The organism is Pseudomonas sp. Tri1 (assembly GCF_017968885.1).
Classification (GTDB): Bacteria; Pseudomonadota; Gammaproteobacteria; order Pseudomonadales; family Pseudomonadaceae; genus Aquipseudomonas.
This window is the reverse complement of record NZ_CP072913.1, coordinates 6242709-6299825: the sequence shown is the minus strand read 5'-3', so window position 1 is coordinate 6299825 and position 57117 is coordinate 6242709. Positions and strand designations below refer to the sequence as shown.

The window sequence follows — 57117 nt, the reverse complement described above, 5'->3', positions numbered from 1 at the left end:
GACTTGTGCGGCTTCTTCGGTCATGAGCTGTCGTCCGTGCGCAAGCAGCGTCGGGTACTGGTGGTGGACCATGACGAGGTGTTCACCGGGTTGCTGGTGGATGAGGTGCTCGGGCTGCAGCATTTTGCCCAGGACAGCCTGGAAACGACGTTTGCGGACGGCCTCGACGGCCCGGAGGCGGCCTTTGTCAAAGGTCGTTTTCGCGGCGAGCGCCAGTGGCAGGTGTTCAGCCCGTTTGCCTTGACGCGCTCGCCGGGGTTCATGGATGTGGCAATTTAACAAGATGCAACATAGCCCCTTGTGGGAGCGAGCCTGCTCGCGATTGCGGCGGTACAGCTTGCATCAGTGTTGAATGTGTCGCGGCCATCGCGAGCAGGCTCGCTCCCACATTGGTGCGGCGTTGAGTTGGTTGGATTGGGCAGTACAGGCGAGAACCGATGATCAAAGCAAAAACAGGCAAGCCACTGGAAGCGTCGCGCAGTCGTTCGCAGATCATCGTGCTGTTCGTCGCGTTGATTGTCTTCATCATGCTGCTATTCGCCAACTTCGCTTACCTCAACACGCAATCCACCTACGACAAGCAGTACATCGGCCACGCCGGTGAATTGCGCGTGCTGTCCCAGCGCATTGCCAAGAACGCCACCGAAGCCGCCGCGGGCAAGGCTGCGGCGTTCAAGCTGTTGAGCGATGCACGCAACGATTTCGCCCAGCGCTGGAGCTACCTGAAGCAGGGCGATCCGGTGACCGGCCTGCCACCGGCACCCGCCACCCTGCGTCCGCAGATGCGCGCCGTGCAGCTGGATTGGGAGCGCTTGCTGAAAAATACCGATGCCATCCTCTCCAGCGAGCAGACCGTCCTGTCGCTGCATCAAGTGGCGGCGACCCTGGCCGAAACCGTGCCGCAGTTGCAGGTCGAATACGAAAAAGTCGTCGAGATCCTGCTCCAGCGTGGCGCGCCCGCCACGCAGGTGGCCATGGCCCAGCGCCAGTCGCTGCTGGCCGAACGGATTCTCGGCGCGGTGAACACCGTGCTGGCCGGGGACGAAAACGCCAGCCAGGCCGCCGACACCTTTGGTCGCGATGCCGCGCGCTTCGGCCAGGTGCTCAATGGCATGTTGCAGGGTGACCCGGCCTTGAAAATCTCCCAGGTCCAGGACCGCGACGCCCGGGCGCGCCTGGCTGAAATCAGCGAACTCTTCGAATTCGTCTCCGGTTCGGTGGACGAAATCCTGGAAACCTCCCCGGAGCTATTCAAGGTCCGCGAATCGGCGGGCAACATTTTCAACCTGTCGCAAACCCTGCTCGACGAAGCTTCGCACCTGGCCACGGCTTTCGAGAACCTGGCCGGTGGGCGCGCCGCCAACAGCATTGGCGGCTATGTGCTGGGGCTGCTGGCGCTGATGTCGATCATCCTGATCGGGCTGGTGATGGTCCGCGAAACCAACCGCCAGTTGCGCGAAACCGCAGAAAAGAATGAGCGCAACCAGAACGCGATCATGCGTCTTCTGGACGAAATCGAAGACTTGGCCGACGGCGACTTGACCGTCACCGCGTCGGTCACCGAAGACTTCACCGGCACCATCGCCGATTCCATCAATTACTCGGTGGATCAACTGCGCGATCTGGTCGCCACCATCAACCTCACTGCCGGGCAGGTCGCCGCTGCGGTGCAGGAGACCCAGGCCACGGCCATGCACCTGGCCCAGGCTTCCGAGCACCAGGCCCAGCAGATCAGCGAAGCATCGACTTCAATTAATGAAATGGCCCAGTCCATCGATCAGGTCTCGGCCAATGCCGCCGAATCGTCGGCGGTGGCCGAGCGCTCGGTAGAGATCGCCAACAAAGGTAACGAGGTGGTGCACAACACCATTCATGGCATGGACAACATTCGCGAGCAGATCCAGGACACCGCCAAGCGCATCAAGCGCCTGGGGGAGTCGTCCCAGGAAATTGGCGACATTGTCAGCCTGATCGATGATATTGCCGACCAGACCAACATCCTGGCCCTCAACGCCGCCATCCAGGCGTCCATGGCCGGTGATGCCGGGCGCGGGTTCGCGGTGGTGGCCGATGAAGTGCAGCGGCTGGCGGAGCGCTCCTCGGCGGCGACCCGGCAGATCGAGACCCTGGTGCGGGCGATCCAGGCCGACACCAACGAGGCGGTGATCTCCATGGAGCAGACCACCACCGAAGTGGTACGCGGCGCACGACTGGCCCAGGATGCCGGTGTGGCCCTGGAAGAAATCGAAGGGGTGTCCAAGACTCTGGCGGCGCTGATCCAGAGCATTTCCAACGCGGCCCAGCAACAAACCACTTCGGCGGGGCAGATATCCTTGACCATGAACGTGATCCAGCAGATCACCACGCAGACCTCGTCCGGTTCCACCGCCACTGCCGAGAGCATTGGCAACCTGGCGAAAATGGCCAGCCAGCTACGCCGTTCGGTGTCGGGGTTTACCTTGCCGGCGGGGCCGGTGGCGGATGAGGAAAAAGGGTGACTGGTTTGACCTGTCTGGTGGTGAAGATCATTTGTGGCGAGGGGGGTTATCCCCGCTGGACTGCGAAGCAGTCCCAAAATAGCCAGTCTGGGACATAGATGGTGGATTCAGCATTTTTGGGGGCCGCTTCGCGCCCCAGCGGGGTGGTGCGACGTTTCGCTAAATCCCCTCGCCACAGGATTTGGAGTGGTTATGGGTGATCGGCACGATTATGTGGCCCTGGAATGGGTCAAGGGCGAGATTGCCGAAACGCTGAAGCAGGCCCATCAGGCCCTCAACCGCCTGGTGGACGATCCGCAGGCGTCGGATGCCCTCGGGCAATGCCTGGCCTGCATTCATCAGGTCCACGGCGGCCTGCAGATGGTCGAGTTCTACGGCGCGGCATTGTTGGCCGAGGAAATGGAGCAGCTGTGCGCCGCCCTGCAGGACAACCGCATCGTTCATCGCGACGAAGCCATCAGCCTGTTGAGCCAGGCTCTGGGGCAATTGCCGATCTACCTGGACCGCATACAGGGCGCGCGCCGCGACCTGCCGCTGGTGGTGCTGCCGCTGATCAACGATCTGCGCAGCGCCCGTGGCGAGAGCCTGTTGTCGGAGACCAGCCTGTTCAGCCCCGAGTTGCCGGAGATTGCACCACTCAGCGACGAGGCCTTGAAGCGCCTCGAACCGCCGGACTTGCCAGGCACCCTGCGCAAATTGCGCCAGACCCTGCAAATGGCCCTGGTGGGCCTGCTGCGCGAACAGGATGACGCCACCCACCTCGGTTATCTGGCCAAGGTCTTTCATCGCCTGGAGGGGTTATGTGCCGGAGCGCCGCTCAATGCCCTCTGGCAGGTGGCATCGGCCCTGGTCGAAGGCATGCGCGAGGGGCGCATCGGCAACAGCCCGGCGCTGCGCAGCCTGTTCAAGGAGGCCGACAAGGAACTCAAGCGGCTGTTGGACCAGGGCATGCCGGGTATCAATCAACCGGCGCCGCCACACCTGCTCAAGAGCTTGTTGTTCTATATTGCCAAGGCCGAACATCCCAGCGGGCAGATGCAGATCATGAAAGAACGCTACTCACTGGACGATGCGCTGCCGGACAGCGCCATGGTCGACGAAGAACGGGCGCGCCTGGCCGGGCCCGACCGCGATGCCATGCGCTCGGTGCTCACTGCGCTCTGCGAAGAGTTGGTGCGGGTCAAGGAGCGGCTCGACCTGTTCGTGCGCAGCGACCGCCAGCACGCCTCGGAACTGGACAGCCTGCTGGCGCCCCTGCGACAGATCGCCGATACCCTGGCGGTGCTCGGTTTCGGCCAGCCGCGCAAGGTCATCATCGATCAACTGGCGGTGGTGTTGAGCCTCGCCCAGGGCCAGCGCGAGCCCGATGACGCGACCCTCATGGACGTCGCCGGCGCCTTGCTCTACGTCGAGGCCACCCTGGCCGGCATGGTTGGTACTGTCGAACCCGAGAGCCGCGAAGAAAGCCACCTGCCCACCACCGACCTGACCCAGATCCACCAGATCGTCATAAAGGAAGCCCACACCTGTCTGCAGCAGGCCAAGGACATGATCGTCGACTACATCGACGCCGACTGGAACCGCGAGCAACTGCAGGCCTTGCCGGCGTTGTTGACCCAGGTTCGTGGCGCCCTGGCGATGATCCCCCTGAGCCGCGCCGCCAGTCTGGTGGAGGCGTGCAACGCTTTCATCCGCGAACATCTGCTGCTGGACCAGGCCCAGCCGGGCTGGGAGGCGCTCGACCACCTGGCCGACGTGATCACCGGCTTGGAGTACTACCTGGAGCGTTTGAGCGAAGACCCGGAAACCCCCGGTGAACCTTTGTTGGACGCGGTTGAGCGTAGCCTCGCCGCCCTCGGTTATTTCCCCGACGAAGCCCGGGTGCCATTGCTTGACGATGTGCTGAGCCCCAACGAAGCCCTGTTGATGCAGGACTTGCAGGAGCTCAATGACCCACAGACGGTGCAATCCTTGGCCGAAGTACTGGCCAGTCCGGTCTCGGCGGTCAACCCGCCAGCCAGGACTACCCCGGGTAGCCTGCTGCCGCCGCCGCTGGATGAGCACCCGGTGGACGATGAGCTGCGCGAGGTCTTTCTCGAAGAAACCGGTGAAGTGCTGGATATCCTGCGTGAGTACCTGCCGCGCTGGACGGCTCACCCCGACGACCGTGGCGCCCTGAGTGAACTGCGCCGGGCCTTCCATACCCTCAAGGGCAGCGGTCGGATGGTCCGGGCGCTGGTGCTCGGTGAGCTGGCCTGGGCCGTGGAAAACCTGCTCAACCGAGTGCTGGAGCGCAGCGTCGAAGCCGATGCGTCGGTGCGGCAGTTGATCGAGGAAACGGTGCAATTGCTTCCCGCGCTGGTCAGCGAGTTCGCCGCCCATCGCCAGCGTCAGCGTGACGACGTCGACCGCCTGGCTGTCCGCGCGCATGCCCTGGCCAAGGGCGGTGACGAGGAAGATGAAGACGAGCAGGATGTGGTCGCCCTCGATCCGTTGCTGCTGAAGATCTTCGACAACGAAGCCCAGGGCCATCTCGCCAGCCTCAATCGCTTTCTTGACCAGGCTGCCGAGCACCTGCCGCTGCAGGCCAGTGATGAATTGCAACGGGCCTTGCATACCCTCAAGGGCAGCGCCTCCATGGCCGGCGTACTGCCGATTGCCGAACTGGCCGGCGCGATGGACGAACTGGCCCGGGAATACAAGGCGCACCTGATTGCCCTCGACCTGGATGAAGTCGAACTGTTGCTGGAGGCCGAAGGCCTGCTACGCCTGGGCCTGCGCCAGTTACACAGTGAACCGTTGGCGCCGATCCCAGGTGCCGAGGATCTGATCCAACGAGCCCAGGCGCTGTTGGCCGGGCGCCTGCAAGCGGCCCTCAGTGCACCGGACAAAGGCTTGCGGACCAGGCGGGATCCACAACTGATCAACAACTTCCTCGCCCAGGGCATGGACATCCTGCTGGACGCCGAAAGCCTGTTGCAGCGCTGGCAGCAGCACCCTGGCGAAGGCCAGGAACTGAGTGCGCTGCTGGATGAGTTGACCACCCTTGGCGAAGGCGCGCACCTGGCCGACTTGCACCCGATAGACGAACTCTGCGAAGCCTTGCTGGACCTTTATGGCGCGGTGGAAGAAAGCAGCCTGACGGTCAGCGACGGGTTTTTCCAGGAAGCGCAACGCGCCCATGAAGCCCTGATCGACATGCTCGATGAGCTGGCCGCCGGGCAACATGTGCGTCCGCAACCCGAACGCGTGCAAGCCTTGCGCAGCCTGCTCGAGACCAGCCTCGACCCATCGGCCACCGGCCTGATCCGCAGCGATGGCAGCCGCACCCTGAGCATCCGCGAATTGGGCAGTGCGACGGCCGAACTCGAACGCAGCGCCCCGGCCGATACCAGCGTGGACGACGACATCGCCGCGATCTTCCTCGAAGAGGCCCAGGACATCCTCGAAAGCGCCGCCCAGGCGCTGCAGCGCTGGTTGGCCGATCCGGAGAACGGTGCGCCGCTGTCTTCGCTGCAACGTGACCTGCACACCCTCAAGGGCGGCGCGAAGATGGCAGACGTGCGGCCAGTGAGCGACCTGGCCCAGGAGCTGGAAAATCTTTACGAAGGGTTGGTGGACCGCCGCTACAGCTATAGCGAGGAACTGGCGCAACTGCTCAACAGCAGCCACGAACGCCTCGACCTGTTGCTCGGGCAGTTGCAGCAGGGTCAGCCGTTGGGCGATCCCGTTGCACTGATCGATGCCATTCGCCGTTTCCGTCAGGACAAGCCCAATCCTATGGAGTCGGCCGACCCGAACCGGGGCGAAGGGGCCGGGCATGATCCGGAACTGCTGGAAATCTTCCTTGAGGAAGGCTTCGACATCCTCGACAGCTCGGGCGCGGCGTTGCTGCGCTGGCAGGAAGATCCGTCGAACCGCCAGGCCGTAGAAACCTTGCTACGGGACTTGCACACCCTCAAGGGCGGCGCGCGGATGGTGGAAATCGTGCCCATCGGCGACCTGGCCCATGAGCTGGAGAACCTGTATGAAGGCCTGTCGGCGGGGCTGTTGCAGCCGACTCCGGCGCTGTTCGCCTTGTTGCAAAGCAGCCATGACCGAATCGCCCAGATGCTCGACGCAGTGCGCGCCGGCCAACCGTGTCCGTTGGCGGACCGGCTGATCGCACAGATCCAGGCGGTGAACCATCCGCAGGAGCGCGAGGCGCCCGAAGCCGTCTCTGCCCCGGAACCGGCTCCGGCTCCGGCCCCGTCGCCTGCACCTGCCAGAACCGAGCCCGCGGCACCGGGCGACGGTGCGGACATGGTCAAGGTCTCCGCCGAACTGCTCGATGACCTGGTGAACCTGGCCGGTGAAACCTCGATTTTCCGTGGACGCATCGAACAGCAGGTCAACGACGCGCGCGTGGCGTTGAGCGAGATGGAAACCACCATCGAACGGATGCGTGATCAGTTGCGTCGTCTCGATACTGAAACCCAGGGGCGGATCCTCAGCCGTCAGCAGGTAGAGGCCGAGCGCCTGGGCTATGAAGAGTTCGATCCACTGGAAATGGACCGCCATTCCCAGTTGCAGCAGTTGTCCCGGGCGCTGTTCGAATCCGCCTCGGATCTGCTCGACCTCAAGGAGACCCTAGACCGCAGCAACCACGATGCCGAGAATTTACTGCAACAGCAGGGGCGCATTAACACCGAACTCCAGGAAGGTCTGATGCGTACGCGCATGGTGCCGTTCGAGCGCATGTTGCCGCGCCTCAAACGCATCGTCCGGCAAGTGGCCCAGGAACTGGGCAAAGACGTGGAGTTCGTGGTCGGCAACGCCGACGGCGAGATGGATCGCAACGTGTTGGAGCGCATGGCTGCGCCTCTGGAGCACATGCTGCGCAACGCCGTCGACCATGGCCTGGAACCGGCCGATGTGCGCATTGCCGCTGGCAAACCGGCCCGTGGGCGCATCAGCCTCGACCTGTCCCGGGAAGGTGGCGACATCATTTTCGACATCCGCGACGACGGCGCTGGCGTACCGCTGGATGCGGTGCGGCGCAAGGCGATCAAGCGCGGCTTGCTCGCCCCTGACAGCGACATGAACGACCGCGACGTGCTGCAGTTCATCCTGCAGCCGGGGTTTTCCACCGCGGAAAAAATCACCCAGATCTCCGGGCGCGGCGTCGGCATGGACGTGGTCCATGAAGAGGTGCGGCAACTGGGCGGCAGCATGGTCATCGACTCCACGCCGGGGCAGGGCGTGCATTTTCGCATCCGCCTGCCGTTTACCGTGGCGGTCAACCGGGCGTTGATGGTGCAGTGTCATGAAGACCAGTACGCGATTCCGCTGAACACCATCGAAAGCATCGTCCGGGTGCTACCCGCCGAGCTGGATGGCTATTACCAGCTCGACCCTCCGAGCTACACCTACGCAGGGCAACGCTATGAGCTGTGCTACCTGGGTGAGCTACTGAAAACCGGCGCTCGTCCGAAACTGCTGGGCCAGAGCCAACCCTTGCCAGTGCTGCTGATGCAGTGCAACGAACGACATATCGCGGTGCAGGTGGACTCGACCGCCGGTACCCGGGAGATCGTGGTCAAGAGCCTCGGCCCGCAGTTCTCGGCGGTGCAGGGCCTGTCTGGGGCGACCATCCTGGGGGATGGCCGGGTGGTATTGATCCTCGACCTGCTGGCGCCGATCCGCGCCTTGCCCCACCAAGTCCCGCGCCACTCGGCAGCGTCGCAAGGCGAGGGCGAACATCAGCGGCCGCTGTTGGTGTTGGTGGTGGACGACTCGGTGACGGTCCGCAAGGTCACCAGCCGCCTGCTGGAGCGCCATGGCATGCACGTGCTCACCGCCAAGGACGGTGTGGACGCCATGGCGTTGCTGGCCGAGCACTCCCCGGACCTGATGCTGCTGGACATCGAGATGCCGCGCATGGACGGCTTCGAAGTGGCCACACAGGTGCGCAATGACCCGCGCCTGGCGCACCTGCCAATCATCATGATCACCTCCCGCACCGGCCAGAAACACCGCGACCGTGCCATGGCTATTGGCGTCAACGACTACCTGGGCAAGCCGTACCAGGAATCGGTGCTGCTCGACAGCATCGCCCACTGGAGCAAGACCCATGCATGAGCACCGCACCAGCCACCTCACCGGCCTGTTGCTGCCCCTGGCCGACCGGCATCTGATCCTGCCCAACGTGGCCGTGGCCGAACTGATCGACTATCAAAGCAGCGCCTTCGATATGGACACCCCGCCGTGGTTCCTCGGTTGGGTGAGCTGGCGCGAGCGACAAATCCCACTGCTGAGCTTCGAATCGGCCTGTGGCCAGAAAACCGTGATTGGCGAGCGAGCACGCATTGTCATCCTCAACGCCTTGGGCGGGCGCCCGGAGCTGCGCTTCATCGCGCTGCTGGTGCAAGGCATCCCGCGCTCCTACAAGCTCGACACTCAGCTGAGCTACGTCGATGTACCGCTGTGCGGGCTGGAACAGGCGGCGGTGCAAGTGGGCGAGCATGTGGCGAAAGTGCCGGATTTGTTGGCGTTGGAAGAATTGGTGGTGGCCGCGGGGTTGGTTCAACACCACAAACCCTGAGCCATGCACATCTTCTCTGTGGGAGCGAGCTTGCTCGCGAAGCGGCCTTATAGCCGACCTGTTTCTCCCGGTTGTACTTCGATCAAACTGTGGGAGCGAGCTTGCTCGCGATGGCGGCCTGACAGCCGGCCCGGATGTTGTTGACTGAGTACATATCCATTGCTGCGGCAACGGCTACTCAGGGTTCCGCCCTGACGGCGGCTCACTTTTGAGAAGCGCAAAAGTAAGCAAAACGCTTCTGCCCCACCACTCGGTGCCTCGCCTAGGCTCGGCATGCCCTCACTCCGGCATTGCTCCGTGGGCCCGCCGCGAAGGGCCATCCATGGCCCAGCGCGGCTACCTCGGCATCCATGCCGAGGTGCCCACTACGCAATACCTACGTTCGGCCATCGTGGTTAACGGGGCGCCGAAATCAACGTCCACCGCGAGGCGGCCTGACAGCCGGCCTGGCTCTTGCGGGCGGTGTACACCATCAGACCTGTTTGGGCTGGACCTGTGGGAGCAAGCTCGCTCCCACATTTTGATTTGTGTTTATCGCAAACCATTACTCCAACCGTAACGATCCGCCGCTAAGCTTGATTGATGCCCTCGCCCCAACACTCCTAATGTGACCTCCACGACAGCGAACCCGTGGAGTGGTCATGACAACAACAATATCCCCCGACTCGCGCTGGACGCGGCGGCGCGGCGAAAAGCAGCGGCGTCTCGAGCTGGTGAAGGGGCTTGCCGACGGTGTGGTGTTGCCCACCGACAAGATCGTTGCGGCGTTGGAGGCGTTGATTCTGCCCGGCGACCGTGTGGTGCTGGAGGGGAATAACCAGAAGCAGGCGGATTTTCTGTCGCGCTCACTGGCCAAAGTCGACCCGGCGAAGCTGCACGATCTGCACATGATCATGCCCAGCGTCGGCCGGTCCGAGCACCTGGACCTGTTCGAACGTGGCATCGCCCGCAAGTTGGATTTTTCCTTCGCCGGCACCCAGAGCCTGCGCATCAGTCAGTTGCTCGAAGACGGTCTGCTGGAGATCGGCGCGATCCACACCTACATCGAGCTCTATGCCCGATTGGTGGTGGACCTGATTCCCAACGTCGTGCTCTCGGCCGGTTTCATGGCCGACCGCGCCGGCAATATCTACACCGGCCCCAGCACCGAAGACACCCCGGCGTTGATTGAGCCGGCGGCCTTCAGCGATGGCATCGTCATCGTTCAGGTCAACCAGTTGGTGGACGACGTCAGCGACTTGCCACGGGTCGATATCCCGGCCTCCTGGGTCGATTTCGTGGTGGTGGCCGACAAGCCGTTCTACATCGAACCGCTGTTCACTCGCGACCCACGCCACATCAAGCCTGTGCACGTGCTGATGGCAATGATGGCGATCCGCGGGATCTACGAAAAACACAACGTCCAGTCCCTCAATCACGGCATTGGTTTCAACACCGCCGCCATCGAACTGATCCTGCCCACCTACGGCGAATCCCTCGGCCTGAAGGGCAAGATTTGCCGCAACTGGACCCTCAACCCCCATCCAACCCTGATCCCCGCCATCGAAAGTGGCTGGGTCGAAAGTGTGCATTGCTTTGGCACCGAACTGGGCATGGAAAACTACATCGCCGCCCGACCCGATGTGTTCTTCACCGGACGTGATGGCTCGCTGCGCTCCAACCGCATGGTCTGCCAACTGGCCGGGCAGTACGCGGTGGACCTGTTCATCGGCGCCACTTTGCAAGTGGACGGCGACGGACATTCCTCGACGGTTACCCGTGGTCGCCTGGCCGGTTTTGGCGGTGCGCCGAACATGGGCCACGATCCGCGCGGTCGCCGTCACGGCACGCCAGCCTGGCTCGACATGCGCCACGGCGACGGCGAGGCGCCGCTGCTTGAGCGTGGCAAGAAACTGGTGGTGCAGATGGTCGAGACGTTCCAGGAGGGCGGTAAACCGACTTTCGTCGAAACCCTCGACGCGGTGGACGTGGCGAAGAAGGCTGGCATGCCCCTGGCGCCGATCATGATCTATGGCGACGACGTCACCCATCTGCTGACCGAGGAAGGCATTGCCTACCTGTATAAGGCCCGCTCCCTGGAGGAGCGCCAGGCAATGATCGCCGCCGTGGCCGGGGTCACCGCCATCGGCCTGCGTCACGACCCGAAAGACACCGCCCGCATGCGTCGCGAAGGGCTGATCGCCTTGCCTGAAGACCTCGGTATCCGTCGCACCGACGCCACCCGCGAGCTGCTCGCGGCCAAGAGCGTGGCCGATCTGGTGGAGTGGTCTGGTGGCCTCTACAACCCGCCCGCCAAGTTCAGGAGCTGGTAAATGCACGCCTTTAACCTGCAACCTGAAAGATTGTCTTTGGCCGAGCGTCTGGCCGATATCGCGGTGGATGCGCTGATCGACGAAGCCGACCTGTCGCCGAAACCGGCCCTGGTGGATCGTCGCGGCAATGGCGCCCACACCGATCTGCACCTGGGTCTGATGCACGCTTCGGCGCTGTCGCTGTGGCCGGCGTTCAAGGAAATGGCCGACGCCGCCCTTGGCTGTGGCGAGATCGGCTTGCCGTTGCGCGAAGCCCTTGGGCGGATCGGACGTGAGGGGGAAGCGGCGATGCTCGCGACTACCAACGGCGTGAATACCCATCGGGGGGCGATCTGGGCCTTGGGCCTGTTGGTGGCTGCGACGGCGTTGGAGCCTCAAGCCAGTGTCGCAAGCTCCGTCACTTTACGTGCCGCCCGCCTGGCCTTGCTCAACGACCGTTACGCGCCCCAACCCTTGAGCCACGGCGCCCAGGTAGCCCAACGCTACGGCGTGCGGGGAGCTCGGGAAGAAGCGCAATTGGCGTTCCCGGCCGTCACCGGTCTGGGCTTGCCGCAACTCAAGCGCAGTCGCGCGGCGGGCGCCGGAGAACAGAACGCCCGGCTCGATGCCTTGCTGGCGATCATGACCACCCTGGCCGACACCTGCGTACTTTACCGTGCCGGCGAGCCGGGTTTGCAGGCCATGCAACAGGGTGCCAAAGCGGTGCTCGACGCCGGTGGCAGTGCGAGCCTGGGCGGTCGTCGCCAGTTACACGCGCTGGACCAACAACTGATTGCCTTGAACGCCTCGCCCGGCGGCGCTGCCGACTTGCTCGCCGCCTGCCTGTTTCTCGACCGTATCGAACGCGGCGATGGCCTCTTCCCTGGAGTGTGCTGATGGAAACCTTATCCTTTGAATTTCCCGCCGGGCAGCCGCCTCGGGGCCGGGCGTTGGTGGGCTGCGTCGGCTCGGGTGATCTGGAAGTGCTGATCGAACCGGGCCTGGCGGGCAAACTGACCATCCAGGTGCAGACCTCGGTCAACGGCAGCGAACAACGCTGGCAGCACCTGTTTGCCCGCATGTTCGATGGTCAGACGCCGCCAGCCCTGTCTATCGACATCCACGATTTCGGCGCCACCCCCGGCGTGGTGCGCTTGCGCCTGGAACAAGGCTTCGAGGAGATCGGCCATGACTGACAGTGCAGCGTTGCTCAACAAGCACAGTTTCGTCGAACTCGGTGCTCGGCAACGGGCCAAGGCCCTGCTCGATGACGGTACCTTCCGCGAACTGCTCGACCCGTTCCAGCGGATCATGTCGCCCTGGCTGTTGCGCCAGGGCGTGGTGCCGCAAAGCGACGACGGCGTGGTGATCGCCAAGGGTTCGCTCGATGGCCTGCCGGTGGTGATCGCTGCCATCGAAGGCGCCTTCCAGGGTGGCAGCCTCGGTGAGGTCGGCGGCGCGAAGATTGCCGGTGCGTTGGAGCTGGCCGCCGAGGACAACCGCAAAGGCATCCCGACCCGCGCCGTGTTGCTGCTGGAAACCGGCGGCGTGCGTTTGCAGGAAGCCAACCTCGGGTTGGCGGCGATTGCCGAGATTCATTCGGCGATCGTCGACCTGCGCCAGTATCAGCCGGTGGTTGGTGTGGTGGCCGGCAGCGTCGGTTGCTTTGGCGGCATGTCCATCGCCGCCGGGCTGTGCAGTTATCTGCTGGTGACCCAGGAAGCGCGGCTTGGCCTGAACGGTCCGCAAGTGATCGAGCAGGAAGCGGGGATCGACGAATACGACTCGCGAGACCGGCCGTTCATCTGGAGCCTGACCGGCGGTGAACAGCGTTTCGCCACGGGACTGGTGGACCGTTATGCGGCCGATGATGTGACGCAGATCCGCCAACAGGTGAGCCAGTTGCTGCACCTGGGCGTGCCCGCCGAACACCGCAGCGGCCAGGCCGAGCTGTTCTTGCAGCGCCTGGCTCGATTGGACACGCAAGTGCAAATCGAACCGGCAGCGGTTCGCCAGTTGTATCAGGGAGAACGCCCATGAGTGCGTATTCATTAAGAGGCTTGCGCTGGTTCGAGGCATTGAGTGACGGCGCCAAACCGTTGGAAGGATTGCCCGCTTCGTTGAAAGTCGCCGATACCAAGCTGGGTGAGCACAATGTGCGCCTGCTGGCGGTGGTCGCTGATCCCGACAGTCGTTTTCCCCGCGCTCGTAATGGTGAAGTTGGCCTGCTGGAGGGCTGGGGCCTGGCCAAGGCGGTGGATGACGCCATCGACGCCGACCGCGATGCCCCCCACAAGCGTGCGCTGATCGCCATCGTCGATGTGCCGAGCCAGGCCTATGGCCGGCGCGAAGAAGCGCTTGGCATTCATCAGGCGCTGGCTGGCGCGGCGGACAGTTATGCTCGCGCCCGTTTGGCCGGGCATCCGGTGATCGGTTTGCTGGTGGGCAAGGCGATGTCCGGGGCGTTCCTTGCCCACGGCTACCAGGCCAACCGACTGATTGCCCTGCGCGACCCGGGCGTGATGGTCCACGCCATGGGCAAGGCCTCGGCGGCGCGGGTCACTCTGCGCAGTGTCGAAGAGCTTGAGGCGTTGGCCGCCAGCGTGCCGCCGATGGCCTATGACATCGACAGCTTCGCCAGCCTGGGGTTGCTGTGGGAAACCTTGTCGGTGGAGCAGGTTGAACAGCCGTTGGCGGAGGATCTGGCGCGGGTGACGGAGTGTCTGCTCCAGGCGATTGAAGATGTAGAGGCGGGCTCGCGTGATCTGAGCGGCCGTCTGGGGGCTTACAACCGCGTCGCGTCGAGCCGGGTTCGCCAACTGCTGAGAGAGCAGTGGTGAGTACGTATCTGGCCCATGACCTGCTGTGGGGGATGACTGCGCAGCAGTTGCCAGCGGATGCGCCGGCGTGGGTCATCGAGTCGATCACCGCCGGTCAACCGGTGGTGGTTCGGCGCGCGCTGACGGCACCGGATCAAATCGCGGTCGGTGTGCGCGGACGCTTACGCGAGCAGCGCTATGCAACGTCGATGGCGATCGCGGCGATTGCCCGTCGCGTCAGGCCAGAAGACCTTTGTCACGTTGCGTCGACTCGCGACTTGCCGGCCTTGCAGGCGCTGTCCCGACTGCGCCCGCTGCTCGACGCCAGCGGCTGCGTCTGGGGCGTCAGTGGTAGCGCCGGGTTCGAGCTCGCCAGTGGTATCGAGGCGTTGCATGAGCGCAGCGACCTCGACCTGATCCTGCGTGTGCCCCGCAGGTTGGGCCGTCTTCAAGCCAAGGCGTTGCTGGCGCAATTGCAAGCTTCGCCGTGCGCCGTGGACATGCAGCTGCAAACGCCTTTCGGCGCCGTCGCCCTGCGCGAGTGGGCGGGCTCGGCGCGCCGGGTCTTGCTCAAGGATGATCTTCAAGCGCGGCTGGTGAGCGATCCTTGGCAGCCGTCGCTGGAGCAGGTCGCGTGAGCAGTCTCTTGGTGTTTCCCGGCCAGGGTGCGCAGCGAGCAGGCATGCTCCATGGCCTGGCGCCGCAAATCCTGGGCGAGGCGGGTGATGTGCTCGGCGAGGACGTGCTGCAACTGGACAGTGCCGAGGCGTTGCAATCGACCCGTGCGGTGCAACTGTGTTTGTTGATCGCTGGCGTGGCGGCGTCTCGGCAACTGTTGGAACAGGCGCCTGCGCCGGACTATGTGGCGGGCCTGTCCATCGGCGCTTATCCGGCGGCGGTAGTGGCCGGTGCGCTGGGGTTTGATGATGCGTTGCGACTGGTCAGCCTGCGAGGCGAGTTGATGCAGCAGGCGTATCCGCAAGGCTACGGCATGACCGCGATCATCGGCCTGGACCTGGCGGCAGTGGAAGCCCTGCTGGCGCAAGTGCACAGCGCCCGCACACCGGTCTACCTGGCCAACATCAATGCCGATAACCAGGTGGTCATCGCCGGCAGCGACCAGGCCATGAGCACCGTTGCCAAGCAAGCGCGAAGCCAGGGTGCCGGGAAGGCGTGCCGGCTGGCGGTGAGCGTGCCGTCTCATTGCCCGTTGCTGGAGATCCCGGCGCAAGCATTGGCCCAAGCGTTTGCCAATGTGCCGTTGAAAGCGCCAACTCTTGGCTATCTCAGCGGCAGCCGCGCCCGGCCGATGATCAGCCCCGAGGCCCTGCGCGACGACCTGGCGTTCAACATGTGCCGCGTCGTCGATTGGCGTGGCACGGTGCAAAGCGCCTACGAGCGCGGCGTGCGGCTACAGATCGAACTGCCGCCCGGTGCGGTGCTGACCGGGCTGGCGCGCCGGGTGTTCGAGCAAGGCACCGTCATGGCCTTCGACGGTGCCCGGCTCGATACCCTGCAGGCGCTGTTACGTGAGGAGGGAAGCCGCCAACCCTAGACCCCCGACTCAGGCTGCGAATTACAAAAACAACAATTTCGACGATGCACTTTGAGGACTACAACAATGATTATTTACGGTGTGGCGCTGTTGGCGATCTGTACGCTGGCAGGGGTGATCATGGGCGACCTGCTCGGCGTTTTGCTCGGCGTCAAATCCAACGTCGGCGGGGTCGGCATTGCGATGATCCTGCTGATCTGTGCGCGGCTGTGGATGCAAAAACGCGGCGGCATGACCAAGGAATGCGAAATGGGCGTCGGCTTCTGGGGCGCCATGTACATTCCGGTGGTGGTCGCGATGGCCGCGCAACAGAACGTGGTCACGGCCTTGCACGGCGGCCCGGTGGCGGTGTTGGCGGCCATTGGTTCGGTGGTGCTCTGCGGTTGCACCATTACGCTGATCAGCCGGACCCACAAAGGCGAGCCCTTGCCCGATGAACCGGCGGAAGTCACGCCGCTCGGCACGCCAGTAGGAGGTCGCTGATATGTGGGATCTCATCGAGAAGGGCCTGGAACATAACGGCCTGATCACGGCGTTCGCCTTCGTCGGCGTGATCATGTGGGTATCGGTGGTGTTGTCCAAGCGCCTGACCTATGGCCGGATCCACGGCTCGGCGATTGCCATCGTCATCGGCCTGGTGCTGGCCTGGGTGGGCGGCACAATGACTGGCGGGCAGAAAGGTCTGGCCGATCTGTCACTGTTTTCCGGCATTGGTTTGATGGGCGGCGCCATGCTGCGTGACTTCGCCATTGTTGCCACGGCGTTCGAGGTGCAGGCCACCGAAGCGAAAAAGGCCGGGTTGATCGGTGCCATCGCGTTGCTGCTGGGCACGATTTTGCCCTTCATTGTCGGTGCGAGTATTGCCTGGGTGTTCGGTTATCGCGATGCGGTGAGCATGACTACCATTGGCGCGGGTGCGGTGACCTATATCGTCGGCCCCGTGACCGGGGCTGCGATTGGCGCCACGTCCGATGTGATGGCGTTGTCGATTGCCACCGGCTTGATCAAGGCGATCATCGTGATGGTCGGCACGCCCATGGCGGCGCGCTGGATGGGCCTGGACAATCCGCGCTCGGCCATGGTCTTCGGCGGCCTGGCCGGGACCGTGAGCGGCGTGACAGCCGGCCTGGCCGCGACGGACCGGCGGTTGGTGCCGTATGGCGCGTTGACGGCGACGTTCCATACCGGGCTAGGCTGCTTGCTGGGGCCTTCGTTGCTGTACTTCATTGTGCGCGGGATTGTCGGCTAGGTTCCGAATTTGTATCGCCTGTTCTGACGCTATCGCGAGCAGGCTCGCTCCCACATTGGATCGGTGTTCACAAATCCCTTGTGGGAGCGAGCCTGCTCGCGATGGGGGCGACTCGGTTTCAAGCCTGGCGATTGGCGTACATCCGGCATTCGGCCAACAACGCCAGCAAATTCGGATCGCGCTCCTTGGCCTTGAGAAACACCACGCCGATGTGCTGCTGCAACCGGTATTTTTCCTGCAACGGGATCAGTTTCACCCGATTTTCATACACCGCCGCAATCCTGCCCGGCAGCAACGCATAGCCCACCCCGGAGCTGACCATGCTCAACAGGGTGAAGATGTCGTTGACCTGCATCGCCACCTTCGGCTCGAACCCCGCCTGCTTGAACACCCGAATACCGTCCTGATGCGTGGCAAAACCCTGGGTCAAGGTGATGAACGTCTCGTCGCGCACCTCGGCCAGATCGACTTCGCTGCGTTGGGCAAAGGGCGAATCAGCTGGCGTGGCGAGGAAGATGTCATCGGAAAACAGCGCGATATGTTCGCAGTCCGGATCGTTCACGCTGTCATCCAGGGAAATCAGGATCGCGTCCACCTCCATGTTCTTGAGTTTGTACAGCAGGTCGATGTTCGAACCCAGGATCAGGTCGATATTGAGTTCGCTGCGGCGGATTTTCAGGCCCATGATCAACTGCGGCACGGTCTTGACCGTCAGCGAGTACAGCGAGCCGAGCTTGAAGCGCTCGGCGGAGAAACCGGCTGCTTCACGGGTCAGGCGCACACTTTCGACCACATCCTGGATCAGTTTCTGCGCCCGTTCCTCCAGCACATAGGCACTTTCCAGCGGCGTGAGGTTGCGGCCTTCGTGCTTGAACAGCGGGCAACGCAAGGCGCTCTCCAGCGAGTGAATGGCCCGGTGCACGCTGACGTTGCTGGTCTGCAACTCGGCCGCCGCCCGCGCCAGGTTGCCGGTGCGCATGAAGGCCAGGAACACCTCGAGCTTCTTCAGGGTCAATTCTTCGTCGATCAGCATGGGGCAGACTCTTATTCGTATCGCTCGATTGTGCCCTGTGGGCGCAAAGCTTGCTCGCGAAACAGGCGACTCGGTTTTGCAGGAACCGAGTTACCTTCATCGCGGGCAGGCCTTGCTCCCACAACAAGCAAAACATTGCACTTTGCCGCGCCAAGCCTGAGCCTTGGCGTCTGTTCTGGAATGTGAGGTGGGATTGGATGTATCACGGCGAACGACTCAATGCCTGGACGCACCTGGTCGGGGCGGTGGCGGCTTTCATCGGGGCGGTGTGGCTGCTGGTGATTGCCGGGATGGCTGGCGATCCGTGGAAGATCGTCAGCGTGGCCATCTACGGTTTTACCTTGCTGGTGCTCTACAGCGCTTCGACGGTTTACCACAGCGTGCGCGGGCGCAAGAAAGCGATCATGCAGAAGGTTGATCACTTTTCCATCTACCTGCTGATCGCTGGCAGTTACACGCCGTTCTGCCTGGTGACTTTGCGCGGGCCGTGGGGCTGGACGTTGTTCGGGATCGTCTGGGGACTGGCGCTGATCGGGATTCTGCAGGAGATCAAGCCACGTTCCGAAGCGCGGATCCTGTCGATCGTGATCTATGCGGTGATGGGCTGGATCGTGCTGGTGGCGGTCAAACCGCTGTTGGCGGCCCTGGGCAGCGCCGGGTTTGCCTGGCTGGCCTCGGGCGGCGTGCTGTACACCGTGGGCATTATCTTTTTTGCGCTGGATCACCGGCTGCGCCATGCCCATGGGATTTGGCACCTGTTCGTGATCGCCGGCAGCCTGCTGCACTTCGTGGCGATTTTGCTCTATGTGCTCTGACGCCTGAACGCCGTTGATCCATTGTGGGAGCGAGCTTGCTCGCGATGGCGGTGGATCAGTCGGCATCCGTGTTGGATATTAAACCGCAATCGCGAGCAAGCTCGCTCCCACATCGATCTTCAGTGGACGCAGGAAACTAGAAATCCCCCCACAACTGCTGCGCCACCGCCAGCGCCACCACCGGTGCGGTTTCCGTGCGCAGCACGCGGGGGCCGAGGCGGGCGGCGTGGTAGCCGGCGGTCTTGGCCTGTTCGACTTCGGCGTCCGACAAACCGCCCTCGGGGCCGATCAGGAACGCCAATGCCTGCGGCTTGGCATGGCTGACCAGCGGCTCGGCCACCGGGTGCAGTACCAGCTTGAGCTCGGCCTCGGTCTGCTTCAGCCAGTCAGCCAGCAGCAGCGGCGGATGGATCACTGGTACGGTCGAACGCCCACATTGCTCGCAAGCGCTGATCGCCACCTGGCGCCAGTGCAGCAGGCGCTTGTCGGCGCGTTCGTCCTTGAGGCGTACTTCACAGCGCTCGCTGAAAATCGGCGTGATCTCGCTGACCCCCAGTTCCGTGGCTTTCTGTATCGCCCAATCCATGCGCTCGCCCCGGGACAGGCCTTGGCCGAGATGGATGTGCAACGGCGATTCAACCTGCCCGGCGAACTGCTCGTCCAACTGCACCCGTACGCGTTTCTTGCCAACTTCGGCCAACGTGCCGCGAAACTCTTGGCCGGAGCCGTCGAACACCTGCACCGCATCGCCCTCGGCCATGCGCAGCACCCGGCCGATGTAGTGGGCCTGGGCTTCGGGCAACTCGTGCTCGCCAAGGCTCAGGGGCGCGTCGATGAAGAAGCGGGACAGTCTCATGTTTTTTTCTCTCGATCGTTCCCACGCTCCGCGTGGGAATGCCGCCATAGGACGCTCTGCGTCCGCTGTGGATGTGACGCGGAGCGTCACGGGATGCATTCCCACGCAGAGCGTGGGAACGAGAAGTTCAGGGCTCAGCCGGGGTCACGATAGCCCGGATGAAAATCCTTCGGCACCGCCACGCTGACTTTGTCCCGGGTGGCGATGTCGATGCCTTCGCTGGCCACTTCTGCCAGGAAATCGATCTGCTCCGGGGTGATCACATACGGCGGCAGGAAATACACCACGCTGCCCAGCGGGCGCAGCAACGCGCCGCGCTCCAGGGCATGCTGGAACACCGTCAGGCCGCGTCGCTCCTGCCATGGGTAGGCGGTCTTGCTGGCCTTGTCCTTGACCATCTCGATCGCCAGTACCATGCCGGTCTGGCGCACCTCGGCGACGTTCGGATGGTCGGCCAGGTGGGCGGTGGCGCTCGCCATGCGCTGGGCCAGGGCCTGGTTGTTTTCGATGACGTTGTCTTCTTCGAAGATATCCAGCGTCGCCAGGGCCGCCGCACAGGCCAGGGGGTTGCCCGTGTAGCTGTGGGAGTGCAGGAAGGCGCGCAGGGTCGGGTAGTCGTCGTAGAAGGCGCTGTAGACCTCGTCGGTAGTCACGCACGCCGCCAGCGGCAGGTAACCGCCGGTCAGGGCCTTGGACAGGCAGAGGAAATCCGGCGTGATGCCGGCCTGCTCACAGGCGAACATCGTCCCGGTGCGGCCGAAGCCGACGGCGATTTCATCGTGGATCAGGTGCACGCCGTAGCGGTCGCAGGCTTCGCGTAGCAACTTCAAGTACACCGGGTGGTACATGCGCATGCCGCCGGCGCCCTGGATCAGCGGCTCGACGATCACCGCCGCGACGGTGTCGTGGTGCTCGGCGAGGGTCTGCTCCATGGCGGCGAACATGTTGCGTGAATGCTCCTCCCAGCCCATGCCTTCAGGGCGGTGGTAGCAGTCAGGGCTGGGCACCTTGATCGTGTCCAGCAGCAGCGCCTTGTAGGTTTCAGTGAACAGCGGCACATCGCCCACCGACATCGCCGCGATGGTTTCGCCGTGGTAGCTGTTGCTCAGGGTGACGAAGCGTTTTTTATCCGGCTGGCCGCGATTGATCCAGTAGTGAAAGCTCATCTTCATCGCCACTTCGATGCAGGACGAGCCGTTATCGGCGTAGAAACACCGGGTCAGGCCCTCGGGCGTCATCTTCACCAGGCGCTCGGACAGTTCGATCACCGGTTGATGGCTGAAGCCGGCGAGGATCACGTGCTCCAGCTGATCGACCTGATCCTTGATCCGCTGGTTGATGCGCGGGTTGGCGTGGCCGAACACGTTGACCCACCAGGAACTGACGGCATCGAGGTAGCGCTTGCCTTCGAAGTCTTCCAGCCACACGCCTTCACCGCGCTTGATGGGGATCAGTGGCAGGCGTTCGTGGTCTTTCATCTGGGTGCAGGGATGCCACAGCACCGCGAGGTCGCGTTGCATCCACTGGTTATTCAGGCCCATGTACAGTCTCCTCGAGGCGGCTCGCGGCGGGCGCGGGCAAAACAATCGCGCAAGCCTATGCAATGGCGGCCCTGGGGACAACCCATTGTGTCGTTCGCGCTACTTTGAGCAAGGCGATAGACGCCGCTGGCGGCGCTTTGATGGCTGACGTATTCTTCGCCGTCTCTGAGCCGACTGGCTCGAAAAATCGAGAGCCGCCTGGCTCGAAAAACTGAAATTACCTACGTTTACTCCGGAGTTCGTTGAATGTCTGCTGGTTGGCTGCGCGCCTGTGCGCTGGTGATGATAGGGCTGTTCAGCGTTTCGGCGCTGGCCAAGGACAAGCAACCGACGGCCATCGTCGTCGGAGGCGGCCTGGCGGGGCTCACGGCGGCTTATGAGCTGCAGAACAAAGGTTGGGCCGTGACTCTGCTGGAAGCCAAACCGAGCCTGGGCGGTCGTTCGGGCATGGCCACGAGCGAGTGGATCGGCAACGAGAAGACTCAGCCGGTGCTGAACAAGTACGTCTCGACCTTCAAGCTGAGCACCACGCCGGCCCCGGAATTCGTGCGCACCCCCAGCTATCTGATCGACGGTACCTACTACACGGCCGCTGACCTGGCGACCAAGCAGCCGGCAACGGCCGAAGCCCTCAAACGCTACGAAACCACCCTGGACGATCTGGCGCGCTCCATTGAAGACCCGCAGAACCCGGCGGCCACCGGCACCTTGCACTCGCTGGACCAGATCACCGTGTCCAATTGGCTTGACCGCCTGCAACTGCCGGCCACTGCGCGTCAGTTGGTGAACCAGGAAATTCGCACCCGCTACGACGAACCTTCGCGCCTGTCGCTGCTGTATTTCGCACAACAGAACCGGGTCTATCGTGGCGTGTCCGACCGTGACCTACGGGCTTCTCGCCTGCTCGGCGGCAGTCCGACCCTGGCCCAGGCCTTCGTCAAACAGCTGAAAATCATCAAGACCAGCTCGCCGGTATCGGCCATCTCCCAGGACAAGGACGGCGTGACCGTCAAGGTCGGCAGCGTTGGTTATCAGGCGGATTACGTGGTGCTGGCCGTGCCGTTGCGCGCGCTGAACAAGATCCAACTGACCCCAGCCCTGGACGCCCAGCATCAAGGCGCGATCAAGGGCACCAACTACGGCTGGCGCGACCAGATCATGCTCAAGTTCAAGACCCCGGTCTGGGACAGCAAGGCGCGCATGTCGGGTGAGATCTACAGCAACACCGGCCTGGGCATGATGTGGATCGAACCGGCCATGAAGGGCGGCGCCAACGTGGTCATCAACCTGTCCGGCGACAACGCCCGGGTGATGCAGGCCTTCGGCGACAAGCAGATGGTCGATCAGGTGCTGATCCGCCTCCACGCGTTTTATCCACAGGCACGTGGGGCGTTCACCGGTTATGAAATCCGCCGCTACAGCACCGACCCGTCCATGGGCGGCGCATACCTGGCCTTTGGTCCGGGCCAGATCAGCAAATACTGGCGCCTGTGGGAAAAACCATTGCAGCGCATAGCCTTTGCCGGCGAACACACCGACACTTTGTACCCGGGCACCCTGGAAGGCGCGTTGCGCAGCGGTCAGCGGGCAGCCAGCCAGGTTGAAGACCTGGCGGCGGGCAAGTCGTTTGAACCGGCCAAGGTCGCGCCAGTTGCAACGGCAGCAGCGGCCGGTGCGGTGGCGGCGAAGAAAGGCAACTTCTTCAGCAACCTGTTTGGTGGCTCGGATGACGACAAGAAGCCGGAGCCGGTCAAGGCACCCGAGCCGGTAGCGCCGCCAGCCCCGACACCTGCTCCAGCGCCAACCCCGGCGCCTGCGCCGGTGGAAGCGCCGAAGCCCGTGGCCCCAGTAAAAGCCGAGCCTGCCAAGAAAGCACCGGCGAAGAAACCGGCAGCCAAGACCCCGGCAAAAAAAGCCCCGGCCAAGGCGCCGGTGAAAAAGGCTGAACCGGCGAAGAAGCCAGTGGCCAAACCGGCGACGACTACTGAGACCCAGGCTCAGTAACGTTCAGGCGTAAAAAAGCGCGGCCCAAGGGCCGCGTTTTTTTATCCGGCATTAGGCGTGCACTGACGCTGCCGCCCAGAGCCCGGGGTTGCGCAACGAGCGCTAACGTCCTACACGCCTCGGCGACATATCGGAAACTTCCCACCAAACAAGGGGATGGAAGTGATAGAGCACACCCGGTCATCGGCTTTAGGCTCCTCAAAAAACTGGAGCGTTTATGAAAATTCTAATAGCGATGATCATGTTGGTAGCACTTTCAGGATGTGTATCTGGCGAATGCCGGGACCCTTTAACAATTCCGATGATCCCAAAGAGAGATCCGCAGCTAGCGTACAAGTGCACAATCGACCCATTTAAGCCTGAGTGCTCGGTGAATTAGTACTTCAAGCTCTCCGGCTCTCCCCGGGTGTACCTATCGCCCATTACGCACCGTATTGCCTTTAATCTTTCCTTAACCCACCCCCTCCAGACTGATGATCGTATTTCTCGATATTTCAAAGCGAAAATTTCCGCTTTAAATCGATAGATAACTCGCTAGTCTTGATCGCAGTTTTTACAGGATATGAGCAATGCAGCTACGCAACTCTTCTTCTCGCTATGGCTGGGTCAGTATCGCTGTGCACTGGGGCGTTGCGCTGGCAGTGTATGGGCTGTTCGCCCTGGGCCTGTGGATGGTCGGCCTGGATTACTACAGCACCTGGCGCAAAGACGCGCCGGACCTGCACAAGAGCATTGGCCTGGTGCTGCTGGCGGTCATGTTGCTGCGGGTGATCTGGCGTTTTGTCAGCCCGCCGCCGCCGACCCTGCAAACCTACGGGCGTCTTACCCGTATCGGCGCCAAGCTTGGCCATAGTGCCCTGTATCTCGGGTTGTTCGCCGTGATGATTGCCGGTTACCTGATTTCCACCGCAGACGGTGTCGGGATTCCGGTGTTTGGCCTGTTTGAAGTACCCGCGCTGGTGTCCGGACTGCCCGATCAGGCAGACGTCGCTGGCCAGATTCACCTGTACCTGGCGTGGGCGCTGGTCATTTTTTCCGGCCTCCACGCGTTGGCAGCATTGAAACACCACTTTATCGACCGTGACGCGACCCTCAAGCGCATGCTGGGACGCCAAGCCTGATGTTCAACCTCGACTCCAAAGGAATAGAAAGCATGTTGAAAAAGACGCTCGCCGCCCTGGCAATCGGTTCTGCACTGCTGTCGGCCGGCCAGGCCATGGCTGCCGACTACGTAGTCGACAAGGAAGGCCAGCACGCCTTCGTCGACTTCAAGATCAGCCACCTGGGCTACAGCTACATCACCGGTACCTTCAAGGACATCGACGGCAAGTTCAGCTTCGACGCCGCCAAGCCTGAAGCCAGCAAGATCGAGTTCAATGTACGTACCGCCAGCGTGTTCACCAATCACGCCGAGCGCGACAAGCACATCTCCAGCAAGGACTTCCTGGACGTAGGCAAGTTCGCCGATGCCAAGTTCGTGTCCACCAGCGTCAAGCCCACCGGCAAGAACGCTGATGGTAAAGACACCGCAGACGTGACCGGCGACCTGACGCTGCACGGCGTGACCAAGCCAATCGTGGTCAAGGCCACGTTCCTGGGTGAAGGCAAGGATCCGTGGGGCGGCTACCGTGCTGGCTTCGAGGGCACCACCAGCATCAAGCGTTCTGACTTCGGCAAGATGATGGACCTGGGTCCACAGTCCGACGCCGTTGAGCTGTACATCTCGTTTGAAGGTGTCAAAGCGAAATAACTTTCGCACTGACAAAAAACGCCCCTGGTCTTGGCGATCAGGGGCGTTTTTTATTGCGCGGATTTTGACAACGCAGTGCCCCCTGTGGGAGCGAGCCTGCTCGCGATGAGGTCGGCACATGAAAAGAGCGGTGACTGACCCACCGCTATCGCGAGCAGGCTCGCTCCCACAGGGTTAGATCAGAGTCCCATCAAACAAAAATGCCCCTGATCGCGAGACCAGGGGCATTTTTCCAAGGCTTGGAAAAACTCAGCGATTGCGGGTCAGCAGCGCTGGCTTCTCGCCCCGTGGACGGCTTGGCAGTTGATCCAGTTGCTCAGGCGTCGGGAAGCGATCGGCTTTCGATTCCTTGTGCATGATCTTCGGCTGGTTGCCACGGGGAGCCTGCACGGCCGGTTCCTGACGAGGCTGGTCGTCACGGGCAGGGCGGCGCGGGCGGGTGTCTTCGCGACGGGCCTGGCCGTCACGGGGAGCACCGTTGCGCGGGCCGTTGCGCTTGGCCGGTGGGGTGCCGGTGGACGAGCCGTTGCTGTTGCGTGGACCGTTCTGGCGACCTTGTGGCTGGCCGCTACGCGGTGCACCTGCGCCAGCGCCTTGTGCCGGGGCGCCCGGACGGCGACCGCGACCCTGGGCCGGTTTCTGCTGGGGCACGTAGTCGACGCGGTTACCGAAGTTATCGATATCGTCGTCCAGGAACTCGTCCGGGGCGCGATCGGCTGCGGCGCGTGGAGCTGGGCGCTGCTGTTCACGGGCTGGCGTGCCTTCGCGAGGCTTTTGCTCGCGGGCCGGACGTTCGCCACGGCTGTTGCTGGCCGGTTTTTCCTTGCCTTTGTCCTTGCCTTTGTCCTTGCGGCCACCGCCACCACCGCCGCCATTCGGACCGTCGCCACGTGGGCCACGGGCGTTGCGCGGGTTGCGCACGTCCGGACGTTCACGCACTTCAGGCTTCTCGGCCTCGATGGTGCTGGCATCGAAGCCCATCAGGTCGCCGTCGGCGATTTTCTGCTTGGTCATGCGCTCGATGCTTTTGAGCAGTTTTTCTTCGTCCGGCGCGACCAGCGAGATCGCTTCGCCCGAACGACCGGCCCGGCCGGTACGGCCGATACGGTGCACGTAGTCTTCATCGACGTTCGGCAGCTCGAAGTTGACCACGTGAGGCAACTGGTCGATGTCCAGGCCGCGGGCGGCGATGTCGGTGGCGACCAGGATGCGCACTTCGCCAGCCTTGAAATCGGCCAGGGCCTTGGTGCGGGCGTTCTGGCTCTTGTTCCCGTGGATCGCCACGGCCGGCAGGCCATGCTTGTCCAGGTACTCGGCCAGGCGGTTAGCGCCGTGCTTGGTACGGGTGAACACCAGGACCTGTTCCCAGGCGCCGGCGGTGATCAAGTGCGCCAGCAAGGCTCGCTTGTGGCTGGCCGGCAGGCGGAATACACGCTGTTCGATGCGCTCGACCGTGGTGTTGGGCGGCGTGACTTCGATGCGTTCCGGGTTGTGCAGCAGCTTGCCGGCCAGGTCGGTGATGTCCTTGGAGAACGTCGCCGAAAACAGCAGGTTCTGGCGCTTGGCGGGCAGGCGAGCCAGGACTTTCTTCACGTCATGGACAAAGCCCATGTCGAGCATGCGGTCGGCTTCGTCCAGCACGAGGATTTCCACGTGGGACAGATCGACACTGCCTTGGCCTGCCAGATCCAGCAGCCGGCCGGGGCACGCCACCAGAACATCGACGCCACGGGACATGGCCTGGACCTGGGGGTTCATGCCGACGCCGCCAAAAATGCAGGCGCTGACGAACTTCAGGTCACGAGCGTAGACCTTGAAGCTCTCGTGGACCTGGGCTGCCAGTTCGCGGGTAGGGGTCAGGACCAGTACGCGCGGTTGGCGCGGGCCGTGACGCTGGGATTTGTCTGGGTGACCGTTGGGGAACAGCCGCTCCAGGATCGGGAGGGCGAAACCACCGGTTTTACCAGTACCTGTCTGTGCCGCGACCATCAGGTCGCGACCTTGCAACACGGCGGGAATGGCCCGCTGTTGCACCGGGGTAGGCTCGGTGTAGCCGGCGGCCTCGATGGCGCGGACTAAAGCCTCGGAGAGACCGAGGGAAGCAAAGGACATGAGTAATCCTGTTTTAGTGAGGGCCTGGCCCAATGGGATAGTCTTGCCTGGCGCGAACGACGTTCAATAAAAAAGACGTCATCCCGTCCGGTCCTGCCGAGTCTCAAAGGCGGGTCCGGACAGGGCTCGCGCGGGCTGGAAGCTGCGCTGTAGCGGTGTCGGGATGCCTTTTGCAAGACCGGGCGTCCGGGCGTAAGCCTGGCGGGAAGGCCGGAGTATAACAGAGCAAACGCTGTGCGCCGCTTTCCTGCTGCTCAACGGTTTATTTCAGCGTTGCGTCGGGTAGGGCGCCGCTGCCTTGGTTACCAGGTCGGCGCCGTAGCGGGCGCTCAGCTCGGCGTAGGCCGGTTCGCGCTTGAAGCGCTTGAGTTCGGCACCGAAGCGTTGCACCAGCAAATCCATCCCGGCGCTGCGCCGTACCGCCAGGTATTGGCTTTGACGGCTCACCACCGTTGGGTTTTCAGTGATCTGGTCGCTCAGTTGCATTTGATTGAGCACGTGCCGGCCTACCCGGCGGTCAGTGATGAGCAGGTCGATCCGGCCCAGTTGCAATTTGCCGAAGTTGGCTTCGTGGGTCGGCGCTGTTTCACGCTTGAACAGGGGCGATTCACTGAAGGCCTGGCTGTACAGATAGCCGGGAGATGTACCGACGGTCAGGCCGCCCAGGTCATCGAGCGTGCTAAACGGATGGGGCCGGGCGTTGGCGTAGAACATCACGAACTCCACCTCCGACAGGGGTTCGCTGGGATAGAGCAGCATGGCGTCGCGCTCATCGCTGTGAAAAATATCCAGCGCCCCGTCCGCTAATCCCTGTTCCAGCATCGCCAGGCAACGCTTCCAGGGCAGGAGTTGCCATTCCACGTCGATGCCCAGGCGTTTGAACACAATTGCCGTGGTTTCGTAGTCGAGTCCGAGGATTTTGCCGTTCTCTTCATAGACGTAAGGTGCCCAGGCTTCGGTGACAATGCGCAACTTCTCCGCCCGGGCAGCCAGGCTCAGGCACAAGAGGAGAAGGGCGGTCAGTAACTGGGCAATAACGGGCATGGCCTGAGGTTACGACGAGAGCTCATCAAATAGCTAGAGCGCTCTGGACCGCGCCTTAGTTGCCTTTGGCCTGCATCAGGTGCTGATAGATGGCTTCGCGGCGTTCGCCCAGCACCAGGCGAATCAGCGGATGGTTGAGCCAGTGTTTGAGTTCATGGTCTTCCAAGGGCTTTTTCAGGCGGTGTTCAAGGTTCTCCAGGGCCTTTTCCCACCAGACCGGGGCGCAGGCCTGGTCGAACTGGTTGGTATGGCGATAGCAGCCGTAGAGGATTTCGCGCATGAATTGCCGCTTGTGACCGGGCAATGCCAGGGTGATGAATTTATAGGCCAGACGCTGCAATGTGGGAGGGCGGGGCAGGACAGCGGTCACTTGCCGGGTTTCATCCAGGGCTTGCGGGCAGATAGGGGCGGCGCGATGTTTGTCGAGCCAGGCTTTGGTCTTGGCCCGGAACAGCTGTTTACGGCTCCAGTAGTGGTGGATCAGGTCCGGGCATTCACGCACCTGCACTGAGCGGTAGGCGGCCACTGACAAGCAGAGCTCTTCCAGGGTGTAGGCACCATTTGCCAGAGGATAAAACTCATCCATCAGGGCAATCGAGCGATCCAGAACCGCCGCGTCCGCGCAGTTGAGACCAATGACACCTGAGTTCAGCAAGGGCATGTCGTCGTCCGCCAGCTGCCGCTGGCGCATGACGTCGGCCAGGGTCAGATAAAGCGTCGAGTCCTTGTTGGCGCCATAAGTCAGACCGAAAGCATTGCACAGCAGCGTGCCTGGCTGAACACGACGGAACAGTTCAAGGGGCGAGCAATGAAAGAACGTGTCGGTGTCGATCAGCAGTGCCAGTTCAGCTTCTTCAAGCACCTTTTGCATCACCACATGCTTGGCACGGAAGTGATACCCATGGGGCTCGATCCAGGCCTGGCGGGTTTCGTTGTCCAGGTGGCGCAACCGTACCGGTAGCCCCTCGTAGGGCAGGAGGTTATCCGTGAACACCTGGATGTCCAGCGCTTCGCCCGGTGTTTCACGCAGACCGGCCAGGGCACTGGCGATGCTGAATAGCGCTTCCTGATGATAGGTCTCGGCCCCGTAGACCAGATAAATGAGTTGTGGGGTCGTTGACCTTTGACCAATAGGCATCTACTGCGGTCCTCCAGATGTCTTGGCTAAAAAAAAGCCCTGGTTTTCGCCAAGGCCTTTTTGTATCACGGCATATAAGTCGTTAACGCGGCAGCTTGAGATTGTTCCATACCGCCAGGCTGGCCTCGGCCTGGTTCAGGGTATAGAAATGCAGTCCCGGTGCACCACCTTGCAACAAACGCTCACACATTTGCGTGATGACTTCTTCGCCGAAGCTTTGGATGCTGGATGTGTCGTCGCCATAGGCTTCCAGCTGCTTGCGGATCCAACGTGGGATTTCCGCACCGCACGCGTCGGAGAATCGCGCCAGCTTGCTGTAGTTGGTGATCGGCATGATCCCCGGCACCACAGGAATGTCGACGCCCATCTTGCGGATGCGCTCGACGAAGTAGAAATAGCTGTCGGCGTTGAAAAAGTACTGGGTAATCGCACTGTTGGCGCCAGCCTTGGCCTTGCGGACGAAGTTGAGCAGATCGTCTTCGAAATTGCGCGCCTGTGGGTGCATTTCCGGATAAGCAGCCACTTCGATGTGGAAGTGCTCGCCGGTCTCTTCACGAATGAACTCAACCAGGTCATTGGCGTGACGCAGCTCGCCGCTGGCCATGCCCATGCCCGAGGGCAGGTCACCGCGCAGGGCAACGATACGCTTGATGCCTGCGGCCTTGTACTGGGTCAGCAGGCTGCGCAGGTCGTCCTTGCTGTCGCCTACGCAGGACAGATGCGGGGCGGCCGGGACTTTGACTTCGCTTTCGAGCTGCAACACGGTGTTCATCGTGCGGTCACGGGTCGAACCGCCGGCGCCGTAGGTGCAGGAGAAGAAATCGGGGTTGTAGCTGGCCAGCTGACGGGCAGTGGCGATCAGTTTTTCATGCCCAGCATCGGTCTTCGTCGGGAAGAACTCGAAGCTGTAGCGACGTTCTTGGGACATGGTCATATCCTTGGAAACTCGTAGGGCTGGAAGCCTGGCGCATCTCAATGTGGGAGCGGACCTATGCGGGAGCGAGCTTGCTCGCGATGAGTGTCACCTCGGCCCGAAAGTTAGATCGAGGTGCCAGCATCGCGAGCAAGCTCGCTCCCACAAAAAGCCCGCTCCCACAGGGAGAGCAGGCAATAGAGCCGATCAGTAGCGGTAAGCGTGTGGCTTGAACGGGCCTTCGACGGTGACGCCGATGTAGTCAGCCTGTTGCTTGGTCAGCTTGGTGACCACGCCGCCGAAACCGCGGACCATTTCCAGGGCCACTTCTTCGTCGAGTTTCTTGGGCAGTACTTCCACGGTCAGGCGCTCGGCTTTCTGGGCCGGCGACAGGTCGGCGTATTTCTGGCCGAACAGGAAGATCTGGGCCAGGACCTGGTTGGCGAACGAACCGTCCATGATGCGGCTTGGGTGACCGGTGGCATTGCCCAGGTTCACCAGGCGGCCTTCGGCCAGCAGGATCAGGTAGTCGTCGTTCTGCGGGTCGAAGCTGCCAGTGCCAGTGCGGTGAACCTTGTGCACTTGTGGCTTCACTTCTTCCCATGCCCAGTTCTTGCGCATGAAAGCGGTGTCGATTTCATTGTCGAAGTGACCGATGTTGCAGACCACGGCGCGCTTCTTCAGGGCCTTGAGCATGTTGGCGTCGCAGACATTGACGTTGCCAGTGGTGGTCACGATCAGGTCGATCTTGCCCAGCAGTGCCTTGTCGATACTCGCTTCGGTGCCGTCGTTGATCCCGTCGATGAACGGCGAAACCAGTTCGAAACCGTCCATGCAGGCTTGCATGGCGCAGATCGGATCGACTTCCGACACCTTGACGATCATGCCTTCCTGACGCAGGGACTGGGCCGAACCCTTGCCCACGTCACCGTAGCCGATCACCAGCGCCTGCTTGCCCGACAACAGGTGGTCGGTGCCACGCTTGATGGCGTCGTTGAGGCTGTGACGGCAGCCGTATTTGTTGTCGTTCTTGCTCTTGGTCACCGAGTCGTTGACGTTGATGGCCGGGATCTTCAGTTCGCCCTTGGCCAGCATGTCCAGCAGGCGGTGTACGCCGGTGGTGGTTTCTTCGGTCACGCCGTGGACTTTTTCCAGCACGGCTGCGTATTTCTTGTGCAGCAGCTCGGTCAGGTCGCCGCCGTCGTCGAGGATCATGTTGGTGTCCCATGGCTGGCCATCCTTGAGGATGGTTTGCTCCAGGCACCACTCGTACTCTTGCTCGGTCTCGCCTTTCCAGGCGAATACCGGGATACCGGCGGCGGCGATGGCGGCAGCGGCCTGGTCCTGGGTCGAGAAGATGTTGCAGGACGACCAGCGCACTTCGGCACCCAAGGCAACCAGGGTTTCGATCAGCACGGCGGTCTGGATGGTCATGTGGATGCAGCCGAGGATCTTGGCGCCCTTGAGCGGTTGCTCGCCGGCGTACTTGCGACGCAGACCCATCAGGGCTGGCATTTCGGATTCGGCGATGATGATTTCGCGACGGCCCCAGGCGGCCAGGGACATATCGGCGACTTTGTAATCGGTAAAAGCGGCAGGCGTAATAACAGCGCTCATGAAGAGCCTCCATTCGTAATGTATGCGAATGGGCGCCGTTGTGCGTTTAGTGTCCGTGCGGGGAGCCCCATACGAACAACGCCCCATCCGAGCCTGACAGGTCGAGCCTGCTGCAGCGCCCCTCGGACAGGTGGCGGGAACGGTCCAAAGCGTGGACCGGGTAAAGCGGGGGCGATTATAACGGGCTAATCGGATCTTCCAAAAGGGTTTCTGTCGGCAAATCAAAATTGCCGATGATCGTTATAGGGGCCGCGATGTAGAGCCTGCCCGCCCGGTCTGCCATGATGCAGCCATTCATCGGCCAGACGCTCAGGAGTGAACATGAATTTCCACACCCGAAAATGGGTCAAGCCCGAAGACCTCAACCCCAACGGCACGCTGTTCGGCGGCAGCCTGTTGCGCTGGATCGACGAAGAAGCGGCGATCTACGCCATCGTCCAGCTAGGCAACCAGCGCGTGGTCACCAAGTACATCTCGGAAATCAACTTCGTCAGTGCTTCGCGCCAGGGCGACATCATCGAACTGGGCATCACTGCCACCGAATTTGGCCGCACCTCCATCACCCTGACTTGCGAAGTGCGCAACAAAATCACGCGCAAGAGCATCCTGACCGTGGAGAAGATGGTTTTCGTCAATCTTGGTGAAGACGGCTTGCCAGCGCCTCATGGCCGGACCGAGATCAGGTACGTCAAGGATCAGTTCCAGGATGACATTACCAGTCAGTGAGATCGGCGGTGTCTCCAATCGCGAGCAGGCGCGCTCCCGCACTGGCTGGCGCTGCACTTGAGGTCACACAATCCCTTGTGGGAGCGAGCTTGCTCGCGATGACGGCTTTACTAACGCCTCAAATCTGAAGTCGCGATGAACAGCAGGTCTCGCCACTGAACAGCTCCGAGCGCCGCGTGTCGTAGGTACATCACGCCACCGGTTCAGGAGCTGTATGGACACCCACGAAGAAGGCAAGACCCCTGATCTTTCGGCGCAGGAACAGCACGAAGTCGACCGTAACCAGCCGCCGCGGGCTGCGGTGCTGCATGAAATCATCCGCACCCAGGGCAACCAGGAACTGGAACGCAGTATCGCCGCGCTCTGGTGGTCGGCCCTGGCGGCGGGGTTGACCATGGGCCTGTCGCTGATGGCGATGGGGTTGCTCAATTCCCGGTTGCCGGACCACGAAGGCTTCAAGGTCATCGCCAGTTTCGGTTACTGCGCCGGCTTTCTCGCGGTGATCCTCGCCCGCCAGCAACTGTTCACCGAAAACACCCTGACTGCCGTGCTGCCGATCATGAGCAAACCCACCCTGGGTAATTTCGGCCGGCTGTTGCGGTTATGGGGCGTGGTGCTGGTGGGCAACCTGTGCGGCACCGTGTTGGTGGCCTACGTGATGCTGCACCTGCCGATTTTCGATCAGCGCACCGACCAGGCTTTCCTGGAGATCGGCCGCAAAGTCATGGAAAACGACACCGGCCAGATGTTCGCCAAAGGCATCATTTCCGGCTGGATGATCGCCACCATGGTCTGGATGATCCCCTCCATGGAAAGCGCCAAGATGTGGATCATCATCCTCATCACCTACCTCATGGCGCTGGGGGATTTCACCCACATCGTCGTCGGCTCGGCCGAAGTCTCCTACCTGGTGTTTGCCGGCCAGTTGTCGTGGGAGGATTTCTGGATGGTGTTTGCCGGGCCGACGTTGGCGGGCAATATCGTCGGTGGGAGTTTTATCTTCGCTTTGATCAGTCATGCGCAGATTCGCAGCGAAGTGGGCCCGCCCAAAGATAAACGCCCAGATAAACCTACGCAGCGCAAGGGCTCGGAGTAGGCGGGAGCCTGACCCCAGGCTCCCGGCGAGAGTGGCGGTTATTTGAACAGCATGTTGCGCAGTGTATTGAGGGTTGTTGAGTTCGGATTGGGCAATCCGGTGGCGCGTGATCTGTAGTTCGCGATGACCCCTTCGAGTGCTTCGTTGAACGTGTTCTTCTGGTCTTGTGAGTTGTTGAGTTCTGGCACTTTTTGCAGTTTCTGGATGGCCTCGTCTATCAGCTGAATGTTCGGATCGGGCTGGCCGAAGAGATAGCGCGCGGGATTCAGCACGTGTTGCGTGGCGTAACGGATGCGCGTGGCAATGTCCTGCATGTGCATTTGCTCGATGGCGCGATGGGTCACCTTGGATGCGCTGGGTGCGCCTTTGTCCCACTCGGCGGCGGCCTGCAGGAACTGCATGAAGTCCGGGTCATTGCCATGATTGAGGCGTTTAGCCAGCCATTCCTGCCGCTCGGGAGTTGTTGCAAACTGATCGATTTGCCATATGGCTAGGGAAATTTGCGGGGTGAGTTTAAGCGCGAGGTGTTCGCCTTGCGGGGTGGTGAGGCTGTTGGCGTTCTGAATCGCCAGTTTCAATAGCGTCAATGCCGTTTCTGTCTCTTGTCTGAAGAAGATCGCCTCGGCGCAGGCTTCGTCACTCTCCAGTTCTGTCCTTAGCTGCTCGAATTCTTTGTCACCCAACGCCAACAGCGCATCCTCGATCGAGTCAAACGAAAAGGTTTGTTGGGTAGCGTTGTGCTTGTCCAGATGGGTTTGGGTTTTTTTGCCCAGTTCTTCCTGAAGATAATTTTTGATCTCGTTGGGCATGCTGAAGTTAACTGTCCCGCCCAACAGGGTGCTGTAATCACCTTTTTCGGATGTCAGCGGCACGACGATGATCTGGTCGGCAAAGTGCTTTAGTTGTTCGGCATTCCATGCGGAGCTGGCCATATGGGGTGCGTTGAGAAATTTGTCGATCAGGGCCGAGATGCCCGTACCCCGCTGGTTTTCCTGGTCCGATTGTTCCGGCTCGAATACCAGGATCAAATACTCGCTGTCCGGGATCGGGCTCATGGACGTCACCGGGTTAATGATGGCACCTACCGGTGTGTTGTTCAGGACGCCGCCATCAGCACATGCCGTGGTGGCGTCCTTCGGTTGGAACGGCTGCCCTTGCAGGATCGGCTTGCTGAACACCACCGGCAGCGACGCGGAGATATGCGCGGCCACGGCAATGTCCATCTCAGGAGTGGTTTCCTTGCTGAACACCACCAATTGCGTGCCTTCCTCGAACATGACGGTGCCGGTGATTTCCACGGTCTTGATCTGATCGATCTCCTTGCTCAGGGTCGCCAGGTCAGCAAAGGTGACGTACTGATTTTTTTTCACATTGGCAACGGCTTGTTGCGCTTTGTCGGAAAGAGGTTCCGTATGCTCTTTGCAACGCTCCAAAAGCGCCTCGCAGGATTCCTTCCGGATCAGATCCTCCAGCGGCATCCCCTTGGAACCCAGGCGTGGCAACAGATCACACAACAATTGCGCCAGCGGAAGGCTTTTCAGGTTCTCACCCAGCTTCGACCATCCGTTCTGGATTGCTTTAACGATAGGGTGGGTGCTGTCGAGCAAGGACGGGAGGGGAATATCGTCAAGAATCTTGTCGAAACGCGCATGACCCATGCCGCTGGCGAGTACGGCGGCCGATATGGCCCCTGCGGAAGAGCCTGAAATCCTTCTGATATTGTCCATGAGGCGGTTGTCTTCGAGGGTTTTGACGAGCCCGGAATAGGCCACTCCCTTGGCGCCACCACCACTGAGGATCAGGTCGCTAATGGTGGGGCGCTTCATAGTGACTTCGACGCTACCGTCGCCATGTCGAATAATGGATATAGACCGATCTGTAGCGCGATCTACCAGTAGGCAGTCATCGTCGGGATTCGCCTGTTTTACGGTCTGGTCGCTGTTCTCGAAAGAGAGAGGTTGAAGGGGCGCGCGCGAGATGGGGGCTAGCATTGTGGTTCGTTCCTTGTACCAAAGGGGGGACCGAACTCTAAGCAAAATCCGAGGGCTTATTGCGTTGCGACTCAATTGGACAAACATCCGCCGGCTGCAAACAGCACTCGGCGGATTTCAATGAAAAGCGTTCTGGAACAAGGCTTCTGGAAGGTAGGTAAAACATCTCGCACGGATGGGGACAAAGTCTTACTGAAAGCGTCGCCCATTCGCTCACCGGGCAGGGCAGATTTCTCAGGCCCTCAAACAGCGACTGCCGCCAAGCGTCGTTGTCGTTGGATAAAGAACAAGGCGGTCAGTACCGTGAGGCCTCCGACCGCTGCCCCGGTCCACGGTAGATCCGCCAGATCCGCACCACTGGCCACCACCAACCCGCCAATCCACGCCCCAGCCGCGTTGCCGAGATTGAACGCGCTCTGGTTCAGGGTCGAGCCGAGGTTCGGCGCCTCAAAGGCCTGGTCGATGATCAGCAGTTGCAGGATCGGGCATAGGGCGAAGGCGAAGATGCCCCATAGCACCAGGGTAATCGCCGCCGGAATCACCGATTGGCTGGTCTGGCTGAACGCGGCCAGCACCAGCACCACGGCCAGGGCCATGCCCACCAGCGAGGGCAGCAGGCGTCGGTCGGCCAGGCGCCCGCCGAGGAAGCTGCCCGCCGTCAGGCCAACGCCGAACAACAGCAGCATGATGGTGATGCCATGGGGGCTGACGCCGGTGATGTCCTGCAGGATCGGCGCGATGTAGGTGAACACGCTGAACAGGCTGGTGGAGGCCAGCACACTCATGCCCAGGGCCAGCAGTACGTTGGCCTTGCCCAGCACCTTGAACTCGCTGGCCAGGTTGGCCTTGTCCATGGGGATTTCCTTGGGCAGCCAGACCCATTGGGCGATGGCGGCGATCACCCCGATCACCGATACCGCCCAGAAGGTCGAGCGCCAGCCGGCGTATTGGCCCAAGGCCGTGCCCAACGGCACGCCCAACACGTTGGCCAGGGTCAGGCCGGTGAACATCATGGCAATGGCCTGCGCCCGTTTGTTCGGCGCTACCAGCCCGGCCGCTACCACCGAGCCGATACCAAAGAAGGCCCCGTGGCACAACGCGGTGATGACTCGTGCGGCCATCAGCGTGGCGTAATTCGGTGCCAGGGCGCAGAGCATGTTGCCGAGGATGAACATCAGCGTCATGCCCAGCAGCGTGGCCTTGCGCGGCATGTTGGCGGTGCCGACCGCCAGGATCGGTGCGCCGAACACCACGCCCAGGGCGTAGCCAGTAATAAGCAGCCCGGCCTGGGGAATGCTCACGGCCAGGTCTCGGGCGACATCGGGCAGCAGGCCCATGATGACGAATTCAGTCGTGCCGATGCCGAAAGCGGCGACGGCCAAAGCAAGCAAGGCGAGTGGCATGCGCAAGGTCTCTGTCTGTAGTCTTGACGCTCTGATCAGGCATACGCATGCCGGCACCACCGGTTCGAGTGAACGGGGCAACGGCGAAATTATTGGAATAGGTGTATGCGCAACTGAGTGCGGCGTGGTCGCTTGCAGTATAAACGGCCGCGGATGGATGGCGAATCAATTCTCTGGATGGAATAAGGAGCGTGCCGTGCTTGCAACGGCTCTGGTGTTGGTCGCGGCGCTGTTGCATGCGGCGTGGAATACGCTGATCAAGTTCAGCGGTGAGCGTTTGCTGGTGGTGGCGTGCATGGACAGTGTCGCGTTGCTGTTTGGAGGGGCAGCTCTGGGTTTCGTGGCATTGCCGCCGCTGGAGATCTGGCCGTGGATCCTGGCCTCGGCGCTGTTCGAGCTGTTGTATCGCTATCTGCTGATCCAGGCTTATCGGGTCGGTGACCTGGGGCTGGTCTATCCGCTGATGCGCGGCCTGTCGCCACTGGTGGTGCTGGCCCTGACGTTGATCTTCGCCGGGGAAGTGCTGACGACTCAGCAGATCATCGGCATTTTGCTGATCCCGTTCGGCATGCTTTGCCTGTTGTGGCAGGGCGGCGGTGGCGAGCGACTGCCCTGGTCGATGCTGCCGGTGGTGGCGCTGATCGGCCTGTGCATCGGTTGCTACACCTTCATTGACGGTCACGCCCTGCGGCGTTGGTCCCATCCATTGGATTACCTGGTCTGGGTCACGCTGCTCAGCGCCTGGCCGTTTCCATTGTTGGCGTTGGTCGGTAAGCGACCGGCGTTCTTGCTGTTTTGGCGCGAGCAGTGGCGGTTGGGCTTGGCGGTCGGGTTCTGCGTATTGTTCAGCTACGCTCTGGTGCTGTGGGCCATGCAACTGGGGTCGATTGCCGAGGCTGCGGCGTTGCGGGAGATCAGCGTGATCCTGGTTGTACTGTTTGGCATGCGCTACTTGAAAGAACCTTTTGGGCGGCCGCGGCTCTTAGCTTGCGCGCTGGTGCTGATTGGCATGCTGGTGATGAAGTTCTGACCGGCGCTGGACTTGCGATTTCTATAAAACTCAAAGAAGGAACTGCCTCATGACGGTTGCCCTGTGGTGCATTTTGATTGCCTTTCTCCTGCCTTACCTGTGCATCGCCATTGCCAAGATAGGTGGAAAATACAGGCTGGCAGATAACCACGACCCTCGGGACTTCCTGGAAACACTCGAAGGCGCTCCCCGGCGCGCCTACGCCGCGCAACTGAACAGCTTTGAAATCAGCCCATTTTTCGCTGCTGCGGTGATCGTCGCGCACTTGGCCGGCAATGCCGAGCTGGTGACCATCAACGTGCTGGCGGTGCTGTTCATCACCAGTCGTCTGCTCTACATCATTTGCTACCTGGCGGACTGGGCCATCTTGCGGTCGCTGGTGTGGTTCGTGGGGGTGGGGTTGGTGCTGAGTTTCTTCTTCGTTTCGGTCTGAGCCTGGCGGTTGAGACATAGTGTCTGTGAGGCCCTATCGCGAGCAGGCTCGCTCCCACAATGGATCTAGCCGTACACAAAATATGTGTCCACTGGAGATCAACCGTGGGAGCGAGCCTGCTCGCGATGGGGCCGGGACAATCAACACACCTCTTTAGGGATTGGCGCTGACTGCATTCGCCACTTGCGGCACTTGCGGCAACGCCATGCCCTTGGGCCACAACATCCAGATCTGCCCCTGTTGCTTCATGTCCCCGGCCAATTGCCCCGCAGCCTCGCCCGTGCCCCAGAACAGGTCCGCCCGCACTTCGCCGGCAATTGCGCCGCCGGTATCCTGGGCGGCGACCGGTCGGTTCAAGGCGCTGCCGTCGGGGCGAGTGGTGGATAGCCATAACAGGCTGCCCAGTGGAATCACCTTGCGATCCACCGCCACGCTGTAGCCAGCGGTCAGTGGCACATTCAATGAGCCCCGCGGGCCTTCGTTGCTGTCGGGGTTGCGGTTGAAAAACACGTAGCTGGGATTGCTGCCCAGCAATTCGGGAATCCGGTTCGGGTTGGCCTTGGCCCAGGCACTGATGGTACCCATGGTTACGTCTTCTTTCTTCAGCTCGCCCTGTTCGACCAACCAGCGCCCGATGGGCCGGTAAGGGTGGCCGTTCTGGTCGGCATAGCCGATGCGCAACTGGCGGCCGTCATTGAGGCGGATGCGACCCGAGCCCTGGATTTGCAGGAACTGCAGGTTCATCGGGTCGGTCAGCCAGGCAATCACCGGTGCTTTCACCCCGTTGGTTTCGATGGTGGCCGCGTCGTCGTAGGGCTTGAGTACGCGGCCTTCGAGACGACCGCGCAGGCGTTTGCCCTTGAGTTCGGGGTAGAGGCTGTCCAGCGCCACGATGATCATGTCTTCCGGCACGCCATACACCGGCACGTTCGCGGTGGCGGTCTGGGTGAGGCTGCCAGGGTAGACCGGCTCGTAGTAGCCGGTAATCAGGCCGTTGGGGCTGTTGTCGCCGGAGCGCAGGCCATAGACGTCCAGGTTCTGCTTCAGAAAATTGCGCACATCCGGGGCGGTCTGCGGGACATTGGCCGCTGCCGCGCAGGTCGGGCCCCAGGTCGCATCGGCCTTGAGCCGGGTGCAAGCGCTGCGCCAGGAGCCGAAGCCGGCCAGCAGGTCTTCATCGGACACCGACGGCAAGGCTTCCCACGGCGCGCTGACATACGTGGCGAGGGCGTGGGTCTGAGGCTCTTCGACCTTGTCGCCGCGATTGCAGCCAGCCAGGAGTGCGATCAACGGTAGGGTCAATGCCAGGCCTTTGTGCCAGGTCTTGAAGCGGCTGTTCATGAAGATTTCCTTTGCAGTCATTCGAACGCTGTCATGCACTCAAACAACCCGTATTGTTGATAGGGTCATTGGTCTTTGCCGATGACCGGAGGATACTACCCGCCGTTTCCTGTCCCGAGGCCAAGATGTTTGTAAAACGATTTTCCATGGCCGTACTGGCCTGCCTGATGCTGTCCGCCTGTGGTGGCGTCGATCCCAACTCTCCCCTGGGCCAGCGCAAGGCGATCTTCAAACAGATGCTCAAGACCAATGAAGAATTGGGTGGCATGTTGCGCGGCCGTGTTCCGTTCGACGGCACGCGCTTCGCCGAAGGCGCGGTACAACTTGATCAACTGTCTCACGAACCGTGGAAGCACTTCCCGCAAGTGCGCGAAGAAGACCACACCAGCGCCCGGGATGCGGTCTGGCAACAGCAGGCACGTTTCCAGGAGCTGGCCCGCAGCCTTGAGGCCGCCACCGGTGAATTGGTGACCGCCAGCCAAGTCCAGCCTTACAAGGCCAGTAACCTGGGGCCGGCGGTACAGAAGGTCGAAGATGCGTGCAGTGCCTGCCATAAAGAATTTCGGGATCATTGATACCCCTTGAGAGATCGCAGGCTCCGCCAGCGCCTACGAGTGGGACACGATCCTATGTAGGCGCTGGCTAGGGCTACGACCTTTCAGTGTTCACTTATCCAACTCATCCACCGCTTCCTGCAGTTCCTTGCGGGAGGCCGCCAGCTTTTCCTTGCGCTTGTTGATCCGTTCCGAGTCACCTTTTTTCATGGCCTTTTCCAGATCGGCCTGGCGCCGGCTGACTTCATGCTTGGCGTCGAGCACTCTGTTTTCACGTTCCTTGCGCAAGGAGGCGTCGGTGCAATGAGTGGTGACTTCGTTCAGCGCTGTTTCCAGGCCGGCCTGCTGGTCGCTGTTGCCGCGAGTCTTGGCCAGTTCGATCTGATTGATGATGCCCTGGCGTTTGGCCGCGCAGCCGGTGAGCTCCGGTGTTTGCTCATCCGCCAGCAAAGGGGTGGCCATGGCGCTGCACAAGACCAGCAGGGCAACGGGGGACAGGAAATTCATAGCAACTCCGTAAAAAACTCGCGAGCGATCGGTACAGATGCGCTGTTGGAACGCACGTTTGCCCCTTGGGTTCAACTGCTCGGGGCATGTGTCAAAAACCGTCGACCCCGGCAGTGCGTAATACTTCACTCAACGCCAGTACCTGCGGGTCGCGGAAAAAAGCGCTCAATTGCGCGGCGCGTCCCGGTCCGATACCGGCTTCGGCTTGCCATTGCTCGGTGTTGCGCTCGGCCAGCTTCTGCCACGGCCCCTCCAGTCGGGCCTCACCGACGGGCGGCAGGCCAAGGGCCTTGAGCCATTGCGCGAAAGGGCGTTGCCGGGCGCTGTGCAAACTGGTGAGCAGGCGGGTGCTGCTGAGCTCGCCGAAGCCGGCAATGTTAGCAAGCTCGGCGGCATCGAGGGTCAACCAATCCAGCAATCCGTCGAGCCGACCAGCGGCCAGGAGTTTTTCCCAGGTGCCGGGGCCGACATGGGGCAGGGCAAGCCCGTGCTTGCCGCTGAGCCAATTCAGGCGAGCCAGGAACTGGCTTTCGCAGCCGGGTGTCGGTTGCCAGCAACTCAGGAAGTGATAATCGGCTGCTGTTGGGGCGTCGAGGTCCTGGCGTTCGGCGCTGCGCAGCACAACGCTGTCGAGGCGTGGAATGGTCAGCCCGGCCAGGCTGATGGCGACCCGGTCGCCGGGGCGGATGTCCAGCTCCTCCCAGCGTTTGAGGGAACTGACGCTCACCCGGCGGATCCGCCGGTCATCGAGCATGACCGGCTCAAGTTCCAGTACGGGCGTAATGCGCCCGGTACGACCGACCTTGAAACGCACCTTGCGCACCTCGGCCAGGGCCTGGGCGTACGGGTATTTCCAGGCCACGCTCCAGAACGGCGTCCTGGCTTGCCAGCGGTCGGCGGATGGGCGGCGGCTCTGGCGCAGGACGATGCCGTCGCTGACGAATGGCAAGGGCGTGCGGTACCAGTGGTCGCGCCAGTACTCGGCATCGGCCAAGGCCTGGACAGGCTGGTTGTAGTCGAGGGTGTCAGCGAAGCCCAGTTCATTCAACGTGGTCATCCGTTCGGGCAGGGTGGCCTGCCCTTCAGGCCAGTCCCAGACAAACAGACCGATGTCCGCCCCTTCTTGCGCCGTCAGATTGGTACGCGCCATCAGGCCCGCCATGGTCCCGCGGGCGTTGAGACTGCCGCGGCTGGCCTGGATATGGCCGGGCAGCCGCCAGTACAACTCGCCTTGGACGAGCAGGTTCAAAGGCTGGCGCAGCCGTTGGGGGATGGCGCCGATCTTGCGCGCATTCACGGTCCAGTCATGTCCTTGGACACCATCGCCGCGGCTGATCGCCTGCTGCAGATGACCCTGGCGATAGATCAAGGTCACCGCCACGCCGTCGACTTTCGGTTGGGCCCAGACATCCTTGCGACCCTGCAACCAAGCCCCCACGGCCTCGGCATCCTTGAGTTTCTCCAGGCCGGTATGGACAACAGGGTGTGGCACCTTCCCGCCAGCCGAGCGCAACGGATCGCTGGGCGCTTCAAGGCTGAAACAATGGCGCCATTGGCCCAGTTGTGCGTGGGATTGGTCATACAGCTCATCGGCCACCAGTGCTCGACCGAGGCGGTGATAACTGTCGTCCCACGTGTCGATTTGCCGTTGCAGGGCACTGATCTCTGCTTGGGCGCGATCGGTGGGCCAAGCGGGGCAGGGCGCCGCGATGACGGGAGGGGTGATGACGATAAAACAGGTGAGTGCACGCAATAACGGCAGCATCGAAGCATCCTTGCTTGGTGGTGTGCTTGAAGGCTAGTCCCTGCGGCGAAGGGGGCGAGGCCTGGAGCGTTACCGGATTTTGCAAAGCCTGATGGCGAGGTCGCGGCGGTACAGTGCGACGTGATTTAGCCGTGCAACTGTCCCTTGAACCGATCAAAGGCCAGTGCAGAATGGACCTTCGATTCGCCTCTGCCAGGAGTGCACCCGATGGACCTGACGACCCTCGCTGTTTTCATTCCGGCCTGCTTTGCGCTGAACATGGCGCCGGGGCCGAATAACCTGCTGTCCATCAGTAACGCCTCGCGCTATGGCTTCGTCCGGGCGTGCAGCGGGGGCATCGGTCGGCTTTTGGCATTTGCCATCATGATCGCCCTGGCGGCGGTGGGGCTGACGGCTGTGCTGCACACCTCGGAACTGTTATTCCTGGGGATCAAACTCGTCGGTGCCGGCTATCTGTTCTACCTTGCCGTGCAGTTGTGGCGCGCCCAGCCAGAGGCGGGCAGCGAGGCAACGGTCTCGGCGATGAGCATGACCAGCCTGGCGCGCCAGGAATTTCTGGTGGCGATTGGCAATCCGAAGGCGATCCTGCTGTTTACGGCGTTCCTGCCGCAGTTCGTCGACCGTGCGGGTACCGTCACTCAGCAGTTCGCTGTGCTGGGTGGCCTGTTCCTGGCATTGGAGTGCATCGCTATCGGGTTGTATTGCTACATGGGGATTTATGCGCGGCGGCTGTTTGCCCGGCCCAGTGGCAAGCGTCTGTTCAATCGGATGTGTGCGGGGTTGCTGGCCAGTGCGGCTTCGTTTTTGCTGGTGGCACGCCGATCTTGAGTTCGATGGTCCCTCGCCACAACGCCGGTGTGTAAATTTCCCAGGCATGAAAAAGCCCCTGGCAACTAGGTCGCCAGGGGCTTTTTCGTACAGCAGGTCTTACAGGCCGGCAGCGGCGCGCAGGGCGTCGGCGCGGTCGGTCTTTTCCCAGGTGAAGGTGGTGAAGGTATCGTCACCGACCGTCTTGGTTTGCGGCGTGCGGCCAAAGTGACCGTAAGCTGCGGTGTCCTGGTACATCGGGTGCAGCAGGTCGAGCATGGTGGTGATGGCGTATGGACGCAGGTCGAACACATCACGAACCAGCTTGATGATCTTGTCATCGCTGATCTTGCCGGTGCCGAAGGTGTTCAGCGAGATCGATGTAGGCTGGGCGACACCGATGGCGTAGGACACCTGGATCTCGCAGCGCTCGGCCAGGCCGGCGGCCACGATGTTCTTGGCTACATAACGACCGGCATAGGCAGCCGAACGGTCAACCTTCGATGGATCCTTGCCGGAGAACGCGCCGCCGCCGTGACGGGCCATGCCGCCGTAGCTGTCGACGATGATCTTGCGGCCGGTCAGGCCGCAGTCGCCCACCGGGCCGCCGATGATGAACTGGCCGGTCGGGTTGATGTGGAACTGGGTGTCCTTGGACAGCAGTTCGGCAGGCAGCACGTGCTTGACGATCAGTTCCATCACGCCTTCGCGCAGGTCCTTGTAGGACACTTCCGGGTTGTGTTGGGTCGACAGCACGACGGCGTCGATACCAACCACCTTGCCGCCTTCGTAACGGCAGGTCACTTGGGACTTGGCGTCCGGGCGCAGCCAAGGCAACAGGCCGGATTTACGGGCTTCGGCCTGGCGTTGAACCAGCTGGTGCGAGAAGGTGATCGGGGCTGGCATCAGCACGTCGGTTTCGTTGCTGGCGTAGCCGAACATCAGGCCCTGGTCGCCGGCGCCCTGATCTTCGGGCTTGGCGCGGTCAACGCCTTGGTTGATGTCGGGGGACTGCTTGCCGATGATGTTCATCACGCCGCAGGTCGCGCCGTCGAAGCCGACGTCGGAGCTGTTGTAGCCGATGCCCAGGATGACGTCACGAACGATCTGTTCCAGGTCGACCCAGGCCGAGGTGGTGACTTCGCCGGCGATGATCGCCACGCCCGTTTTCACCAGAGTCTCGCACGCCACGCGGGCGAACTTGTCTTCAGCAATGATGGCGTCCAGCACCGCATCAGAAATCTGGTCGGCGATTTTGTCCGGATGCCCTTCAGACACGGACTCGGAGGTGAAAAGGGAGTATTCGCTCATCTCGATGTTTTCCTACAAGTTACCGATGGTGAGTGTCGCCAGCCGGTCGCTGAAAATGGCGGACCTGGATCTGGAAACCATTACGTAAGCCTACATAGAGGCTTTCCCCGGGCACGAGGCCCGCAGCGGTGGCCCAACGGGCCAGATCGTCCTGTTCAAACCCCAACCAGAGATCACCGCAGGCCTCCCTGGCCCAACTCTGGTTGTGGCTGCATAACTCTGTCACCAGCAGGCTACCGCCTGGTTGCAGCAAGCCGGCCATGTGCCGGAGTGCGTCGGCCGGCGCGGCGAAGTGGTGAAGCACCATGTTCAACACAACGCAGTTGGCCTGCAGGCTCACACCGTCCAAGGCATCGGCCAGTTGCAGACTGACATTAGCCAACGTTTCCCGTTCGCACACCTGGCGCGCCAGTTCGAGCATGGCCGGGCTGTTGTCCAGCGCCGTCACCTGGCTGAAGCGCCGCGCCAGTTCCGGCAAAAACGCGCCGTCGCCGGGGCCCACTTCGATGGCGGTGGCGCTGGGCTCGAAGCTCAATTTATCGAGCAGCGCCACGATGCTGTCACGGTATTGCGGCAATCCTGCGATCAGGTCTTGCTGGGCACGAAACTTCTCGGCCACCCGTGCGAAAAAGTCCTGGCTGGCGGCGGCCCGTTGCCCATGCACCTGGGCGATGCGTGCCTGCACTTCTGTGGGCAGATTCAGCTCGTCCACTTCCTCCAACAACGCGGCGTGCAGCTTGCCGCCCAGTAGGTCAGTGTGGGGCAGGGCGCGGCGGTAGAAAATCGCGTTGCCTTCGCGGCGGGTCGCCACCAGGTCGGCCTGGGCCAGGACCTTGAGGTGGTGGCTCATGCCCGACTGGCCGATGCCGAAGATCTGTGCCAGCTCCAGCACACCGAACGAATCGTTGGCCAGGGCGCGCAATACATTGAGCCGCAACGGATCGCCGCCGGCCTTGCAAAGGGCCGCCAGCTCATCGCAATCGTCATGGCGAATGGAAGGCACACGTAAGTTCATAGGGCGGCAGTCTAGAGAGGGGTCTGGATCATCGCAAGGTCAATATCAAAAAGTTTTGATATTGCTCGATAAATGGCACTTCCCGGCACCTGCTTGACTCTACAACCCATCAGCGGAAAGGTTTCACCTGGAGAAAGGGACTTTATCCACCGGAAAAGCGCCTTTGGATGACTATCTGTCATTGCCCCGAGGCGGGTGGGTGAGGGAAAATGCTCGCCTTTTTTCAGTTTCGTTTTATTCATTCTCGATTCAATTCCCGCAGGAGATCAGCGATGCCCAGCCGTCGTGAGCGTGCCAATGCCATTCGTGCCCTCAGCATGGATGCCGTGCAGAAAGCCAACAGCGGCCATCCCGGTGCCCCTATGGGTATGGCGGATATCGCCGAGGTGCTTTGGCGCGATTACCTCAAGCACAGCCCGAGCAACCCAGCCTTCGCCGACCGTGACCGTTTCGTACTGTCCAACGGCCACGGCTCGATGTTGATCTACTCGCTGCTGCACCTGACCGGCTACGACCTGTCGATCGATGACCTGAAGAATTTCCGTCAGTTGCACAGCCGCACCCCGGGCCACCCGGAGTACGGCTACACCCCAGGTGTGGAAACCACCACCGGCCCATTGGGCCAAGGCCTGGCCAACGCCGTGGGCTTTGCCCTGGCGGAAAAAGTCCTGGCCGCGCAGTTCAACCGCCCAGGGCATAACGTCGTCGATCACCACACCTACGTGTTCCTGGGTGATGGCTGCATGATGGAAGGCATTTCCCACGAAGTCGCCTCCCTGGCCGGCACCTTGGGCCTGGACAAGCTGATCGCGTTCTACGACGACAACGGTATTTCCATCGACGGCGAAGTCGAAGGCTGGTTCACCGACGACACCCCCAAGCGTTTCGAAGCCTACAACTGGCTGGTGATCCGCAACGTCGACGGCCACGATCCGGAAGAGATCAAGACCGCCATCGAGACGGCTCGCAAGAGCGCCCAGCCGACCCTGATCTGCTGCAAGACCACCATCGGTTTCGGTTCGCCGAACAAGCAAGGCAAGGAAGACTGCCACGGTGCGCCACTGGGTGCCGAGGAAATCGCCCTGACCCGCGCCGCGTTGAAGTGGAACCATGGCCCGTTCGAAATCCCGGCCGACATCTATGCCGAGTGGGATGCCAAGGAAAAAGGCCGTGCGCTCGAAGCCGAGTGGGATCAGCGTTTCGCGGCTTACTCCGCCGAATTCCCTGAGTTGGCAAACGAACTGGTCCGTCGCCTCAGCGGCGAGCTGCCGGCCGACTTCGCCGAAAAAGCCTCGGCCTACATCGCTGAAGTCGCCGCCAAGGGCGAAACCATCGCCAGCCGCAAGGCTAGCCAGAACACCCTGAACGCCTTTGGCCCATTGCTGCCGGAGTTGCTGGGCGGTTCGGCCGACCTGGCCGGTTCCAACCTGACCCTGTGGAAAGGCTGCAAAGGCGTCAGCGCCGAAGACGCCAGCGGCAACTACATGTACTACGGCGTTCGCGAGTTCGGCATGAGCGCGATCATGAACGGCGTGGCGCTGCACGGCGGCCTGGTGCCTTACGGCGCGACCTTCCTGATGTTCATGGAATATGCCCGCAACGCCGTGCGCATGTCGGCGCTGATGAAAAAACGCGTGCTCTATGTGTTCACCCACGACTCCATCGGCCTGGGCGAAGATGGCCCGACTCACCAGCCGATCGAGCAACTGGCAAGCCTGCGTTGCACGCCGAACCTGGACACCTGGCGTCCGTGCGATGCCGTGGAATCGGCAGTGGCCTGGAAATACGCCATCGAGCGTAACGACGGCCCATCGGCGTTGATCTTCTCCCGCCAGAACTTGCAGCACCAGAACCGCGATGCCGACCAGATTGGCGACATCACCCGTGGCGGCTATGTGCTCAAGGACTGCATCGGTGAGCCTGAACTGATCCTGATCGCCACCGGCTCCGAAGTCGGCCTGGCCGTCCAGGCCTACGACAAGCTGACCGAACAGGGCCGCAACGTACGTGTTGTGTCCATGCCGTGCACCAGCGTGTTCGACGCCCAGGACGCTGGCTACAAGCAGGCGGTATTGCCGCTGCAGGTCAGCGCCCGGATCGCCATCGAGGCCGCTCATGCCGATTACTGGTACAAGTACGTGGGCCTGGAAGGCCGCGTGATCGGCATGACCACCTACGGCGAATCGGCGCCTGCGCCAGCGCTGTTCGAGGAGTTCGGTTTTACCCTGGAGAACATCCTGGGTCAGGCTGAAGAGCTGCTGGAAGACTGATCCGAAAGTTGCCTCGTCCGGGCTGACGCCATCGCGAGCAGGCTCGCTCCCACAAGGTTCTCCACCGATCCTGTGGGAGCGAGCTTGCTCGCGATAGCGGTGGCTCAGGCAACGCTGCCCTGATGGATTCACCCTGGTCAGAGATCCCCCATGCCCCAACCGCGTCCCTACAAAGTTGCACTCAACGGCTACGGCCGGATTGGTCGTTGCGTCTTGCGTGCGTTGTTCGAGCGAGGGGCCAAGGCCGGGTTCGAGATCGTGGCGATCAACGATCTGGCCGACATGGCCAGTATCGAATACCTGACACGCTTTGATTCCACCCACGGCCGGTTTCCCGGCGAAGTGCGGGTCGAGGGCGATTGTCTGCATATTAATGGTGACTGCGTGAAAGTCCTGCGCAGTGCCACCCCTGAAGGCATCGATTGGGCGTCCCTGGACGTCGATCTGGTGCTCGAATGCTCCGGTGCCTACCACACTCGTGAGGACGGCCAGCGCTTTCTCGCCGCCGGTGCGCCACGGGTGCTGTTCTCCCAACCGATGGCCAGTGAAGCGGATGTGGACGCGACCATCGTCTACGGCGTGAACCAGGATTGCCTGACTGGCGACGAGCTGCTGGTGTCCAACGCGTCTTGCACCACCAATTGCGGCGTGCCGCTGTTGCGCCTGCTGGACCAGGCCATTGGCCTGGAATACGTGTCGATCACCACCATCCACTCGGCGATGAACGATCAGCCGGTAATCGACGCCTATCACCATGAGGACCTGCGCCGCACGCGTTCGGCGTTCCAATCGGTGATTCCGGTGTCCACTGGTCTGGCGCGTGGCATCGAACGGCTGCTGCCGGAACTTGCCGGGCGAATTCAGGCCAAAGCCGTGCGGGTGCCGACGGTCAACGTGTCCTGCCTCGACATTACGATGCAGACCGTGAGCGATACCGACGCCACCGAGGTCAACCGGATCCTGCGCGAAGCCGCCACCAGCGGCCCGCTCAAAGGCCTACTGGCCTACACCGAGTTGCCTCACGCCAGTTGTGATTTTAACCATGACCCGCATTCGGCCATTGTCGATGCCAGCCAGACTCGGGTTTCCGGGCCGCGGCTTGTGAACATCCTGGCCTGGTTCGACAACGAATGGGGTTTTGCCAACCGAATGCTGGACGTTGCTGAACATTATCTGCAAACAGCGACTTCGCTTTCTGCTTCTAACAAACCTGCTCTCTAAACAGTTATCCAGGAATTGCGACCCATGACCGTGTTGAAGATGTCCGACCTCGATCTGCAAGGTAAGCGCGTACTGATCCGCGAAGACCTCAACGTTCCCGTCAAGGACGGTGTTGTCACCAGCGACGCGCGCATCCTGGCTTCGCTGCCGACCATCAAGCTGGCCCTGGAAAAAGGCGCGGCCGTGATGGTCTGCTCGCACCTGGGCCGTCCGACCGAAGGCGAGTTCTCGGCCGAAAACAGCCTCAAGCCTGTCGCCGACTACTTGAGCAAAGCCTTGGGTCGTGACGTGCCATTGGTCGCTGACTACCTGGGTGGCGTGGACGTGAAGGCCGGCGATGTCGTGTTGTTCGAAAACGTGCGCTTCAACAAGGGCGAGAAAAAGAACGCTGACGAACTGGCCCAGCAATACGCGGCCCTGTGCGACGTGTTCGTGATGGACGCGTTCGGCACCGCCCACCGCGCCGAGGGTTCGACCCATGGCGTGGCGAAGTTCGCCAAAGTCGCCGCTGCCGGCCCGCTGCTGGCGGCTGAACTGGATGCGCTGGGCAAGGCCCTGGGCTCCCCGGCCCAACCGATGGCCGCCATCGTTGCCGGCTCCAAGGTCTCCACCAAGCTCGACGTGCTCAACAGCCTGAGCCAGGTCTGCAACCAGTTGATCGTCGGCGGCGGCATCGCCAACACCTTCCTCGCCGCGGCCGGTCACCCGGTCGGCAAATCCCTGTACGAGCCGGACCTGCTGGACACCGCCCGGGAAATCGCTGCCAAGGTCAGCGTGCCGTTGCCGGTGGACGTGGTCGTGGCCAAGGAGTTCGCTGAAAGCGCCACCGCCACCGTCAAGCTGATCAATGACGTGGCCGAGGACGACATGATCCTCGACATCGGCCCGCAAACCGCGGCCAACTTCGCCGACTTGTTGAAATCTTCCAAGACTATCCTGTGGAACGGTCCGGTTGGTGTATTCGAGTTCGACCAGTTCGGCAACGGCACCAAGGTACTGGCCCAGGCCATCGCCGAGAGCGACGCATTCTCCATCGCTGGCGGCGGCGACACCCTGGCGGCCATCGATAAGTATGGCGTGGCTGAGCAGATCTCCTACATTTCTACCGGTGGCGGCGCGTTCCTCGAGTTCGTCGAAGGCAAAGTGCTGCCGGCCGTGGAAGTCCTGGAAAGCCGGGCCAAGGCCTGAGGCTGCGTTGACCGGGCAAAGGAGTGTTCTGATGGTCAAGACGTTCACGTTGCTGTTGGCCGCGACGATGTTGGTGGCCTGTTCGAGCAGCCCGAAGGCAACGGCCCCGGAAACCGGGGCGCCGGTGCCTGAAGGGGGTTGCTACCAGGCTGACTGGCAGGCCGAGACCAACCCGGTGTTGAACAAGCGTTCCGGGCCGGAAGGCCTGGATAAATACGAGACGCAAACCCCGGCCAAGGAACATGGGTGTCCTTGACGGGTCAGACTCTTTACTCATGGCTGGCGGCGCGCGTCGTCAGTCGAGGAACACGGATGAAAGGCTTGATCGCCGTCGTGGCGTTGGCAATGTTGGCCGGTTGCACGCAGTTGGGTTTTTTGCAGTCATCCGCGCCTGTGGACAGTTGGACGACCTGGACCTGTGACAGCGAGGCCAAAGTGCTCTGGCGCTACGCCGATGCCGCCCGCAAGGAAGTCGACGTACGCCTCGGTGGTGCCGATCAGGTTTATCACCTGAAGCAAGAGCCAGGCGCGTCGGGTTCGCTGTACAGCGATGACATGTTGGCGTTCCACGTCAAGGGTGAGGAAGGCCTGGTGTATTGGGTCGCCACCAATGACTTGATTGGGCGTGGCTGTAAGGCGCAGTAATACGATTGAACTGATCCACAGAGATCCAGATGTGGGAGCGAGCTTGCTCGCGATAGCGGCGTATCAGGCAACAGTGATGTTGAATGTGCCGCCCTCATCGCGAGCAAGCTCGCTCCCACAAGGATCGCGTCAGTATCTGGATTTAGCGACACCGAACACGCAGGCCGGGGTCACCCCCGACTTGCAATGACTTGAATAGCCGCCGCCGCTCCGGCAGGCTGGCACGATTAACGACCCTCGACCGGGAGAGACACACTAATGGCACTTATCAGCATGCGTCAGATGCTGGACCACGCAGCCGAGTTCGGCTACGGCGTTCCAGCCTTTAACGTCAACAACCTTGAGCAGATGCGCGCCATCATGGAAGCCGCTGACAAGACTGACTCTCCGGTGATCGTCCAGGCGTCGGCCGGCGCCCGTAAATACGCCGGTGCGCCGTTCCTGCGTCACCTGATCCTGGCGGCGATCGAAGAATTCCCGCACATCCCGGTGTGCATGCACCAGGACCACGGCACCAGCCCTGACGTCTGCCAGCGTTCCATCCAACTGGGCTTCAGCTCGGTGATGATGGACGGCTCCCTTGGCGAAGACGGCAAGACTCCGACCGACTACGAATACAACGTGCGCGTCACCCAGCAGACCGTCGCCATGGCCCACGCCTGCGGCGTGTCGGTGGAAGGCGAACTGGGTTGCCTGGGCTCGCTGGAAACCGGCATGGCCGGTGAAGAAGACGGCATCGGCGCCGAAGGCGTGCTGGATCACAGCCAGATGCTGACCGACCCGGAAGAAGCGGCCGACTTCGTCAAGAAAACCCAGGTCGACGCCTTGGCCATCGCCATCGGCACCAGCCACGGCGCCTACAAGTTCACCAAGCCACCTACCGGCGACGTGCTGGCCATCGACCGCATCAAGGAAATCCACAAGCGCATCCCCAACACTCACCTGGTGATGCACGGTTCTTCCTCGGTTCCGCAGGAGTGGCTGGCGATCATCAACCAGTACGGCGGCGACATCAAGGAAACCTACGGCGTGCCGGTTGAAGAAATCGTCGAAGGCATCAAGTACGGCGTGCGTAAGGTCAACATCGATACCGATTTGCGCCTGGCCTCGACTGGTGCCATGCGTCGTTTGATGGCGACCAACCCTAGCGAGTTTGATCCGCGTAAGTTCTTCGGCGCGACCGTGACGGCCATGCGCGACGTGTGCATCGCACGTTACGAAGCGTTCGGTACTGCCGGCAACGCCTCCAAGATCAAGCCGATCTCGTTGGAAGCGATGTATCAGCGTTATCTGAAAGGTGAGTTGAACGCTAAGGTTAACTAAGGCTTCAGCGTTGTAAGAAAACCCGCAGTGATGCGGGTTTTTTTATGTGTGGGATTTGTGTGTATATCCGTTGCTGCGGTAACGGCCACTTAGGGTTCCGCTCTTACAGCGGGTCACTTTCGAAAAGCGCGAAAGTAACCAAAGCGCTCCTGCCCCACCACTCGGTGCCTCGCTTAGGCTCGGCATGCCTGAACGAAGGCATTGCTCCGTGGGCCGCCGCGAAGGGCCATCCATGGCCCAGCGCGGCTAACCCGGCATCCATGCCGGGTTGCCCACTGCGCAATACCTTCGTTCAGCCAGCGTGGTTAACGGGGCGCCCGAGATCAACGTCCACCGCGAGGCGGCCTTATAGCCGACCTGGTTTTTGATTGATCGCGTTTCTCCTGTGGGAGCTGGCTTGCTCGCGAAGGCAGTGCCATAGTCGATGAAGATGTTGAATGTGCTGTCGTCATCGCGAGCAAGCTCGCTCCCACAATTGGATCGGAGTACTACCGGGAGAAACAGGTCGGCTATAAGGCCGCCTCGCGAGCAAGCTTTGCTCCCACAGATTTGACGGGTGTACGACCAGGAGAGCCAGGTCGGCTACTAGGCCGCCTCGCGGTGGACGTAGATTTTGGCGCCCCGTTAACCACGATGGCCGAACGCAGGCATTGTGGAGTGGGCATCCCGGCATGGATGCCGGGATAGCCGCGCTGGACCATGGATGGTCCTTCGCGGCGGGCCCACGGAGCAATGCCGGAGTGAGGGCATGCCGAGCCTAAGCGAGGCACCGAGTGGTGGGGCAAAAGCGTTTTGCTTACTTTTGCGCTTCTCAAAAGTGAGCCGCTGTAAGAGCGGAACCCTAAGTGGCCGTTACCGCAGCAACGGATATACACACAGATCTTGATAGCGCCGTGTCAGCCAACATCTCTGCCGCTGATCCAGCGCTATCGCGAGCAAGCTCGCTCCCACAGGGATCTTTATTGGTCTTCGAGGCCGCGCTGTTCAATGACGCCGAACACATCGGTGACATCCTGGACCAGGATCCGAGCCACATTGGTAAGGGTATTGAAGTCGCTGGCGGCCGAGTCTCGCAGGCTGGCGCAGGCCATGAGCGTCAGGTAATCGAGGGTGGCATGCAGACGCTCGCTGGCACAGGCGTGAAGCTCTGTCAGCGGGACGGTTTTGTCGATGAACAGAACAGGTTGGGTGGTGGCGATTGGGGTGAGAGGGGTGAAGCGGCTGATTGCTTGAGTCGTCGTCATAAGGTTTGGCTCTATTTAAGAAACATAAATTGCCACCTTCTTGCTGCGAAACAAATGGGTGGCAGTTGCGCGCGGGTTCGCAGACCGAGATAGAGACCAAACCCGGCAGACCCGAAGATCTCCCGCGCGCAACCGCCATAAAATGAACGCAGGCGAGTTTGCCTGAATTTTCATTTGACGGTGCAAAGTCTCTGTTCTGTCAGCGGGCTGCGAAACCCTTGCCCACTGACCAAGGCCAGCAGACCCACCGAACTATAGAGGAGATTTTCGAAGCCAAAATCGACCTGTAGGACGCACCGCGCCCCTGTGGCCAGGGGGGCTTGCTCCCGCTCGGGCGCGCAGCCGCCGCAAACCGGCGCATGCGGAAGGTCTGACGAAAGGAGAGGGCTGCAGCGCAGCCCAGCGAGGATAAATCCCCTCGCCACAAGGGGATGTTTCCTACGAGATTTTCGGAAGCACTTTTTAAGTGTTGTGATCGATATCCAGCTTGCTGAACGTCACTTTCCCGCCTTCGCTGGTATAGCCGCTGTTGTCTTGCACGTACACGCCAGCCTTGAAGTACAACGGCTTGACCCGCCACGTAGAGCTGATGGTGGTGTACCAGCTGCGACCCGCCGCGGTAATGCCCAGGTCGCCGGTACGATCGAGGTGGAGCCGGTAACTGAAGGACTGGGCAAGTTTCACCCCAGTGGCCACGGTGATGACTCGACCCTCGTCGTCATCGGGGCGCATGCGCACTTTAGCGACGATGTTGCCGGTCTTGCTGTCGTCCTTGTACTGGTATTCCAGCTTCACCAGGGGTTTGCTGCTGTCCTTGGCATGAATCTGACCGATCACGATCTTGCCGGTGCTGGGCACCTGGTTGACGACCAGGGTCGCGCTCAATTTATTGTCGGCATCGGGGTACAGCCAGTTGCGCAAAGTGCCGTCTTTATAGGTTTCTCGTAATTCGCTGCGCGGATAGACCGCGTTTTCAGTCTTGGTGCCGGTCACCGGTGACCAGAAATACACCGTGCTGCCTTCGGAGTTGAAGTACTTATCCTTGAACCCATCCACCAGCCGAGGCGTTTCAATGGTTTTCGGCGGGCTGCCCTCGGGGATGCTCAAGTTCCAGGTTGCAAGATCGACCATGTTCGGATCCTTTCTGTACATAAGAAATGATTTACGCCACAGCCGAAGGCTCTAGGACGCGCTTTCGCTGGCGCCAGGAGGAAGCGGGATCGAACGTTTTTCACGCGGATCCGGCGGAGGGTTGACGTCAGCAGACCGTCAGAGTGGCGTTTGCCGCTTTGGTGCCCGAGACAGGTGACCGCTAGTCGGTTAAAGCGGAATTTTTTTGAACGATGGCGATATGGCACTGCCGCATGCCCTGGGCTCGATTGAGCGTGAGATGCGAAGGCTCAAGCGTTGAGGGCGCGCCGCAAGCAGCGTCCGTGCTGCCATGGTGCGAGGAAAAAGCGCTCAGATGTTGTGATTGATTTCCAGCAGGCTGAACGTCACTTTTCCGCCTTCGGTGGTGTAGCCGGTGTTGTCCTGGACATACACCCCTGCCTTGAAATACAGCGGTTTAACCTTCCAGGCCGGATCGACGGTAGTTCTCCAGTTGTAACCTGCCGCGCTGATGCCCAATGCGCCCTTCGGGCTGAGGTGGATCATGTAGGTAAAGCTGCGGTCGAGCTTCACGCCGGTGGCGATGGTGATGACTTGGCCGGTTTCGTCGTCGGGGCGCATGCGCACCTTGGCGACGATGTTGCCGGTGGAACTATAGGTTTTGTACTGGTACTCCAGTTTCACCATGGGACTGGTGCTGTCTTTGGTGTGGATCTGACCAATCACTATCTTGCCGCTGCTGGGCACCTGGTTGACGGTTACGGCGGCACGCAAGATGTTGTCTGCCGCCGGGTACAGCCAATTACGCAGGGTGCCGTCGCTGTAGGTTTCCCGCAGTTCGCTGCGTGGATAAATCGCGTTTGCAGTCTTGGTGCCGGTCACCGGCGCCCAGAAGAACAGCGTGCCGGTGTCGGAGTGAAAATATTCATCCTTGAACCCCTGGGCCAGGCGAGGCGTTTCGATGGTGGTGGCGGGGCTGCCTTCGGGGATGCTCAAGTTCCAAGTGTTGAGATCGATCATGGTCGGATCCTGCGTAACGGGCGTAAAAGTACTAAGGACCAAAGCGGGAGGCTCTACTCCAAGCATTTGGGGTGTGTTGATCACGCAGGAAGGAATTTTTTGAATAACCATCCGGCGGATGTTTGACGTCAATTGTCCGTCGAACATGTCTTCTGCAGCATCTGGGCCGGATGGATTACCGTTAGTCGGTCGTTTCGAACTCGCCCTGAACGATTTCGAATTGATAGGGTCGCTGGGCGGGCAGCATTGCGTTGCTGCCATGGCGCCCCGCAAAACGTCTAGATGTGATCGATATCCAGCAGGCTGAAGGTCACGGTCCCGCCTTCGGTGGGATAACCGGTGTTGTCCTGCACGTACACGCCCGCCTTGAAGTACAGCGGCTTGTCGCTCCAAGTGGAGCTGATGGGGGAGCTCCACTGGTAACCCGCGCCATTGATGGTCAGGACGCCGGCGGGGCTTAGATGGATCAGGTAAGAGAAGGACTGATTGAGCTTTATGCCCGTGGCGATGGTGATGACCTGGCCTGTTTCGTCGTCCGGGCGCATGCGCACCTTGGCGACGATGTTGCCGGTGGAACTGTAGGTTTTGTATTGGTACTCCAGTTTCACCAGGGGGCTGGTGCTGTCCTTGGCATGGATCTGACCAATGACGACCTTGCCGGTACTGGGCACCTGGCTGACGGCCAAGGTGGCAGCCAGCTTGTTGTCCGCTGCCGTGTACAGCCAATTGCGCAAGGTGCCGTTGCTGTAGGTCTCACGAAGTTCACTGCGCGGATAAATAGCATTAGCGGTCGTGGCGCCGGTCACCGGTGCCCAGAAAAACACCGTGCCGGAGTCGGCATGGAAGTACTGGTCCTGGAACCCTTGCACCAGTTGAGAGGTTTCGATGGTCGTCGGTGGGCTGCCTTCGGGGATGCTCAGGTTCCAGGTGGCGAGATCAATCATGATCGGATCCTACGTAACGGGAGTGAAAATGCTGAACGCCCAGAGAGGCTCTAGCTCGCGCCTGTGGGCGTATTAATCACGCAGAAGGGAAATTTTTTGATAACCGTCCAGCGGATGATTGACGTCAATTGTCCGTCGAAGATGTCATTGCAGTTTTTGTGCCCGAGGTGGGTGACCGTTAGTCGGCTATTTCGGGCTTTGCCTGGATGATGGCGTGATGACACCTACTGCTTTTCAAAATCACGGTCTAGAGTGAGAACACAGTATTTGTCCGCTTTACTACGTAAAACGGACGTGGCGCCCGATAAGAGAAGCAGCATGGAATGCGCGCAACCAACGCTTGGCGAAGACAGCT

General features: G+C 61.5%; 49 protein-coding genes, 1 pseudogene and 1 riboswitch (2 of these 51 running past the window's edge). Of the genes and pseudogenes, 30 read left to right on the top strand and 20 right to left on the bottom strand.

Annotated elements, in window-relative coordinates:
• From J9870_RS27490 to madM, 13 genes are all read left to right on the top strand, one after another.
• Window positions 1-279, top strand: partial view of a chemotaxis protein CheW gene (locus J9870_RS27490; RefSeq protein WP_210641761.1) — the 3' portion only. 261 nt of this gene lie to the left of the window's left edge; only the last 279 of its 540 coding nucleotides appear in the window; the start codon falls outside the window, past its left edge; its stop codon occupies window positions 277-279.
• Window positions 280-437: 158 nt separating this feature from the next.
• Complete coding sequence (locus J9870_RS27485; protein ID WP_210641759.1) at window positions 438-2498, top strand: methyl-accepting chemotaxis protein; 2061 nt, start codon at window positions 438-440, stop codon at window positions 2496-2498.
• 192 nt (window positions 2499-2690) lie between these two features.
• Complete coding sequence (locus J9870_RS27480) at window positions 2691-8618, top strand: Hpt domain-containing protein (RefSeq protein ID WP_210641756.1); 5928 nt, start codon at window positions 2691-2693, stop codon at window positions 8616-8618.
• Entirely contained in the window at window positions 8611-9081 is a 471-nt protein-coding gene (locus tag J9870_RS27475) for a chemotaxis protein CheW (protein WP_210641755.1), read from the top strand. The genes J9870_RS27480 and J9870_RS27475 overlap by 8 nt, the downstream gene beginning before the upstream one ends.
• 641 nt (window positions 9082-9722) lie before the next feature.
• Entirely contained in the window at window positions 9723-11393 is a 1671-nt protein-coding gene (gene mdcA, locus J9870_RS27470) for a malonate decarboxylase subunit alpha (RefSeq protein ID WP_135847609.1), read from the top strand.
• Entirely contained in the window at window positions 11394-12269 is an 876-nt protein-coding gene (locus J9870_RS27465) for a triphosphoribosyl-dephospho-CoA synthase (protein ID WP_210641753.1), read from the top strand. It abuts the gene before it with no gap.
• Window positions 12269-12568 carry a malonate decarboxylase subunit delta gene (locus J9870_RS27460; RefSeq protein WP_003206454.1) on the top strand — a complete coding sequence of 100 codons (300 nt, stop codon included), beginning with the start codon at window positions 12269-12271 and terminating at the stop codon, window positions 12566-12568. The genes J9870_RS27465 and J9870_RS27460 overlap by 1 nt, the downstream gene beginning before the upstream one ends.
• The gene (locus tag J9870_RS27455; protein ID WP_135847607.1) at window positions 12561-13412 is read left to right on the top strand and encodes a biotin-independent malonate decarboxylase subunit beta; all 852 of its coding nucleotides are present in this window, start codon (window positions 12561-12563) and stop codon (window positions 13410-13412) included. Before J9870_RS27460 ends, J9870_RS27455 begins: the two co-directional genes overlap by 8 nt.
• Window positions 13409-14212, top strand: coding sequence for a biotin-independent malonate decarboxylase subunit gamma (mdcE, locus tag J9870_RS27450; protein WP_210641751.1), 804 nt, complete (start codon window positions 13409-13411; stop codon window positions 14210-14212). Before J9870_RS27455 ends, mdcE begins: the two co-directional genes overlap by 4 nt.
• The gene (locus J9870_RS27445) at window positions 14206-14829 is read left to right on the top strand and encodes a malonate decarboxylase holo-ACP synthase (RefSeq protein ID WP_210641749.1); all 624 of its coding nucleotides are present in this window, start codon (window positions 14206-14208) and stop codon (window positions 14827-14829) included. The genes mdcE and J9870_RS27445 overlap by 7 nt, the downstream gene beginning before the upstream one ends.
• The gene (gene mdcH / locus J9870_RS27440; protein WP_210641748.1) at window positions 14826-15746 is read left to right on the top strand and encodes a malonate decarboxylase subunit epsilon; all 921 of its coding nucleotides are present in this window, start codon (window positions 14826-14828) and stop codon (window positions 15744-15746) included. Before J9870_RS27445 ends, mdcH begins: the two co-directional genes overlap by 4 nt.
• A 66-nt stretch (window positions 15747-15812) precedes the next feature.
• On the top strand, window positions 15813-16229 hold the full coding sequence (gene madL / locus J9870_RS27435) for a malonate transporter subunit MadL (protein ID WP_109755109.1): 417 nt from the start codon (window positions 15813-15815) through the stop codon (window positions 16227-16229).
• 1 nt (window position 16230) lies between these two features.
• The gene (gene madM, locus J9870_RS27430; protein ID WP_176688977.1) at window positions 16231-16995 is read left to right on the top strand and encodes a malonate transporter subunit MadM; all 765 of its coding nucleotides are present in this window, start codon (window positions 16231-16233) and stop codon (window positions 16993-16995) included.
• A gap of 118 nt (window positions 16996-17113) precedes the next feature.
• Here madM and J9870_RS27425 read toward each other — a convergent pair whose 3' ends face one another.
• Window positions 17114-18028: a LysR substrate-binding domain-containing protein gene (locus tag J9870_RS27425; protein WP_109755107.1), complete on the bottom strand. Its 915-nt coding sequence runs from the start codon at window positions 18026-18028 to the stop codon at window positions 17114-17116.
• A 197-nt stretch (window positions 18029-18225) separates the two neighbouring features.
• Between J9870_RS27425 and J9870_RS27420 the strand changes: the two genes are divergently transcribed.
• The gene (locus J9870_RS27420; RefSeq protein WP_210641746.1) at window positions 18226-18843 is read left to right on the top strand and encodes a hemolysin III family protein; all 618 of its coding nucleotides are present in this window, start codon (window positions 18226-18228) and stop codon (window positions 18841-18843) included.
• A 136-nt stretch (window positions 18844-18979) separates the two neighbouring features.
• Here J9870_RS27420 and J9870_RS27415 read toward each other — a convergent pair whose 3' ends face one another.
• Complete coding sequence (locus J9870_RS27415) at window positions 18980-19699, bottom strand: 16S rRNA (uracil(1498)-N(3))-methyltransferase (RefSeq protein ID WP_210641744.1); 720 nt, start codon at window positions 19697-19699, stop codon at window positions 18980-18982.
• A gap of 134 nt (window positions 19700-19833) precedes the next feature.
• Window positions 19834-21240 (bottom strand): adenosylmethionine--8-amino-7-oxononanoate transaminase, encoded by a 1407-nt coding sequence (locus J9870_RS27410; protein WP_210641743.1) that lies wholly within the window; start codon window positions 21238-21240, stop codon window positions 19834-19836.
• 246 nt (window positions 21241-21486) lie between these two features.
• Between J9870_RS27410 and J9870_RS27405 the strand changes: the two genes are divergently transcribed.
• From J9870_RS27405 to J9870_RS27395, 3 genes are all read left to right on the top strand, one after another.
• Entirely contained in the window at window positions 21487-23244 is a 1758-nt protein-coding gene (locus tag J9870_RS27405; RefSeq protein WP_210641740.1) for a flavin monoamine oxidase family protein, read from the top strand.
• Window positions 23245-23813: 569 nt separating this feature from the next.
• On the top strand, window positions 23814-24365 hold the full coding sequence (locus J9870_RS27400; protein ID WP_210641737.1) for a cytochrome b: 552 nt from the start codon (window positions 23814-23816) through the stop codon (window positions 24363-24365).
• Between the two features lie 32 nt (window positions 24366-24397).
• Window positions 24398-24994, top strand: a complete 597-nt coding sequence (locus J9870_RS27395) for a YceI family protein (RefSeq protein WP_210641735.1) — start codon at window positions 24398-24400, stop codon at window positions 24992-24994.
• A 249-nt stretch (window positions 24995-25243) separates the two neighbouring features.
• Here J9870_RS27395 and J9870_RS27390 read toward each other — a convergent pair whose 3' ends face one another.
• The 5 genes and pseudogenes from J9870_RS27390 to ahcY all read right to left on the bottom strand — a co-directional run bounded on the left by J9870_RS27390 (window position 25244) and on the right by ahcY (window position 31818).
• Window positions 25244-27106, bottom strand: a complete 1863-nt coding sequence (locus tag J9870_RS27390; protein WP_210641733.1) for a DEAD/DEAH box helicase — start codon at window positions 27104-27106, stop codon at window positions 25244-25246.
• 262 nt (window positions 27107-27368) lie between these two features.
• Window positions 27369-28150, bottom strand: a pseudogene (locus J9870_RS27385) (transporter substrate-binding domain-containing protein).
• Between the two features lie 55 nt (window positions 28151-28205).
• Window positions 28206-29288 carry a hypothetical protein gene (locus J9870_RS27380; RefSeq protein ID WP_210641730.1) on the bottom strand — a complete coding sequence of 361 codons (1083 nt, stop codon included), beginning with the start codon at window positions 29286-29288 and terminating at the stop codon, window positions 28206-28208.
• A gap of 82 nt (window positions 29289-29370) precedes the next feature.
• Window positions 29371-30216 (bottom strand): methylenetetrahydrofolate reductase [NAD(P)H], encoded by an 846-nt coding sequence (gene metF / locus J9870_RS27375; RefSeq protein WP_210641727.1) that lies wholly within the window; start codon window positions 30214-30216, stop codon window positions 29371-29373.
• Window positions 30217-30408: 192 nt separating this feature from the next.
• Complete coding sequence (gene ahcY / locus J9870_RS27370; protein WP_210641724.1) at window positions 30409-31818, bottom strand: adenosylhomocysteinase; 1410 nt, start codon at window positions 31816-31818, stop codon at window positions 30409-30411.
• A 23-nt stretch (window positions 31819-31841) separates the two neighbouring features.
• A riboswitch (S-adenosyl-L-homocysteine riboswitch) is annotated at window positions 31842-31948 on the bottom strand.
• A 191-nt stretch (window positions 31949-32139) separates the two neighbouring features.
• On the opposite strand from ahcY, the gene J9870_RS27365 reads away from it, so the two are divergent.
• Complete coding sequence (locus J9870_RS27365) at window positions 32140-32544, top strand: hotdog domain-containing protein (protein ID WP_210641722.1); 405 nt, start codon at window positions 32140-32142, stop codon at window positions 32542-32544.
• A 214-nt stretch (window positions 32545-32758) separates the two neighbouring features.
• Window positions 32759-33640 carry a formate/nitrite transporter family protein gene (locus tag J9870_RS27360; protein WP_210641720.1) on the top strand — a complete coding sequence of 294 codons (882 nt, stop codon included), beginning with the start codon at window positions 32759-32761 and terminating at the stop codon, window positions 33638-33640.
• A gap of 38 nt (window positions 33641-33678) precedes the next feature.
• Here J9870_RS27360 and J9870_RS27355 read toward each other — a convergent pair whose 3' ends face one another.
• Entirely contained in the window at window positions 33679-35631 is a 1953-nt protein-coding gene (locus J9870_RS27355) for a patatin-like phospholipase family protein (RefSeq protein WP_246883056.1), read from the bottom strand.
• A 242-nt stretch (window positions 35632-35873) separates the two neighbouring features.
• Window positions 35874-37034 carry an MFS transporter gene (locus tag J9870_RS27350; protein WP_210641718.1) on the bottom strand — a complete coding sequence of 387 codons (1161 nt, stop codon included), beginning with the start codon at window positions 37032-37034 and terminating at the stop codon, window positions 35874-35876.
• A 196-nt stretch (window positions 37035-37230) separates the two neighbouring features.
• Between J9870_RS27350 and J9870_RS27345 the strand changes: the two genes are divergently transcribed.
• Window positions 37231-38064: an EamA family transporter gene (locus J9870_RS27345; protein ID WP_210641716.1), complete on the top strand. Its 834-nt coding sequence runs from the start codon at window positions 37231-37233 to the stop codon at window positions 38062-38064.
• 49 nt (window positions 38065-38113) lie between these two features.
• Window positions 38114-38497 (top strand): MAPEG family protein, encoded by a 384-nt coding sequence (locus tag J9870_RS27340; RefSeq protein ID WP_210641714.1) that lies wholly within the window; start codon window positions 38114-38116, stop codon window positions 38495-38497.
• Window positions 38498-38650: 153 nt separating this feature from the next.
• Here J9870_RS27340 and J9870_RS27335 read toward each other — a convergent pair whose 3' ends face one another.
• On the bottom strand, window positions 38651-39838 hold the full coding sequence (locus J9870_RS27335; RefSeq protein ID WP_210641712.1) for a murein transglycosylase A: 1188 nt from the start codon (window positions 39836-39838) through the stop codon (window positions 38651-38653).
• A gap of 125 nt (window positions 39839-39963) precedes the next feature.
• Here J9870_RS27335 and J9870_RS27330 point away from each other — a divergent pair, with 125 nt between their 5' ends.
• On the top strand, window positions 39964-40413 hold the full coding sequence (locus tag J9870_RS27330; protein WP_210641710.1) for a cytochrome c: 450 nt from the start codon (window positions 39964-39966) through the stop codon (window positions 40411-40413).
• Between the two features lie 90 nt (window positions 40414-40503).
• On the opposite strand, the gene J9870_RS27325 is transcribed toward J9870_RS27330, so the two are convergent.
• Window positions 40504-40899: a DUF1090 domain-containing protein gene (locus J9870_RS27325; RefSeq protein ID WP_210641708.1), complete on the bottom strand. Its 396-nt coding sequence runs from the start codon at window positions 40897-40899 to the stop codon at window positions 40504-40506.
• 91 nt (window positions 40900-40990) lie between these two features.
• A complete protein-coding gene (gene ligB / locus J9870_RS27320) occupies window positions 40991-42664 on the bottom strand; it encodes an NAD-dependent DNA ligase LigB (RefSeq protein WP_210641706.1) in 1674 nt (557 codons plus the stop codon).
• 207 nt (window positions 42665-42871) lie between these two features.
• Between ligB and J9870_RS27315 the strand changes: the two genes are divergently transcribed.
• The gene (locus J9870_RS27315; protein WP_210641704.1) at window positions 42872-43492 is read left to right on the top strand and encodes a LysE family translocator; all 621 of its coding nucleotides are present in this window, start codon (window positions 42872-42874) and stop codon (window positions 43490-43492) included.
• Window positions 43493-43591: 99 nt separating this feature from the next.
• Here the strand turns inward: J9870_RS27315 and metK are convergent, their stop codons facing one another.
• Genes metK through J9870_RS27300 form a run of 3 tightly spaced genes read right to left on the bottom strand, consistent with a single transcriptional unit; the run spans window position 43592 to window position 46039 of the window.
• Window positions 43592-44782, bottom strand: a complete 1191-nt coding sequence (gene metK, locus J9870_RS27310; RefSeq protein WP_210641702.1) for a methionine adenosyltransferase — start codon at window positions 44780-44782, stop codon at window positions 43592-43594.
• A 19-nt stretch (window positions 44783-44801) separates the two neighbouring features.
• Window positions 44802-45797, bottom strand: a complete 996-nt coding sequence (locus J9870_RS27305) for a metalloregulator ArsR/SmtB family transcription factor (RefSeq protein WP_210641700.1) — start codon at window positions 45795-45797, stop codon at window positions 44802-44804.
• Between the two features lie 11 nt (window positions 45798-45808).
• Window positions 45809-46039: a hypothetical protein gene (locus J9870_RS27300; RefSeq protein ID WP_210641698.1), complete on the bottom strand. Its 231-nt coding sequence runs from the start codon at window positions 46037-46039 to the stop codon at window positions 45809-45811.
• Window positions 46040-46069: 30 nt separating this feature from the next.
• Here J9870_RS27300 and tkt point away from each other — a divergent pair, with 30 nt between their 5' ends.
• The 6 genes from tkt to fba all read left to right on the top strand — a co-directional run bounded on the left by tkt (window position 46070) and on the right by fba (window position 52444).
• On the top strand, window positions 46070-48067 hold the full coding sequence (gene tkt, locus J9870_RS27295; RefSeq protein ID WP_210641696.1) for a transketolase: 1998 nt from the start codon (window positions 46070-46072) through the stop codon (window positions 48065-48067).
• Between the two features lie 150 nt (window positions 48068-48217).
• Complete coding sequence (epd, locus tag J9870_RS27290) at window positions 48218-49288, top strand: erythrose-4-phosphate dehydrogenase (RefSeq protein WP_210641694.1); 1071 nt, start codon at window positions 48218-48220, stop codon at window positions 49286-49288.
• A 24-nt stretch (window positions 49289-49312) separates the two neighbouring features.
• The gene (locus tag J9870_RS27285; RefSeq protein ID WP_210641692.1) at window positions 49313-50476 is read left to right on the top strand and encodes a phosphoglycerate kinase; all 1164 of its coding nucleotides are present in this window, start codon (window positions 49313-49315) and stop codon (window positions 50474-50476) included.
• Between the two features lie 31 nt (window positions 50477-50507).
• Window positions 50508-50732: a hypothetical protein gene (locus J9870_RS27280; protein ID WP_210641690.1), complete on the top strand. Its 225-nt coding sequence runs from the start codon at window positions 50508-50510 to the stop codon at window positions 50730-50732.
• Window positions 50733-50788: 56 nt separating this feature from the next.
• Window positions 50789-51121, top strand: coding sequence for an MliC family protein (locus J9870_RS27275; protein WP_210641689.1), 333 nt, complete (start codon window positions 50789-50791; stop codon window positions 51119-51121).
• Between the two features lie 258 nt (window positions 51122-51379).
• Window positions 51380-52444, top strand: a complete 1065-nt coding sequence (fba, locus tag J9870_RS27270) for a class II fructose-bisphosphate aldolase (protein ID WP_003177554.1) — start codon at window positions 51380-51382, stop codon at window positions 52442-52444.
• A 959-nt stretch (window positions 52445-53403) separates the two neighbouring features.
• Here fba and J9870_RS27265 read toward each other — a convergent pair.
• The 4 genes from J9870_RS27265 to J9870_RS27250 form a co-directional block, all read right to left on the bottom strand.
• The gene (locus J9870_RS27265) at window positions 53404-53688 is read right to left on the bottom strand and encodes a fructose-bisphosphate aldolase (protein WP_210641687.1); all 285 of its coding nucleotides are present in this window, start codon (window positions 53686-53688) and stop codon (window positions 53404-53406) included.
• Window positions 53689-54150: 462 nt separating this feature from the next.
• On the bottom strand, window positions 54151-54819 hold the full coding sequence (locus tag J9870_RS27260) for a polysaccharide lyase family 7 protein (protein WP_210641686.1): 669 nt from the start codon (window positions 54817-54819) through the stop codon (window positions 54151-54153).
• Between the two features lie 330 nt (window positions 54820-55149).
• Window positions 55150-55818: a polysaccharide lyase family 7 protein gene (locus tag J9870_RS27255; protein ID WP_210641684.1), complete on the bottom strand. Its 669-nt coding sequence runs from the start codon at window positions 55816-55818 to the stop codon at window positions 55150-55152.
• 278 nt (window positions 55819-56096) lie between these two features.
• Window positions 56097-56762 (bottom strand): polysaccharide lyase family 7 protein, encoded by a 666-nt coding sequence (locus tag J9870_RS27250; RefSeq protein WP_210641682.1) that lies wholly within the window; start codon window positions 56760-56762, stop codon window positions 56097-56099.
• Window positions 56763-57080: 318 nt separating this feature from the next.
• Here J9870_RS27250 and J9870_RS27245 point away from each other — a divergent pair, with 318 nt between their 5' ends.
• Window positions 57081-57117: the beginning of an EAL domain-containing protein gene (locus J9870_RS27245; RefSeq protein ID WP_210641680.1), read on the top strand. The gene runs 2087 nt beyond the window's last position; only the first 37 of its 2124 coding nucleotides appear in the window; the start codon lies at window positions 57081-57083; its stop codon lies off the right edge, out of view.

Excerpts from the sequence above, each read along its gene's own strand:
- J9870_RS27330 (WP_210641710.1), top strand. The coding sequence starts at position 39,964 with ATGTTTGTAAAACGATTTTCCATGGCCGTACTGGCCTGCCTGATGCTG.
- J9870_RS27280 (WP_210641690.1), top strand. The coding sequence starts at position 50,508 with ATGGTCAAGACGTTCACGTTGCTGTTGGCCGCGACGATGTTGGTGGCC.
- epd (WP_210641694.1), top strand. The coding sequence starts at position 48,218 with ATGCCCCAACCGCGTCCCTACAAAGTTGCACTCAACGGCTACGGCCGG.
- J9870_RS27360 (WP_210641720.1), top strand. The coding sequence starts at position 32,759 with ATGGACACCCACGAAGAAGGCAAGACCCCTGATCTTTCGGCGCAGGAA.
- ligB (WP_210641706.1), bottom strand. The coding sequence starts at position 42,664 with ATGCTGCCGTTATTGCGTGCACTCACCTGTTTTATCGTCATCACCCCT.
- J9870_RS27380 (WP_210641730.1), bottom strand. The coding sequence starts at position 29,288 with ATGCCTATTGGTCAAAGGTCAACGACCCCACAACTCATTTATCTGGTC.
- fba (WP_003177554.1), top strand. The coding sequence starts at position 51,380 with ATGGCACTTATCAGCATGCGTCAGATGCTGGACCACGCAGCCGAGTTC.
- J9870_RS27260 (WP_210641686.1), bottom strand. The coding sequence starts at position 54,819 with ATGGTCGATCTTGCAACCTGGAACTTGAGCATCCCCGAGGGCAGCCCG.
- J9870_RS27335 (WP_210641712.1), bottom strand. The coding sequence starts at position 39,838 with ATGAACAGCCGCTTCAAGACCTGGCACAAAGGCCTGGCATTGACCCTA.
- J9870_RS27395 (WP_210641735.1), top strand. The coding sequence starts at position 24,398 with ATGTTGAAAAAGACGCTCGCCGCCCTGGCAATCGGTTCTGCACTGCTG.
- J9870_RS27265 (WP_210641687.1), bottom strand. The coding sequence starts at position 53,688 with ATGACGACGACTCAAGCAATCAGCCGCTTCACCCCTCTCACCCCAATC.
- J9870_RS27390 (WP_210641733.1), bottom strand. The coding sequence starts at position 27,106 with ATGTCCTTTGCTTCCCTCGGTCTCTCCGAGGCTTTAGTCCGCGCCATC.
- J9870_RS27340 (WP_210641714.1), top strand. The coding sequence starts at position 38,114 with ATGACGGTTGCCCTGTGGTGCATTTTGATTGCCTTTCTCCTGCCTTAC.
- J9870_RS27485 (WP_210641759.1), top strand. The coding sequence starts at position 438 with ATGATCAAAGCAAAAACAGGCAAGCCACTGGAAGCGTCGCGCAGTCGT.
- J9870_RS27315 (WP_210641704.1), top strand. The coding sequence starts at position 42,872 with ATGGACCTGACGACCCTCGCTGTTTTCATTCCGGCCTGCTTTGCGCTG.
- madM (WP_176688977.1), top strand. The coding sequence starts at position 16,231 with ATGTGGGATCTCATCGAGAAGGGCCTGGAACATAACGGCCTGATCACG.
- J9870_RS27480 (WP_210641756.1), top strand. The coding sequence starts at position 2,691 with ATGGGTGATCGGCACGATTATGTGGCCCTGGAATGGGTCAAGGGCGAG.
- J9870_RS27365 (WP_210641722.1), top strand. The coding sequence starts at position 32,140 with ATGAATTTCCACACCCGAAAATGGGTCAAGCCCGAAGACCTCAACCCC.
- J9870_RS27405 (WP_210641740.1), top strand. The coding sequence starts at position 21,487 with ATGTCTGCTGGTTGGCTGCGCGCCTGTGCGCTGGTGATGATAGGGCTG.
- J9870_RS27420 (WP_210641746.1), top strand. The coding sequence starts at position 18,226 with ATGTATCACGGCGAACGACTCAATGCCTGGACGCACCTGGTCGGGGCG.
- tkt (WP_210641696.1), top strand. The coding sequence starts at position 46,070 with ATGCCCAGCCGTCGTGAGCGTGCCAATGCCATTCGTGCCCTCAGCATG.
- J9870_RS27325 (WP_210641708.1), bottom strand. The coding sequence starts at position 40,899 with ATGAATTTCCTGTCCCCCGTTGCCCTGCTGGTCTTGTGCAGCGCCATG.
- J9870_RS27305 (WP_210641700.1), bottom strand. The coding sequence starts at position 45,797 with ATGAACTTACGTGTGCCTTCCATTCGCCATGACGATTGCGATGAGCTG.
- J9870_RS27285 (WP_210641692.1), top strand. The coding sequence starts at position 49,313 with ATGACCGTGTTGAAGATGTCCGACCTCGATCTGCAAGGTAAGCGCGTA.
- J9870_RS27460 (WP_003206454.1), top strand. The coding sequence starts at position 12,269 with ATGGAAACCTTATCCTTTGAATTTCCCGCCGGGCAGCCGCCTCGGGGC.
- mdcE (WP_210641751.1), top strand. The coding sequence starts at position 13,409 with ATGAGTGCGTATTCATTAAGAGGCTTGCGCTGGTTCGAGGCATTGAGT.
- metK (WP_210641702.1), bottom strand. The coding sequence starts at position 44,782 with ATGAGCGAATACTCCCTTTTCACCTCCGAGTCCGTGTCTGAAGGGCAT.
- J9870_RS27350 (WP_210641718.1), bottom strand. The coding sequence starts at position 37,034 with ATGCCACTCGCCTTGCTTGCTTTGGCCGTCGCCGCTTTCGGCATCGGC.
- J9870_RS27415 (WP_210641744.1), bottom strand. The coding sequence starts at position 19,699 with ATGAGACTGTCCCGCTTCTTCATCGACGCGCCCCTGAGCCTTGGCGAG.
- ahcY (WP_210641724.1), bottom strand. The coding sequence starts at position 31,818 with ATGAGCGCTGTTATTACGCCTGCCGCTTTTACCGATTACAAAGTCGCC.
- J9870_RS27255 (WP_210641684.1), bottom strand. The coding sequence starts at position 55,818 with ATGATCGATCTCAACACTTGGAACTTGAGCATCCCCGAAGGCAGCCCC.
- J9870_RS27455 (WP_135847607.1), top strand. The coding sequence starts at position 12,561 with ATGACTGACAGTGCAGCGTTGCTCAACAAGCACAGTTTCGTCGAACTC.
- J9870_RS27300 (WP_210641698.1), bottom strand. The coding sequence starts at position 46,039 with ATGAATAAAACGAAACTGAAAAAAGGCGAGCATTTTCCCTCACCCACC.
- mdcA (WP_135847609.1), top strand. The coding sequence starts at position 9,723 with ATGACAACAACAATATCCCCCGACTCGCGCTGGACGCGGCGGCGCGGC.
- J9870_RS27275 (WP_210641689.1), top strand. The coding sequence starts at position 50,789 with ATGAAAGGCTTGATCGCCGTCGTGGCGTTGGCAATGTTGGCCGGTTGC.
- J9870_RS27465 (WP_210641753.1), top strand. The coding sequence starts at position 11,394 with ATGCACGCCTTTAACCTGCAACCTGAAAGATTGTCTTTGGCCGAGCGT.
- J9870_RS27355 (WP_246883056.1), bottom strand. The coding sequence starts at position 35,631 with ATGCTAGCCCCCATCTCGCGCGCGCCCCTTCAACCTCTCTCTTTCGAG.
- madL (WP_109755109.1), top strand. The coding sequence starts at position 15,813 with ATGATTATTTACGGTGTGGCGCTGTTGGCGATCTGTACGCTGGCAGGG.
- J9870_RS27475 (WP_210641755.1), top strand. The coding sequence starts at position 8,611 with ATGCATGAGCACCGCACCAGCCACCTCACCGGCCTGTTGCTGCCCCTG.
- J9870_RS27410 (WP_210641743.1), bottom strand. The coding sequence starts at position 21,240 with ATGGGCCTGAATAACCAGTGGATGCAACGCGACCTCGCGGTGCTGTGG.
- J9870_RS27425 (WP_109755107.1), bottom strand. The coding sequence starts at position 18,028 with ATGCTGATCGACGAAGAATTGACCCTGAAGAAGCTCGAGGTGTTCCTG.
- metF (WP_210641727.1), bottom strand. The coding sequence starts at position 30,216 with ATGTCCCAAGAACGTCGCTACAGCTTCGAGTTCTTCCCGACGAAGACC.
- J9870_RS27400 (WP_210641737.1), top strand. The coding sequence starts at position 23,814 with ATGCAGCTACGCAACTCTTCTTCTCGCTATGGCTGGGTCAGTATCGCT.
- J9870_RS27250 (WP_210641682.1), bottom strand. The coding sequence starts at position 56,762 with ATGATTGATCTCGCCACCTGGAACCTGAGCATCCCCGAAGGCAGCCCA.